The organism is Halomonas jincaotanensis, assembly GCF_018448785.1.
GTDB lineage: Bacteria > Pseudomonadota > Gammaproteobacteria > Pseudomonadales > Halomonadaceae > Halomonas > Halomonas jincaotanensis.
Window position 1 is genome coordinate 112,757 of record NZ_JAHCLU010000008.1, and the last position, 56,240, is coordinate 168,996.

Genomic DNA, 56,240 nt, shown 5'->3' on the forward strand with positions numbered 1-56,240 from the left:
GGTTGGTGCAGGCGGCCATGGCGCTACCGGCACGATGCCCGACGGTGCCGGCCTGGGCCGGCATGTTGTGCTGGCCGAGGATGATATCCGGCCGAGCGAAGCGCTCGAAGAGGCCATCTTCCAGCATCGCCCTGGCACCACCGAAGATCTCCTCGGCCGGCTGACAGATCAGCATCAGGGTGCCGGACCACTGATCCTTGAGCCCGGCCATCACGGCGGCGGCTCCCACCACGCAGCTGCTGTGCAGGTCATGACCGCAGGCATGCATCAGCGGTACCGTGCCGCTCTCGGTCTCCGCGGTACGCGTGCTGGCGTAGTCGAGCCCGGTGTCCTCCTTTATCGGCAGGGCGTCCATGTCACCACGCAGCATGACCGTGGGGCCCTCGCCGTTGTGCAGCAGGGCCACCACGCCGGTGCCGCCCACGCCGCGGGCCACCTCATAGCCCAGCGCTTCCAGCGCCTCGGCGAGTCGGGCACTGGTCTCGTGCTCTTGGAAGGGCAACTCGGGATACTGGTGGAGCTGGCGGTAGAGCGCCTGGACTGTCTCGAAGGCCGCGCCTGTCTGGGCACCTATCGCCTCTTTGAGGTCGATGCGTTGGGGGTGAATCGTCATGAAAGTCTCCCGAATCGATCAAGAAGGTTGGCTGGCCAGGGATGGGTCATGGGAGGCCGGCTTGCTAAAGTGCTGGCTGATGGCAACGACGATAAGGTTGAGCAGGATCGCCCAGACACCGGCATGCCAGCCCAGCGGTGAACTCCAGACGAAGTCCATCAGCAGGTAGGCCAAGCTGCCTACCAGGGCACCGAGCATCACGCTGGCACGCCGCAGGCGCGGGAAGAACAGTGCGCCGATCACCATGGGGAACAGCTGGACGAGCAGGCCATAGGCCCCGAGCAGCAGCATGACCAGCGAGGCGGGGTTGATCAGCGCGAAAAGATAGGCGATCAGCGACAGCCCGAGCACGCTCCAGCGGGTGGCGGACACCGCGGCTTTCTCGCTGGCCCCCTTCATCACCGTGGGTCCGAAGACGTCACGCACCAGCACGACGGCCGCGGTGTGGGCCAGGTTGGCCCCGGTGGACATGGCGGCCGCCAGCGCGCCGGAGAGCATCAGGCCGATGACCCAGGGCGAGAAGTTGGCCACATCCATCACCATCTTGAGCAACACGGTATCGGGACGCGCCAGGGGCTCATCGGCGAACACCAGGATACCGGCGAAGCCAATGAACAGCAGCGGCACCAGCAGATAGGCGTAGAGCGGGTAGAAGACGCTGACCTTGCGCAGGGACTTGCCGCTATCGGCGGAGTAGAACTTCATGAACAGGTGCGGCCACATGGCGCCGCCGAAGGCGCTGACCAGCACGGCGGTACTGAAGTAGCCCCAGCTCATGTTGTTGGCGCCGGGCATGGTGAGGTACTCGGGGGCGGTCTGCTGGATCTGGGTGAACATCTCGCCGACGCCGCCATAGAGGCGCTCGGGAATGGTGAGACCGAGGAACCAGGCGATGGCGATCATCATGATTCCCTGCATCAGGTTGGTCCAGCCGATGCCGCTCAGGCCGCTGGCGAACACATAGGCGGCCACGACCAGAAAGGCCAGCAGGGCACCGAGCCAGAAGGGCACCAGGCCATCGGTGGCGGCCTGGAACAGCAGGCCGGCCCCGGCGATCTGGATGGTCAGGTAGGGCACCAGCGCCAGCACGCCGATGACCCCGGCCAGGATACCCAGCGGCTTGCTCTGGTAGTGGTCGGCGATCATGTCGCCCTGGGTAAGATAACCGCGCTCGCGTCCCAGCTTGGCCACCCGCGGGCCCAGGGCCCAGATGGTGATCGGCACCAGCGATAGATAGGCAAGGATATAGAAACCCGGCGAGCCATGCTGATAGGCCCAGCCCGGTGCGCCGAGGAAGGCGAAGGCGGAGAAGATCTCTGCGCCGAGGATGAAGAACAGGATCACCACACCGACATGGCGGCCGCCGGCGACATAGCCCTCCAGGCTGGAGCTTTCCTGGTTGCGCGCCCGCAGGCCGACCCATAGCACGGCGGCGAGATATGCCAGTGTGATGCCGACCACAATTAGTGAATCATTCATGGCGACCACCTCCATGACGAACGACGAAGGCGACCAACATGCCGGCGAAGAGCACCAGCATCCACAGGATGTACCAGAAGAACAGGAAGGGTAGGCCGAGCACCATTGGCTCGATGCGATTGGCGATCAGGGCGCCGGGCCAGATCATGGCCAGGGTGCACACCGTGAAGTGCAGCCCCGTGAGGAGGTGATAGGTCTTGTTCATGGGAGTCGTCCAGCTCGCACACGGCGAGACTTGTTGTGGGTTGTGCCTCGACTATGGCCCAGAACGAGAGATCGAAAAAATATGGTTTTTGAATGCCAGCCATATCACTTTGGCATGGATATACACAGGGAAGGATTCGCTTGGCGGATCGAAAGCCGACCGGCGGGCCTATCGGGACAGGGTCGTTGTCGCCCTTTTCGCGTCACCTTCCATCCGGGCATCCATCACCGCATCGGCTACCATCTCCGCGGTGATCGCCGACAGGGTCCAGCCGAGGTGGCCGTGGCCGGTGTTATAGAACACGCTAGGCAGCCGACCCTGCCCCACTCGGGGCATCATGTCGGGTAGCATGGGACGCAGCCCCGCCCAGGGCACGACGCGCCGTGTGCCGACGCCCGGGAAGCAGTGCTCCACCCAATCGATCAGCGGGCGAATGCGAGCCTCGCGGATGTCCCGGTTGAAGCCGGCGAACTCGGCGGTACCGGCGATCCGAAAGCGATCCTCGCCCAACCGGCTGGTGACCAGCTTGGCCTCGTCGTCGAGCAGGCTCACCCTGGGGGCCGCGGCTCGAGAGGCGTCCTCATCGAGGTTCACGGTGATCGAGTAGCCCTTGACCGGATAGACGTTGACCCGGTCGCCAAGCCGGGCCGCCAGGCCACGACTGCCGACACCGGCACAGACCACCAGGCCATCGAAGGCTTCGCGTATCGTTTGCTCGCCATCGTGAGCCCTGACCCAGGCGCCGTTAGTGTCGGCTCCGACGTCGCAGACCCGGTGGCCGTAGCGGGCTGTCGCGCCTTGCCGCTCGGTGGCAGCCGCGAGCCCCTGAGTGAACTTGTGAATGTCACCCATCGAGTCACTTTCCGTGAAGAAGCCTCCGTAATAGTCGCCGGCCAGGCTCGGCTCGATGGCGTGCATCTCCTCAGGGGTCACCGGACGGCGCTCAAGGCCGCCTGCCGCCAGCAGCCGGGAAACTCGCGTGGCGTGGTCGAAGGCGGCCTTGTCGCGATAGATGTGCAGGATGCCGCGTTCCCCGAGATCGAAATCGATGCCCTCCTCCCGGGCCCACCGGAAGAGATGGTCACGAGCGGCGATAGCCAGGCGGGCGGTCTCGGTGGTGTTGGCGGAATAGCGGGGAATGGCGGCGATGAACTCGGCGAACCAGCTCAGCTTGTGCCAAGAGGGCCTGGGATTCACCAGCAGCGGGGCATCGGGCCGCAGCAGCCAGCGCAGGCCCTTGAGTACCGTCGGCCAGTGATTCCAGACCTCGGCATTGGATGCCGAAAGCTGGCCCGTTAGCGAAGGAGGTCTCCATGGCCGCATAGAGGTGCCTTTCGTAGAGGGTGACGTCCAGGCCACGCTTGGTCAGCGCATAGGCGGTGGTGACGCCGGTAATGCCACCCCCGATGACGGCGATACGTTGCATTGTTGTTCTCCAGATGTGTCTAGGAATGCATGTCGCGATAACCCTGTCACTATCGACACTTGGAAACCATAACGAAAATATCAATAATGAATGCCATCCATAGAACTCTGGTATCGCATGGCTTATGGAATTTCGCCAACTCAGCTACTTTGTCGCCGTGGTCGAAACCGGCTCCATCTCTGCGGCCAGCCGCCGGGTGCATATCGCCCAGCCCGCCCTGACCCGGCAGATCAGGCTGCTGGAGGAGGATTTCGAGACGCGGTTGTTCGACCGTCATGCCCGAGGCATGCGGCTAACGGTGGCGGGTCAAGCCCTCTACGAGGAGGCCTGCGAGCTGCTGGACAGGCGCACACAGCTCAAGGCACGCCTCGCGGCCCTCGGGCAAGGGGTCGTCGGCAAGGTGAGCCTGGGGGTGACGGTCACTCATCTCTGGGTCCCGCAGGTAGCGGGCTTGCTGGGCCGCTTCCGGGATCGCTACCCCCAGGTCGCCTTCGAGATATTCCCGTTGCTATCGGGGCCTCAACTGGAGCGACTGCAGGCGGGTCAACTGGATGCCGGCATCCTCTATCTTGACGATGAGACCCTGCCGGGCATCGCCACACGACTACTGCAACGCGACCACCTGATTCTGGCGGTACCGGAAGCCTCGACGTGGAGTACATCGGTCCCTAGCCGGCTCAACGAGCTACAGCAGGCCGACTTCGTGTGGGGCTTTCGTAGCGCCTCACCGGTCTATTACGACCGCGTGCTGGCGCACTTCCAGCGTCTCGACTTCCATCCCCGGGTGGTGCAGTACGGCGCCGACAACATCGCCATCCTGAGCATGGTAGCCGCGGGTCTGGGCATCGCCATCCTGCCCGCCGCCAGCAGCTGTCATCCGATGCCGGGGATTCGTTTCCTGCGCCTGCCGGAGCTGGATGCTTGCGACATGCCTCTGAGCTTTGCCTGGCGCCAGGACAACGCCTCGCCAGCGCTGCATAACCTGGTCGAGCTGGTCGATCAGATCGGCTTATGAAGGGCTGGCCTAATGTCGCCATCGGCGACTGATCAGGGCAACTTGCGAGTTGCCTCCCCTTCGTCGTGTCGTATCTTGGCACGCACCGGCCGGTGCAGGATGCCATAGGCCAATGCCCCGATGACCACTCCCCAGAAGGCCGATCCCAGCCCGAGAAAGCTCATCCCCGACGCCGTGGCGATGAAAGTGATGACCGAGGCTTCCAGGTGATCCCGATGCTGCACAAAAGCGCTGAGGTTGCTGGTGATCGCCCCGAGCAGCGCCAGCCCGGCGAGTATTGCCACGAACTCGCTGGGTAGCGACGTGAACAGCAGCACGATGGTGCCGGCGAAGGTGCCGCCGATCAGGTAGAAGACCCCATTGGCCACGCCGGCCACATAGCGCTTCTCCGAATCCGGATGCGCCTCCTTGCCGGTACAGATCGCTGCGGTAATTGCTGCTATCACTGTGGTGATGCCGCCGAAGAAGGCCGTCACCAGCGACACCAGGCTGGTCAGGGTGACGATAGGCCTGGCCGGAGTGTTGTAGCCCGAGGTGCGCATGATGGTCATGCCCGGCAGGAACTGGCCGGTCAAACTGACCAGGACCAGCGGAATGGCCAGGCTCAGCGTGGCATTCCAGCTCCACTCGGGGCGAATGAACTGAGGCTCGGCGAGCTTGATCGAGACCCCCTGCAGGCTGGCGCCTTCCAGCCACACGGCCAGGGCCACCCCCACCAACAGCAGCAGGACGAGGCAATAGCGCGGCGTCAACCGCTTGAAGATCAGGTAGGCCAGGATCATGCCGATGGCCAGTGAGGGTACGGCTTCCAGCGACACGAACACCCCGACGCCGAACTGGAAGAGAATCCCGGCCATCATCGCGCTGGCGATTCCCGGCGGGATCGTCTGGATGATTCGATCGAAGGAACCGCTCACCCCGATCACCAGTATCACCGCCGCCGCGGTCAGGTAGGCGCCCACCGCCTCGGCAAGCGCCAGGTCGGGGAACAGCGTCACCAGCAGCGCCGTGCCCGGCGCCGACCAGGCCGTGACCACGGGCACCTTCAGCCACAGGCTGAGCAGGATACCGGACACCGCCGCGCCCATGGAGATTGCCCACACCCAGGAGGTCATCATGGCGGTGGATATCTCGGCGCTCTGGGCCGCCTGGAAGAAGATCGCCAGCGGGCCCGAGTAGGAGACCAGCACCGCCACGAAGCCGGCGGTGATCGCGGGTAGCGAGGCATCCTTGAATAGCGACATGGTCAATGGCCTTGCGGGTTGTCGGTGAGAATGAAAAAAGCCTGGACCACCGAGGCAGCCGCAGGCCAAGCAGGGTCATGGCGCGCCTCAGCGAGCTGCAGGGTCGGCCTTGCGACGCTTGGGCATCTCGACGGAGAACTCGAAGTCCTTGAACTCGACAAGCATCGAAAGGCCGGCTCCCATCACCAGCGCCCAGAAGGAAGAACCGATACCGAAGATATGCACGCCCGAGACGGCAATCAGGAAGGAGAACATCGCCCCCACCTCATGCTTGCCGGAGAAGGTGATGTGCATCGCCGAGCCGATCACCCGCAACAGCGCCAACCCCGCGATGATGGCGATGAAGTAGCTGGGCATCGCCTCGATAAGGCTGAACACGAAGCCATAGAAGGGAGCGGCGACGATGAAGATGATACCAACGATGACGGCGGCCACCCAGCGCTTGTCGTGGCTACCGGCCTCAGGCCCCGAACAGATACCGGTCATCGGTGCCGCGATACAGGTGCTGTGCAGGTTGAAGAAGGCCGAGATCATGGTGCCGAAACCGCCCAGGGCGGTGATGGCGTTGGCCGGCGCCTCCTTGTAGCCCATCCCCTTCACCAGCCCTACCCCGGCGGGCGTTTCCATGCCCACCAGGATCAACGCCAGCGGCAGCCCATAGGCCAGGAAGGCCTCGAGCGTGAAGGCCGGCATGATGAATTCGGGCAGCCGGAACGAGAACTCCACGGTCGAGAAGTCGGCACCGGAGAGCGCCATGTAGCCGACCCCCACCAGCAGGGTAACGACGAGCGGCGGGACCCGGCGCAGGTAGCGCGCGGCGAAAAAGTAGGAGAGGATCATCACCGACGCGGGCAGGAGGGCGTTCTGCAGCGGCATCACCATGTTGGTGCCGAACTTGAGCAGCACGCCCGCCACCATGCCCATGACAATAGGCATCGGGATCAGTCGCATGACCAGGCTCATCCAGCCCGCCAAGCCGACGACCAGCGCGATGGCGCCTGCCATCAGCGTCGCGCCCAGGGCCTCGTTGAGCCCCACCACGGGTATGATCGCGGCGAACAGCAGCGCCCCGGGGATGGAGTTGGCCATCGGCAGCGGCAGCCGATAGTAGGCCGGCAGGAGGAGCCCGAACAGGCCGTTGATCATCAGGTAGCTGATTACCCACAGCAGGGTGAACTCCTGGGGAAGCCCGGCGGCGGTGCCGGCACTGATATGGATGATGCCCGCACTGAGGCCGAAGATGCCCGCCACCAGGCCGGCGCTCAGGTTGTCGGCGTTCAGGTCGCGAAGGAAGTCGCGTGGCGCCGACGCGAGGCCGACGCCCTTCTCGAGATGTTTCATGGTGTGCTCCAGGGATTTATTGTCGTTGCTGTTGTTCAGGTACCGAAGGGGGAATGGCAGCGCAGGGGTGACCTTCAAGGGCCGCTCCCGACTCGGGGCTAGCCCAGATCGCCACCCGCCACCGGCAGGATGGTGCCGGTGATGTAATTGGCGTCCTCGGAGGCCAGGAACAGGATCGGGCCGGCCTGCTCGTCCAGGGAGCCGTAGCGGCTCATGAAGCTGCTGTTCACCGTCTGGTCGATCAGGGTCTGGTACCAGGCCTTCTCCTGCTCGGTCTGCTCGGCGGCGTTGCGCGGCGTCTTGCGCGGCGGGGCCTCGGTGCCACCCGGTGCCGTGCCGTTGACACGAATGCCGTGCTCGCCGTACTCGTAGGCCAGCGCCACGGTCATGGCATTGACGCCGCCCTTGGCCGCCGCATAAGGCACCCGCATCAGCCCGCGCGTCGCCACCGAGGAGACGTTGACGATATTGCCCTTCGATGCCAGCAGGTGCGGCAGCGCCGCCCGGCAGCACCAGAGTGTCGGGAACAGCGAGCGACGCACCTCCTTCTCGATCTGCTCCGGGGTGTAGTGCTCGTAGGGCTGAGCCCAGATGGTCCCGCCAACGTTGTTGATCAGGATATCGAGGCGAGCGAAGTGCTCGACCGTGCGGGTCATTGCCTCCTCGGCCCCCTCCCAGGTCTCGAGGTCTGCTTGCAGGGCGATGACATCGACGCCCTGCTCGCGCAGTTCGGCCGCGACCTCCCGCACATGGTCGGCGCGATCCACCAGGGCCAGGCGTGCGCCTTCCCTGGCGGCACGCTCGGCGACCCGCTGGCCGATGCCCTGGGCGGCGCCGGTGATCAACATGACCCGGTCCTGGAAGCGCGCAGCGCTATTGGATGGCGTTGTCATGCGGCCTCCCCCGGTGCCTGGTTCGGCGTGAACTTCTCGTAGTGGAAGCTTTGCGGCACGATGCCTTCCTTGTCGAAGTGCTTGAGCACCGCGTCGATCATGGGGGGCGGCCCGCACAGGTAGACGTCGATATCCCCGTCGTGCATCACCTCGGCATCCATGTGGTGGGTCACGTAACCCTTGCGCGGATGCTCGCTTGCCTCGTCCACCACCACGGTGGAATAGCTGAAGCCGGGCAGCCGCTCGGCGAAGGCGTCCAGGGCATCCGTCTTGACCAGGTGGTCGTCCTTGTTGACGCCGTAGATCAGGTGAATCGGCTGGGCGCAGCCCGACTGAGCGCCGCCCTGCCCTTCCGCGTGTTTCTGGGCCAGCTGCTCGAGCATGGACAGGAACGGCGCAAGGCCCGTGCCACCGGCCAGCATCAGCACCGGACGCGTGATCTCGCGCAGGTAGAAACTGCCCAACGGCCCGGTCAGGGAGAGGCGATCGCCGGCCTTGGCCCGCTCGGTCAGGTAACCGCTCATCAATCCATTGGGGATGTTGCGGATCAGGAAGGTCGCGCGCCGCTCACCAGGCTTCGAGCTGAAGGAGTAGGAGCGGTGCGCCTCGCTGCCCGGCACGTCGATGTGGATGTACTGCCCGGGCAGGAAGGCCAGCTCGGCATCGTCGTCCAGGTCGATGGCCAGCTCGATGCTGTCCTCGGAGAGCGGCTCAACCACGGCCAGGGTCCCGGTGATCTTGCCGACCTGGGTCTTGCACAGGCTCGAGGCCACCGGCACCTGAATGACGCAGTCCGAAGACGGCACCATCTGGCAAGTGAGGACCTGGCCTTCCGCGGCCTCCTCGTCGGAGAGTGCCTCTTCCAGGTACTCGTCTCCCAGGTCGAAGTCACCCTGTTCGCAGTGGCCCTTGCAGGTGCCGCAGACACCGTCGGAGCAGTCCATCGGCAGATTGACTCGTTGCCGGTACGCGGCGTCGAGGACCGTCTCGCCGGCCTTGCAGCCGATGAAACGGGTGACGCCATCCTCGAAGTTGAGGGCAATGGTATAGCTCATGGTCGAATCTCCTTCCGTCCGGTCAGCGTGACCCGGTCAACGTGACCCGGTCAGATGTGGTACACGTCGATGACCTGATGGATGTAGTCATTGTTGAGTTGCACGACTTTCTTGGTGATCAGCGGCGCCTCGCCGGATACGTCCAGGGTGTAGAAGGCGCTGCCGAAATAGCTGTCGGTCTTCTGGTAGCGGTGACTCAGGGTGTGCCAGTTGAAACGCAGCTCTAGCGTGTCGCCCGCTTCCTTCAACACCTCGATGTTGCTGACCTGATGCGTGGTACGCGGCTCGGGCATGCTGGCCCCGCTGCGCTCGGTCTTGATCCGGTAGACCCGATCCTCGAGCCCGTCGCGATTGGGGTAGTAGATCAGCGAGATTTCCGAGTCCGGATCGCGGGTCAGCTGGTCGTCGTCGTCCCAGGCCGGCATCCAGAACACGGCCTGGGAGCTGTAGCAGGCCAGCCAGTCGTCCCACTGGCGGTCGTCGAGCAGCCGCGCCTCGCGGTACAGGAAGGCCTGGATATCGTGATAGCTGATGTTCATGTCTGTTCTCCCTTGTCGGTTGGTGCGCTTACGCGGACTGGGTGGCGGACTCAGTTGGGATAAACCGGCTGCGCTCTTTATCGATGGCGCGCAGCATTTCCTCGACCCAGTGCTTGTGGTGCAGCACGTAGAGGCCCTCGTCTTCCGGGGAGGCCCCGCTGAGTAGGGGCTTCATGTCGATGGCCTGGGCGTTGTCGTCGGCGCCCTCGATCCACTGTTTCGCGCCACGCGAAAGGTCGTTCCACTCGGCCAGGTTGCCGTTGTAACCGGCTTGACAGGCGCGGAATTCTTCCAGATCGTCCGGCGTGCCCATGCCCGAGACGTTGAAGAAGTCCTCGTACTGGCGGATGCGCACGCGGCGGTTCTCGGCCGACTCGCCCTTGGGCGCGAAGCAGTAGATGGTGACCTCGCTCTTGTCCACGGCGAGCGGACGAATGACGCGGATCTGCGTGGAGAACTGATCCATCAGGTAGACGTTGGGATAGAGGCAGAGATTGCGCGTCTGGTTGACGATGGAGTCGGCCCGCGCCGCGCCGAGCTGCTTCTCGATCCAGTCCTTCTGGGCGTAGACCGGGCGCACCTCGGGGTTGAGCAGCCGGGTCCACAGCATCATGTGGCCGTTCTCATACGAGTAGAAACCGCCCTGGCTCTTCGACCAGCCGTCGGCGTCTACCGCCTTGGTGCCACCGGCGTCGTAGTTGCGACGTTCCATGGTCGAGGCGTAGTTCCAGTGCACCGAACTGACGTGGTAGCCGTCGGCGCCGTTCTCGGCGCCCAGCTTCCAGTTGCCGTTGAAGGTGTAGGACGAGGTGCCGCGCAGGATTTCCAGGCCCTCCGGCGCCTGGTCGACGATGTTGTCGATGATCTTCATCGTCTCGCCCAGGTAGTCCTCGAGCGGCTGGACATCATCGCTCAGGCTACCGAACAGGAAACCGCGGTAGTTGGCGAAGCGCGGCAGGCGCTTGAGGTCGTGGGAGCCTTCCTGCTTGAAGCCCTCCGGATAGGCACCGGTCTTCTCGTTCTTGGCCTTGAGCAGCTTGCCGTCGTTCTTGAAGGTCCAGCCGTGGAAGGGGCAGGTGAAGGTGCCCTTGTTGCCCTGCTTGCGGCGGCACAGGGTGGCGCCGCGGTGGGCACAGGCGTTGATCAGGCCGTGTAGCTCGCCCTGCTTGTCGCGTGTGATGACAACGGGTTGGCGTCCCATGGTCACGGTGAAGTAGTCACCCGGCTCGGCGATCTGGCTCTCGTGGGCCAGGAACAGCCAGTTGCCTTCGAAGACGTGCTTCATTTCCAGCTCGAAGAACGCCGGGTCGGTAAACATGCTGCGGTGGCAGCGGAAGATGCCATTGTCGGCGTCATCGACGACGGCGCCGCGGATGCGTTCTTCGAGACGATCAAGTTGTGTGGTCATGGTCTTGCTCCTCGATAACTGTGTGAGAGTGTCAGACGGGAAGTGGCGACAGCTCGATCAGACCTTGGCGCTGCCGGCCAGTTGGCTTTCCTGCGCCTCGGTCTCCTTGGCGCGCGGGCGCTTGTGACGATGCTGCAGTTCGGCGGCGTCGGTCCTGGTCAGGTCGATGTCGAACACCACCTCGGCGAAGGGACCGTCCAGCTCGCGCTTAGCGATCTCGGCCGGGTCCTCGATGCGCTTGGCCGGCACCACCAGCTCCTCGCGGGTGGCGAAGGCGAAGTCGTCGAAGGTGTAGGGGTCGCCGGCCAGGTTGATCTGGGTGGTCAAGTGCTGATGTTCCGGCGCGGAGACGAAGTAGTGGATATGTGCCGGACGCTCGCCGTGACGGCCCAGGGCCTTGAGCACCACATCGGTGGGGGCACCTTCCGGCACGCCGTAGCCGGAGGGGATGATGCTGCGCGCGGTGTAGCGCCCTTCGCCGTCGGCGTAGATGCTGCGGCGCATGTTGTACTCGCTCTGGGTCGGGTCGAAGAACGAGTAGTTGCCCTTGGAGTTGCAGTGCCAGATCTCGACCTTGGCGCCGGCGATCGGCGTGCCGTCGACGTCACGCACCTGGCCGGTCAGCCACATCACCTCGGCCTCGGGGTCGCTGCCGTCGTCCATGCGTGCGAAGCCTTCGGCTTCCGGGGCGCCGGCCACGTAGAGCGGGCCCTCGATGGTGCGCGGGGTGCCGCCGGTGCGCTTGGCCTCGGCGTCGATGGCGTCCTGACGCATGTCCAGGTAGTGGTCGAAGCCCAGGCCCGGCGACAGCAGACCGAACTGGGTATCGTGGCCCAGGGCGTTGAGCAGGCTGACGGTGGACCAGTACTCTTCCTCGGTGACGTCGAAGTCGTCTATCAGCTTGTACAGGTCGGACAGCAGGCGGTGCATGATCTGCTTGGCGCGCTGGCTACCGCCCGCCTGGTCGAAGCCGGCAACGATGTTCAGGAAATCCTGAACTTCGGGGGTGTCGAATATCTTCACGGTCATGGTCTTGTCCTCGTTATTGGTCATGTCTTGTCCGCCGGGTGGCGGACGCTGGCGTGGGCTATCCGCGACTCAGGTATCGTCCTCGCGGATAGTGGAAGGATGACGACACAGCGGCTTGACGCTGATCGCCATCCACGGAAAAAGCGGCAGGTTACTGACGAGATCCTGCAGTTCGGCGTTGTCCTCGACGTCGAAGATGCTGATGTTCGAGTAGCTGCCGGCCACGCGCCACAGGTGGCGCCACTTGCCCTGGCGCTGTAGCTCCTGGGCGTAGGCCTTCTCCCTGCTCTTGATCTCGGCGGCCTGGTCGGCCGGCATGTCCGGCGGTAACTTGACGGTCATTTCCACGTGAAACAGCATGTCTTTCTCCCGTTAATTTCATGACGCTTCATATAAAGGCTGGTCGATAGCGACTGGCCCGCTAATGCGCGTGCTTCACCTCGATGGGTTACTGGCGCGAGTAGTGGGCCAGCTTGGCTTCATCCAGGTTGATGCCGAGGCCCGGGGCCGTGGGCAGATCGACACCGAAGTCGTGGTAATTGAGTGACTCGACAACGATGTCGTCCTTGAGCAACAACGGGCCAAACATCTCGGTGCCCCAGGCCATCTCGGGCAGTGTTGCCCAGGCGTGCAGGGAGGCGGCGGTGCCGATGGTGCCCTCGAGCATGGTGCCGCCGTAGAGGCCGATGCCGGCGGCCTGGGCCACATGGGCCAGCTCCAGCACGCCGTTGATGCCACCGGACTTGGCGATCTTCAGGGCGAAGGCGCCGCTGAAGCCCCCAGCGGCGAGCTCCAGGCCGTCGCGGGCGTCCTGCACCGCCTCGTCGGCCAGCATCGGCACGTTGAAGCGGCTTGCCAGGCGGATCAGCCCGGCATGTTCGCGGGCGGGGATGGGCTGCTCGATCAGCTCGATGCCGGCGTCCTGCAGGGCCTGGATACCGCGCACCGCGGCGGACTCGTCCCAGGCCTGGTTGACGTCGACCCTCACGCTTGCCCGCTCGCCCAGCGCCTTCTTGATGGCGGACACGTGACGCACGTCCTGCTCCACGGGGTTGGCGCCGATCTTCAGTTTGAAGTCGCAGTGACGGCGCTCGTCGAGACGCTGGAAGGCTTCGTCGATGTCCTTGGCGGTATCGCCGCTGGCCAGGGTCCAGAGCACCGCCAGGTGGGTATGGCAGGCGCCGCCCAGCAGCTCGGCGATCGACAGGCCCAGACGCTTGCCCTGGGCATCGAGCAGCGCGGTTTCCAGCGCCGACTTGGCGATGGTGTTACCTCGAGCATGGCGGTTCATGCGGGCGCGCAGCACATTGAGGTTGCTCGAGGGCTGACCGATCAGCAGCGGCGACAAGTAGGTATCGATGTTGCGCTTGATGCTCTCGGGGCTCTCGGGGCCGTAGGCCAGACCACCGATGGTGGTGCCCTCGCCGAGGCCTTCGATGCCATCGGAGTGGCGCATGCGCACGATGACCATCGTCTGGCAGGCCATGGTGGTCATGGAGAGCTTGTGGGGACGAATGGTCGGCAGGTCGACCAGCAGCGTCTCGATGGTGTCGATGACCGATGACATTGGGACTCCAGGTATTGGCTATCGGGTGATGGGAGAGAAGTCTGATTGCTCCTGGCAATCCCAACCAATATTGTTTAGGTGCCCTGCCATACCCTGGAGGTATCATGGAACTGCGCCATCTCAGGTACTTCTGCGTGGTCGCCGAGGAGTTGAACCTGACCTCTGCGGCCGCCCGGCTCAACATGTCGCAACCCCCTTTGTCTCGTCAGATCAAGCAGTTGGAGCAAGAGGTGGGGGCGCAGCTGTTCGAGCGCAGCTCGCGTGGATTGCGCCTGACCGATAGCGGCAGGTTCTTCCAGCAGCATGCCCTGCAAATACTCGAGAAAGTGGAGGTCACCCTAGCGGCCACACGCCGGATGTCACGCAGCAAGCGCGCGGTATTCGGCATCGGCTTCGTACCATCGGTGTTTTACGGGCAGCTGCCCTTGCTGGTTCGCGATCTGCGACAAAAGGATAATGTCGAGCTGACGCTAGCGGAATTGACCACGGTGCAGCAGATCCAGGCGCTGAAGGCCGGACGCATCGACATGGGGTTCGGGCGTCTGAGAATCGACGACCCGGAAGTGGAGCAGGAGATACTGTTCGATGAACCGGTGATGGCCGCCCTGCCGACGGGACATCCCTTGGCGGGCACCGCCCCGACCCTTGAGGAGCTGGCGCGTTACCCCTTGATCCTGTTTCCCGCCAAGCCGCGCCCCAGCATGGCCGACATGATGCTGGGGCTTTTTCGTCGCCAGGGGCTCAAGGTCGAGGTCGCCCAGGAAGCCAACGAGTTACAGACGGCTCTGGGCCTGGTCAATTCCGAGATCGGCATCACCCTGGTGCCCGAACAGGTCAAGCGGGTACAGCGCGACGGCATCGTCTATGTCTATCTGGCCGACAGGACCATCACATCACCGGTGCTCTGTAGCCGACGCCGAGACGAGACGCCATCCTCAATCATGCGGGATGCCAATACCATACTTGAAAGGTTGGTCGAGAACCGACGTCGTGGGCGCTATCCCTGATGCGCCCGCCATGCAGCTGGTAGAAACCAGTACATCCCGGGAGACCTTGCCGCCCGGGATCTATCGCCACACTAGCCAACCATACTAGCTATTCACATTTGCCCTTCCCATTAGCCCGCTTCGAGCCCCAGAATCTCGCGCGCCTGCTGCCAGGTGGCCACCGGACGTTCGTATGTCTCGCAAAGCCTCGCGGTGCGTTCGACCAAAGCGGCATTGGACGGCGCCAGGGTATCGCGATCGAGTCGCATGTTGTCCTCGAGCCCCGTGCGGGTATGGCCCCCCGCCGCGATGGACCATTCGTTCAAGACGATCTGATTCGGCCCGACGCCGGCGCCGCACCACTGGGCATCCGGCGCGAGTCGATTTAGGGTTTCCACATAGAAGTCGAAGGTGGGCCTATCGGCCGGCATGGCGTTCTTGACACCCATCACGAACTGGACGTAGAGCGGGGTCTTGAGCTTGCCCTGCTTTGTGAGATTCACCGCCTGGTGGATGTGCGAAAGATCAAAGGCCTCGATCTCGGGCTTGACGTCGTACTTCAGCATTTCCTCGGCAAGCCAGTCCACCAGCTGCGGCGGATTTTCGTAGACCCGAGTAGGGAAGTTGTTGGATCCCACCGAGAGGCTGGCCATGTCGGGCTTGAGCGGCAGCATGCCGCCGCGCTCTTCGCCTGCCCCCGAACGTCCACCGGTGGAGAGCTGGATGATCATCCCCGGGCAGTGTGTCTTGAGGCCCTCCATCAGCCTAGCGAACTTGTCGGGATCCGAACTCGGCGTCTGGTCGTCATTGCGCACATGGCAATGGGCGATACTGGCCCCCGCCTCGAAGGCCGCCTGGGTGCTCTCGATCTGTTCCTCGATGGTGACGGGAACGGCGGGATTGTTTTCCTTGCGTGGGACACTGCCCGTGATAGCCACGCAGATGATGCAGGGATTCGTCATGGGAATATCACTCCATAGGTAAGGTAAGCAGCTTCTCGGCGAACAGGACCGGCACTTCCACGGAAGGCACGTGGCCGACGCCATCGAGGATGTCGAGCGGCGCGCCGTCGCACTCGGCCGCCAGGGCCTCCAGCGTTGCCGGGGGGGTCGCCATGTCCTCCGTGCCGCCAAGCAAGGTTATCCTGACGCCCTTACCGGCCAGCTTGCCGCTGAAGTCGGCTCGACCCAGCATCTCGCACAATCGGGCGTAACTCTCGGCATCGGTGCGTGCCATCTGGGTTCGCCAGCCGACCTCGAGGGCAGGCTCGCGGGTCAGGTGCGCGGCGGAAAACCAGCGCGGTACGATCTCGCCCGATATCGCCTCCAGACCTTCATCCCTTACTCGACTTGCGCGTGTGGTCCACAGTTCTGTTGTCCCGATCACCGCCCCGGTGTTGGTCAGCAGCGCCGAGTTCAAGCGTTCGGGGTGCGCGTGGATCAGTTGCTGGCCGACCACACCGCCGATGGAGGTGCCGACGAAGTTGAAGCGCGCCGCGCCGGCGTGGTCGGCCAGCGCCAGGGCCTCAATCGCCAGGTCGGCCGGAGCAATCGGCCCCTCTCCCCAGGCCTGGCTGGCGCCGTGGCCGGGCAGGTCCCAGGTCAGCACGCGGTAACGCGGCAGCAGTGCCGGCAGAAGCTCGTCCCAAACCGCCTGGCTCATGCCCAGCGGGTGCGCCAGCATCATCAAGGGGTTGGAATCATCCCCCAGCAGACGATAGGCGACGCTGCGCCCGTTGATGTTCAGAAATGCCATATAGCCTCCGCGACTCCCTCGTTCAGCATAGCAACCCTTGCTCCACCTTCTTGGAGTATGTGGCGTAGTGCTTGCCAGCGCGTCCGGCCCTCGGGAGTCGATGAACCGGCGTTGTACCGGCTTTGACGTGAGTGTTCGTATAGCGTACAATAGTTTTTATAACGAACACATTATCGTCATCCATACACGGCGTCAAACGATATCCATCGGCCCTCGCCGACAGGAAAGCGACGAGACGCATGGAATAGGATGCTAGGCTGGCGCGCCCACCAGGGCACGACGATAAGAGAATCAAGATGCACGAACAGGATCAGACTATCGCACCCGGTGACCGCGACTTCGTCACCGCGCTAGCCAGCGGCCTGGAGGTGATTCTCGCCTTCGACGAGTCGCATCCGCGCATGACGCTGAGCGAGGTCGCGGCGCGAACTAACATGAATCGCGCCAAGGCACGGCGATTCCTGCTGACGCTGCACTCGCTCGGTTACGTGCGAAAACAACACCGCCACTTCGAGTTGGCGCCCAAGGTGTTGCAGCTCGGCTACGCCTTTCTTTCGGCCAACAACTATCGATCAGTGATTCAGCAAGTGCTGGAGGACATTACTGCCGAGAGCGGTGAGTCCTCGTCGCTGGGTGTGCTGGATGGCGACGATGTCATCTATGTGGCCCGCTCATCCTCGCGCCAGCGGCTGATGGCAATCACGCTCTCGGTCGGCACACGCCTGCCCGGCGCCTATACCTCGATGGGCCGCGTACTGCTGGCGCAGTTGCCGGATGCGCAACTCTCGGACTATCTCGAGCGAGTATCGCTGGCGCCGCAAACCGATAAGACCATCACCGACAAGGCCGAGCTCAAGCGGTGTATCCTCAAGGCGCGTCAGCAGGGCTATGCCATCGTCGACCAGGAGCTGGATTCGGGCCTTCGTTCGATCGCCGTCCCGGCCTTCGATGCCAACGGCAAGTTGCTGGGTGCCATCAATATCAGCACCAATGCCGCACGTGTCGACCTTGCTACCCTGACGGGGCGCTACCTGCCCCTTCTGCAGGAGAGTGCTCGGCATATCCGACGGCACGTGAGCTGAACGCCACCCATCGCAGATGAGACTCAGGGAGAGAGCCATTGCTGGATATCCTTGCCATCACGACCCCAATTTTCCTGTTGATCGGGGTCGGCTATCTGGCCATGCTCGGGCGTATCGTGACCCGTGAGCATGTGCAGGGGATCAGCAAGTTCGTGCTCTATTGCGCCCTGCCTGCGCTCATCATCAAGGCGCTGACAGAGAACCCACTCGAAGAGGTGTTCACGCCCCAGTATCTGCTGGGCTACGGGCTCGGCTCCCTGGCAGTCTTCACACTGGGAGTGGTGGCATTGCGGTTGATAGGCCGCAAGCCGCTGGACGCCTGCGCCATCCATGCCCTTGGCATGTCAGCCTCCAACAGTGGTTTCATCGGCTACCCCGTCGCCGCCATGGTACTCGGCTCCTCCGCCGGGGTGTTTCTGGCGCTCAACATGCTGATCGAGAATCTGCTGATCATTCCCGCGGCGCTGATTCTCGCCGAGGCGAGCCAGCAGCATGGCCAGGGGGTCGGCCAGGCCATACACCAGACCGCCAGCCGCCTGGTGCGCAATCCGATCCTGATCGGCCTGACGGTCGGCCTGGTGCTGTCGACCACCGGACTACCGCTGCCCGGCGTGCTGGCCAAGGCCATCGACATGCTGGCGGCGGCCGCTGCTCCAGCCGCGCTGTTCGTGATCGGTGCCACGCTCTTCGGCCTCAGGATCACCGGGATGGCAGGTGAGGTCGGCCAGATCGTTGTGACCAAGCTGGTGATCCATCCCCTGGCGGTACTCGGGGTTTTCCTGCTGCTACCCGACATGGACCCCGCCTTGCTCACCGGCGCCCTGCTGTTCGCCTGTGCGCCGATGATCAGCATCTTTCCCATTCTGGGTCAGCGCTACGGCCTGCAAGACATCAGCGCGGCGGCAATGATGGTCGCGACCCTGCTGTCCTTCGTGACCATCAGCCTGGCGATTGGGCTAATGACCTACCTGAACCTGCTACCGGCTTGACCCCTCATCGTGCTCTAGATGCGCCGCCCAGGAGACGACATCCGGCATGCCCGTGCCGGCATCGAGCGTGCCGTGCATGTCCGGTAGCTCATGGGCGATGCCCTTGTGGCAATCGATGCAGGTCGCTTCGCCTGAGGCCAGCGAGGTGGAGTGGGCCCTGGAAGCGCGTGAACTCTGCGCCGTAAAGTCCATGAAATCGAACTCGTGGCAGTTGCGGCATTCGAGCGAATCGTTGGCCTCCAGCCGCGCCCACTCCCGTTCTGCCAGCTCACGACGCTTGGCCTCGAACTTCTCCTCGGTATCGATGGAGCCGAAAATCCAGCCCCAGACTTCTTTGGAGGCCTCCATCTTGCGCGCCATCTTGTGGGTCCAGTCATGGGGCACATGGCAGTCGGCACATTGCGCTCTGACGCCCGAGCGGTTGGTGTAATGCACCGTGTCCTGCATCTCGCGCAGCGGGTTGCGCTCCATCTCGTGACAGGACACGCAGAACTGTTGGGTATTGGTCGCCTCGACGGCGGTGTTGAACCCGCCCCAGAACAGCACCCCGGCGATGAAGCCGCCCAGCGTCAGAAAGCCCAGGCTGAAATGCACACTGGGGCGGGTGAGGATGCGCCAGTAGCGCGTCAGCCAGCGTTTCATTGCGCACTCTCCTCACGCTGCAGCATTTCGGTCAACACCTCGTCGACGGTGCGAAAGGTGTTGCCCACCAGCGGCTCGGCATCGGTCTGGGGCACATGGCATTGCGTGCAGAAGTAACGATCCGGCGAGACCGCCGCCAACACCTGTTTGTTGCGATCCATGAAGTGGGTGATGCTGACCATCGGCGCGCCGGCTTCCACCGCCTCGCTACGGCTGTGACAGGTCAGGCAGCGATTGCTACGGGTGTCGATCTGATAATCGCGAATGTTGTGGGGAATGACCGGCGGCTGCTCGGGATAGTTGAGGACCTCACGGCCGGACTCCCGCGACTGTTCCGCCATGGGCGGTGCCGACAATGTCTGGCTGATGGTACCTCCCTGTCGCAGGCCATCGGGGGCCGAGGGATCAAATCCCTCATCGGCCACCCCACTACCGGAAACGGCCAGGGCGGCGATCAGGCTGGAGATTGCGAACCATTTCATGATGTCTCTCCTTGCATCCCTTGTATCGGCCCATCAGGCCAGGCTGACCAGCTCCAGACGCACCGCGCACTTCTTGAAGTCCGTCTGTTTGGAGATCGGGTCGGTGGCGTCCAGGGTGACCTTGTTGATCAGGCGGGTGGCATCGAAAAAGGGCACATAGACCACGCCCCTGGGCGGCCTGACGCGCCCCCGCGTCTCGACACGCAGATGCAGTTCACCGCGCCGGCTGACCACCTTGACTTCGCTGCCGCGCCGCATGCCTTGATCGCGAGCATCCTCGGCGTGCATGTAGAGCAGCGCCTCCGGCACTGCTCGATGCAGTTCCGGCACGCGCCGCGTCATGGAGCCGGTGTGCCAGTGCTCGAGTACCCGACCGGTCGACAGCCAGAAGGGGTAGGTCTCGTCGGGCGACTCGGCGGGCGGCTCGCTGGGTGCGGCGAAGATCAGCGCGCGATTGTCGGGCTTGGCGTAGAACTGCCAGCCGGTGCCGGCCTCGACATAGGGATCCAAGCCCTCCTTGTAGCGCCACAGGGTTTCCTCGCCGTTCACCACCGGCCAGCGTTTGCCGCGGACCCGGTGATAGACATCGAAGTTGTCCAGGTCCTTGCCCTTGCCGCGCCCAAAGCGTGCATATTCCTCGAACAGCCCCTTCTGGATATAGAACCCCAGCGCTTCGGCCTCCTGGTTGGCGAAGCCCTCCTCCATGTCCGACAGGGGGTAGGCGTCCACCTGACCATTGGCATAGAGCAGCTCGAAGAGCGTCTTGTCGGCGAGTTCCGGTGCCTTGTCGATGTGCTCCTGTGGCCATACTTCGTCGACGCGGATTCGCTTGGAAAGCTCCACGGTCTGCCAGAGGTCGGAGCGCGCCTCACCCGGGGCGCTGACCAGCTGGTGGAAGAACTGTGTACGGCGCTCGGAGTTGCCGAAGGCGCCCTCCTTCTCTACCCATCCCGCCGCCGGCAGGATCAGGTCAGCCGCTTGCGCCGATACCGTGGGATAGATGTCCGAGACGATCACGAAGGCCTCGGGGTTACGCCAGCCCGGCAGGGTTTCCTGCATGGTGTTGGGTCCGGCCTGGATGTTGTTGGTGACCTGGGTCCAGTAGACCTTGATATCGCCGTCCTTGAGCCGGCGACTCTGCTCCACCGCGTGGAAGCCGACCTTCTCGGGAATGGTGCCCTCGGGCAGCTTCCAGATCTTCTCCGCGGTCTGGCGATGCTCGGGGTTGGTGACGACCATGTCGGCGGGGAGCCGGTGGGCGAAGGTGCCGACTTCGCGAGCCGTCCCACATGCCGAGGGCTGGCCGGTCAGGGAGAAGGGGCTGTTGCCGGGCTCGGAGATCTTGCCGGTCAGCAGGTGCAGGTTGTAGATCAAGTTGTTGATCCAGACACCTCGGGTGTGCTGATTCACCCCCATGGTCCAGAAGGTCATCACCTTGGTGTCGGGGTCGGCATAGAGCTCGGCCATCTCCTCGAGCCGGCTCTCCGAGACCCCCGATTCGCTCGCCGCACGCGCCAGGGTGTAGGGCGCGACATACTCGGCGAACTCCTCGAAGCTCATGTCGGTCCAGACATTGGCGTTACCGGCATTGGCGGCCGCCTGCTGAAGAGGATCGGTGTCGCGCAGGCCATAGCCGATGTCATCGGCGGCGAGCACGAAGTTGACGTGATTGTCGATGAACGACTGGTTAACCCGTCCGGTCTGGATAATGTGGTTGGCGATGTAGTTGAGGATGACGATATCGGCATTGGGCCGCATTACCATGGGGATGTCGGCCAGGTCGAAGCTGCGATGCTCGAAGGTCGAGAGCACGGCGACCCGCGTCGCCGGGAAGGAGAGCCTACGGTCGGTGACGCGGGTCCAGAGCACCGGATGCATCTCGGCCATGTTCGAGCCCCAAAGCACGAAGGCGTCGGCATGCTCGATATCGTCGTAGACGCCCATGGGCTCGTCGGAGCCGAAGCTGCGCATGAAGCCGAACACCGCCGAGGCCATGCAGTGGCGGGCATTGGGGTCGATGTTATTGGAGCGGAAGCCCGCCTTGAACAGCTTGCTGGCCGCATAGCCCTCCCAGATTGTCCACTGGCCTGAGCCGAACATCGCCACGCTTTCCGGGCCGTGGTCACGGATGGCCGCCTTGAACTTCTCGGCCATCAGGTCCAGCGCCTCGTCCCAGGAGACCTCCTCGAAATCGCCCTGCTTGTCATATTCGCCGTTGCGCTTGCGCAACAGCGGCGTGCGCAGACGATCCTCGCCATAGAGAATCTTGGAGAGAAAATACCCTTTGACGCAATTGAGCCCGCGGTTGACTTCCGACTGCGTATCGCCGTGCGTGGCGACGATGCGATCGTCCTGGGTGCCCACCATCACGCTGCACCCGACGCCGCAGAAACGGCAGGGGGCCTTGTTCCAGTGCAATCGCGTCAGCTCGGCATTGGTGATCAGGTTGCTCGCGCCGGCGGGAATGGAAATGCCGGCGGTGGCCGCGGCAACGGCGGCCGCATTGGCCTTGGCGAATTCACGACGGGTCAATTTCATGACGGGGCCTCTTCCGGTTCGTCTGCAGTATCCGGGTCAAGCAGTTGGTGATAGACCAGCGCGGCGCCGAAAACGCCGGGACGCTGCTGGACCGCATCGATCAGTTCGAGAATGCGCGCCTCGCCATGGCTCTCCATCACCACGACGAGCTTGCCGGCCGGGTCCTCGGCGCTCACTTCACAACCGGGCTGATGGGCCAACCAATCGGCGACTTCCCGGCAACGCGACGGGTCGACATGCACCAGGCAACTGGCGATATGCAGGGTTTCTGGGAACATCGTTTCAGGGGGCATCGTCTCAGAGGGCATCGGCCATCTCCTGGCTCGCCATCACGATGGCATCAGTGGGGCAGAGCGCCTGGCAAGCACCGCAACCGGTGCAGGCATCGGACTCGACATGTGGCATTGGCGGGCGGCCGATCTGCGCAGGAAAGGTAATCGCGCGCCAGTCACAGGCATCCTGGCACGCCTGGCAGTGAATCTTGTTGAAGGCCAGACAGTGGGGCTCGATGCGGGCCTGCCAGGGAAAGGGCCTGCGCTCGCGGTCGAAGACGCCGGCATCGCAGGCTTCGATACAAGCGCCGCAGAGCGTACAGCCCTCGTTAACGAAGCGAATCTCTGGATAGCCACCGCCGCCACGATGCAACACCCCCTCGGGGCAGGCATCGAGGCAGGCATCGCAGCGAACGCAGCAATCAATCAGGTCGTCGCCGGTCCAGGGTGGGCGCTTTACTGGGCCGCGGCCGCTCAGTGAGCGGAAGAACTGCCGACGCTCTTGATGGTGGGGTGGATGCGTCATGACACCCCCATCACGCTGGCGGGCCGGGAGGCCCGGCAAAGATCTGATAGATCCAGACCGCAAAGCCGTAGCCACCGACCACGGCCACCGCCAGCAGCGGAAACAGCACGGCGGCGAGAAACACAAATAGCTTGAGTTCCTGGCTCTTGCGGGGCGGCGTCGAGGGGGTATCGGCATCCGACATGCGAGCCTCCCGATAGGGGTGATGAAAAAAGCACATTTTTCTATCAGGCTAGGCGAATATGTAGATTTTTTACTTGTTCCAGATCAATTTTTTGGCACATCCACTGACACGCACAATACGTCGAACGGGCTCGACACCGGCGAGCCCGCGAAAGAAACATGTCGAGGTGAATGAAATGACGCCTCAGGCGAGGCGCAACGTATCAGGCGTTGGCGGCCGCATCCAGGGCATCCAGCGCCGCCAGATAGCCCTGGCTGCCCAGTCCCGCGATGACGCCATCGGCACGCAGCGAGACGTAGGAATGGTGACGGAACGTCTCGCGCTTGTGAACGTTGGAGAGATGCACTTCGATTACCTTGCCTTCGAAGGCGTTCAGGGCATCGAGGATCGCCACCGAGGTGTGAGTATAGGCGGCGGGATTGATGATGATCGCACTGGTGCCGTCGAGCCGGGCGGCATGCACCAGATCGATCAACTCGCCCTCATGGTTGCTCTGCCGGCAGGTGATGTCCCATCCGCGCATCGCTGCCTTCTCGTAGAGGGCATTGTTGATGTCCTCGAGAGTCTCGCTGCCGTAGATGTCCGGCTGTCGGCTACCCAGCAAGTTGAGATTGGGCCCGTGAAGCACCAGCACCTTGTTTTGGGTCATACGCTTTTTCTCCTTGGCAACCAACCGAATCCTCGCAGAACGGTCGACAAGCGTCCACGCCCAGTGCGACGACGTCACGTCTTGCGGTGGTTTGCACGTCACTAGCCTGGATTTCTCTGTGTTCTCGACCTATCCGGGGCCTGGCTAAAACATCCAATCTGGTCAAAACGGTCAACGGACGAGCTGTTCCTGGCCGTTCGACATGAAGACAATGCCAATTGGCAGGGAAAGGCGAAATGCCGACAACTCGATCGGTCGGCTCGATACCTCCTTGCGGTAAAGGTTTCGTATTCAAAGAGACGATGATCATGGACCTTGTTGTAAACACTTTTTATAGCCCATCCATGACATGACCAATACTAACAAGACCCAGAGGTAGCACGATGGACAAGTCTCGACTTTCAGGAAAGAACTGCCTTATTACCGGTGCAGCTCGCGGCATGGGTGCTGCCGTTGCCGAACATTATGCGGCACAGGGTGCCAATGTTTGTGTGGCTGACCTAAATATCGAAGGCTGCGAAGAAGTCAGCAAGAGAATCAACGACAAGGAGGGCGGAAAGGCCATTGCCGTCAAGCTTAATGTGACCGAGCGTGATCAAGTAAAGGCGGCCGTCAAGGCAACCGTCGACGCCTTCGGTAGCCTCAATGTCATGGTCAACAATGCCGGCATCAACAAGCCGCTGATGTTCCTCGATATCACCGAAGAGAACTGGCACCAGATCATGGATGTGAATGCGCTGGGATGCCTGCTCGGCATGCAGGAAGCCGCCAAGCAGATGATCGAGCAAGGCAAGGAGAATGGCCCCTACAAGATCCTCAACGTGGGCTCCATCCTGTCGCGCCAGGCCTTCGATGATGTGGTGCCTTACTCCTGCAGCAAGCACGCCGTGCTGGCGATGATCAACGGCGGTGCCAAGGCACTGGTGGATCACAACATCACCGTCAACGGTTACGCACCAGGCGTCGTGCGTACTGAGTTATGGGAGCAACTGGACAAGGACCTTGTCAGCATCGGCAAGTTCGACAAGCAGGGCCAGTCCATGGACCAACTCGCCGAGAAGATGATCCTGATGAAGCGCTACTCCTACCCGGAAGACGTCGTTGGAACGGCCTCCTTCCTGGCCAGCCAGGAATCCGACTACATGACCGGACAGCTGCTGATGATCGATGGCGGTATGATCATGCAGTGACATCCACCAGACTACGATTCTGCAGTAATTCCGCCGCCCTGCCCTATCCGATTTTCCGGATAGCGTATGGCGGTGGCTCGTTTCGAGCCCGGATCCAGTGTCGCGGGAAGGCCTGAACCACTCTCGTCCTCTCCTTTTCTCCTTTTCTCCTTTTCTCCTTTTCTCCTTTTCTCCTTTTCTCCTTTTCTCCTTTTTCAATAGTATCCCTTGCTTCTCATCAGCTTGTCGGCCTGATCCTGAGCCCGGGTCAGTGCCTGCTTGATGGAGCGTCGCCCGGCGAGCACCTCGAAAATTTCCTGGCCGGCAACATCGAAGATGGCGTTTATATCGGGAACAGGGGGGCGTGGCCAGGCCTGAAAGATGCCTTCTCTGGCCATTCTGTCCACCACGCTGATGAGCGGGGACAACGATGACACCTCAGGGTCGCGGCTGACGCTTAACCGTGACGTTACCAGACTGCCGTTCAGGATATAGAGCTTGGACATGCTCCGGCACGTCAGGTGGCGCAAGGCCGCCCAGGCGGCATCCACTCGCTCTTCCGACAGGTTCGCGGGAATTGCCAAGGCATAGCCGCCGATGGGAACGAAGGGTCGACCACGGTTGCCAACGGTATGGGGTAGATAGCCGGTATGCCGCCAGGCTGGTGATTTCTCGTTGAGTTCGAACAGTGGCGCGAGCGAGGTATAGCAATAGGCCATGCTGACCTCACCTGCCGCATACGACCTGGCGCGCTCGTACCAAGACATCTGCAGGATATTGGGAGGAGAATACTTCAAGATATCCAGCATGTATTCGCAGGCACGAAAGGCGGCATCCGTCAGGAACATGGGGCGAAGTTGATCGCCTGTCACATCCTCGAACGCATAGCCTCCATCGATACGCTGAAGGTTGATGATCGGCTGACCGAATTTCGCCATCAGGAAGGCAAAAGTATGCCCCAAAGGCGTTCCCCTGGCCGCATTCCAGGCGATGCCATAGAGCCCCTTGCCGGGATCGTGAAGCGCCCTGGCCACCTTGGTCAGCTGCTCCGTGGTCGTCGGGGGCATCAGACCCGCGCTTTCCAGGATATCCTTGCGATAGCACAACAGCTCCGGCGTGCTCTGTACCGGTATACCGTACTGCTTTCCAGCATAACGAGCACTATGGATGGCCACAGAGTGAAAATCAGACAGGTTGTAGCTTTCTCGGTCGATAAAGTCATCCAGGGGCAACAGCATATCCTGTGACGCCAACTCCCCGAACCAGGGAAGATTACAGGTGACGATGTCGTAATGTGAATGCGCAAAACGCGCGTTGGCAAGAATCTCCTCGCGCAGGCTGTCGATCGACTTCGCCTTGTTCTTGATGTCTACCCCGAAGATGGCTTCGAGCTGACGCTTGAGGTTATGCATCGCCATGAAGGTGGGATCGGCGTGCATAAGGACCCGTAGCCCTCCCTTGAGATCAAGACGTTGAGACAGCACGGCGGGCGGCGATATCACGTCGGGCGACTGGTAGGGTTCGTCCAGGATAATCCGGTTCGTCGCGTCGGATGTCGGGTCCAGACCGAAGGTATTTCCTACCAAGGCCTTGATCCGGTTTGCATAATTTTCCCACTCCTCGATCATGGCGTGAGAAGGATGCAGGGAGACCGTCTTTCCCGACTTCGTCCGAGGGCGGGAAAGGATCAGCCCCCGTTTGATGATACTCTCGATGCCCCGCTTGGCCGTGCCGTAGGAGAGCCCCGAGGCGTCCGCCAACGAGGTGGGAGTGGTGAGCCGGCCTGCCAGGTGATTGCGCATAACGTGAATCATCATGTGCAGTTCCCGATACCCCTGCGTCGTGGAGAGAGACTGTTCGGTTGCATCCTCGAACTTCTCGATGAAATCCAGAAAGCGAGCGAACTCGGTGCTGGAGAGTCTTGGCATCGGGGTCTCGGAAAGCTCTTCGTAGGGCCCCTCGGGGCGTAACTCGTGCAGCTGATCGTTCATATCCACCTCGTCAGTGAAGCGGCTGGCTCACTCGAACATATCCCCATCCATTATCTGAGTGCCATCAAACGGGGATTGTTCACGAGTCACATTAGGCCATCCACAATCAGACGAATTCCCAGAACCAGCAATAAGGTCAGGATGACCTTGAAGAAGGTCTCGCCGTCGATTCGCCTCTGGATGATAAGACCAAGGCGCACCCCCAACCAGGCTATCGGTATCAGCAACAGCGCGACCGTCAGGTTCTCGACATTGATCAGGCCGAGCATCGCATAGGGCACCAGTTTTACCAGATTAATGCCGGCCAGGAACACCACGGCCGTGCCTAGAAACGCCTCCTTGCTCAACGCCCTCTGCAGCAGGAAGAAATTGAGTGGCGGTCCACCCGCATGAGCGATGAAGCTGGTGAATCCCGCGAGGCCTCCACAAGTGGCCCCTGCCCAGTCCGGCATGGCGAACTTTCCTTTGAAGGGTTTCAGCAACCCCCATAGCCCGAAGAGAATCGAAAACACCCCGAGCAGGAGCTTGAGAACGTCTTCACTGAATATGCCATAGGTCAGATAGCCGACCACCACGCCCAGTACCGCCGCCGGGAACAGCAGACGAAGCAACCGGTCGACCCGGTTCCTCCACCAGGCCTTTAGGCTGAAGGCATCCATGAAGATCAACAGCGGCAGCATGAGGGCCACCGCCACGGCCGGACTCGTCTTCAGAGAGAGCAGCGGCACGGCGACGACACCCACGCCCCCGGCGAAACCTGACTTCGAGATGCCGGTGATCAGTACGGCAAAAATCAGTAACGCGATGAACTGCCAGTCATAAACCATCTACGGCCCCGCGATAACATCCATTAAAAAAGGGCCGTGATTAGTCACGACCCAACAGGAGCAAACCCAGCGGACCGTGCAGTCCGACCCGCCAGGCAGTACGAGCCTAGCCTAGCGCACTGGCCTAAAGCCCTTGCCTGGAGAACTTTCCTGGAGAACTTGCTTCGAGCACTTACCTAAAGAACGTCGCAGACCTCATCAAAGGCGAAACGGTCCTGGCGCGGGAAAAGTGACGCGGTGTCACCGTAGCCGAGGTTGCACAGAAAATTGCTCTTGACCTTGCCGTCCGGCCAGAATTCTTCATCCACGGCGGCGTTGTTGAAGCCCGACATCGGACCGGAATCCAGCCCTACCGAGCGTGCCGCCAGGATGAAATAGCCACCCTGGATGGAGCTGTTGCGGAAGGCCGTTGAGTTGATGAAGTCCGTCTTGCCCTCAAATAGCGACTTGGCATCCTTGTTGTGAGAGAACATGCGCGGCAGATGCTCGTAGAACTCGGTGTCGTAGCCGAGAACAGCCACCACGGGCGCCTTCATGGTCTTTTCCTGATTGGCGGGCATCAGTGCCGGCTTCAAGCGTTCCTTGGCCGCCTGACTTTTCAGGAACAGCACGCGTAGAGGCTGGCAGTTCATGGATGTCGGACCGAAGTGCATCAGCTCGTAGAGCTCCCGAAGCTTTTCTTCGCCGACGCTCTTGTCCTGCCAGACATTGTGCGTCCGAGCGCCGGTAAACAGGGTTTCGATAGCGTTCTGATCGATGGCAGTCATCTAATTGACCTCTTGTGGAACAGTGGTTTTCTGCGTCGAGACTCTCAACTTGCCTTCAAGCCGAAGTCGTATTTCAAGTAGCGATAGGGTGTCTGCATGTCCCTTCCATCAGGTGCCTTTCCGGGGGTACGCAGCTGGTAATCCCGGACCAGGGAATCCTTGACGCCAAAGACGGCATCGGAATCCAGATAGGGGTCATGCTCGGCAAAGATCTGGGTGACCAAGGTCTCGTAGCCCTCGGTGATCAACATGAAATGCACATGAGCGGGCCGGTAGGGATGACGTCCTGTGAGCTCCAGCATCTTGCCCACGGGGCCGTCGGTGGGAATCGGGTAGGGTGAAGGCGTCACCGTCCAGAAGGCGAAGCGGCCCTGCTCGTCGGTCTTGAAGCGAGCCCGCAGGGAGGCACTATCGAGTTCCTTCTGGACATCGTAGAAACCCTCGCTGTCCGACTGCCAGACATCCATGACGACATTGGCCAGCGGCTTATTCTGATCATCAAGCACCCGGCCCTCAACGAAGAAGGGCTCGCCCTCCACACCCCAGTCGATGGCGTCTCCCTGACCAGCCTCGGGTGGATCGGCGACATAGAAGGGGCCCAGCACAGTGCTCTCGGTGATCTGGGGGTTCGACGTCTGGTGATTGATCGCATCGACCAACATCGTCACGCCCAGGGTATCGGACAGCAGGATGAACTCCTGGCGCTTGTCGTCGCACATCTGCCCGGTTCGGGTCAGGAAATCGATGGCATCAGTCCATTCCTGCTCTGTAGGTTCCACGTCGCGGAGAAAGGCGTGCAGATGACTCACGAGACTATTCAATACGCTCTTGAGCCGCTCATCCTTACAGCCCGAAAACTGCTCGATCACCGCATCGGTAATGTTCTCTGCATTCAGGTTTCGCATTTCGTCATCCCCTTGGAGCACTTTGCAGGGCAGAGAGCCCTGAGAGACGCTCGGTGTGATGGACCGTGGCGATATAGTCATCCTCGCCGTACCCCGTGCCGATCAGCGAGGCGTAGGCCTCACGCATCTGCGCGGCCAGCGGCACGGGCACGCCGGCACCATGGGCACAGCCAAGAATCAGGTCGAGGTCCTTGGCCATCTGCACCGCCGAGAAGGTAGAAGTGAAATCCCGCTCCTTAAGGGGCAGCGCCTTGTACTTGACCATCGGCGAGCCCACGGCGCTGTCAGCCATCAACTCGAGCATCGCGTCCCATCCGATGTTGCCCTTGCGGGCCATGGCCAGGGCCTCGCCCATCATTCCGGCACTCACCGCGATCATCAGGTTGATGGCCAGCTTGGCAAATCGCGCCTGCTCGTCCTCACCCAGCCAGTACTGGGCCTTGGTAAAGCTTTTCATTACCGGTATGGCTTGATCCAACGCTTCCCGCGGGCCCGAGACCATCGCCGAGAGCGTGCCTGACTCGGCGGCGACGGGGTTGCCCGACACCGGCGAGCGCAGATAGGCAATACCCTTCTCCCCGGCGGCGGCGGCCACTCGAGCGGAGGCCTCGATGCTGACGGTACTGGTCTCGATCATCACGCTACCCGGCGCCATCTTCTCGATCAGATCGCCCGAGTTGAGCGCCAGGCCGAGCAGGGCCTTGTCATCGGGAATCGAGACGAACACCAGCGTGCAGCCCTCGATGGCGGAGGCAAGATCCGCGTGGACGCGGATCCCGACGCCCTCGGCCAGCGCCATCCGCTGGGCGCTGAGGTCATAGCCCTGAACGGAGTGTCCGGCGCCGACGATCCTAGCGGCCATGGGCAGGCCGAGCTTGCCCAGGCCAATCCAGGCGACCCTGGTGGTGGTTGTCATGATGATGTCTCCTGTTTTGCCCGTGTCTCTCGCTCGCGTGACTGCAGTTCGGCATAGATGCGGTGGCCGGAGACCTCGAGCTGCCTGATACCGTCCTCCACGTCTTCGAGAAACTTGCCGTTTCGTTTGTAGAATTCACCCGCCACCATGACGCTGTCGACATTGGCGAGGCTCGCCTGCATGACCACGCTCGAGACTGGGTCGCTGACGGGCTGCATGTTCAGAAGCGCCGTGTCCAGCAGCACGATGTCGGCCTGCTTGCCCGGTGACAGGCTGCCGATGCGCGCGTCGAGGCCGAGTGCGCGGGCCCCGTCGATGGTGATCCATTCCATCGCCTCGCGGGTGCGGATGGTGGAGGTGTCAGGGATGCTGCCCTGCTCGCGTCGCGAGGCGTCGTTATCTAGCGAGCGCTGCATGCCCAGCGCCATGCGGGCCACCGTGAACATGTCGCCCGATATCACCGACTCGAGATCCACGCCCAGCGAGACCACACCGCCGTGTCGGCGAACATGGCCGGTGATCGGGAAGCCATGCCCCTGGGTCATCTCATTTTCCGGCGCGATGGAGAAGGTCACGCCCTGCTCGCAGAAGCGGGCCAGCTGGCCGTCGTCCAGGCTTTGCCCGTGCACGATATTGATGTCAGGACCCAGCAGCCCTTGCTCCTCTATCACATCCCAACCGCCGGGACTGACGGCCTTGCCGCCACCTTGGTGCATAGAGGCCACCAGGCCGAACTCCTTGGCTAATTCGAAATCGTGAAGGCTGACGTCGAGAGTGGAGTAATGCGGCCCAAGGATGGCCAGCCCCAGGGTCACGCGTCCGTCGGGGTCGCCCAGCGGGCCGGCGAGCAGCCGCTCGACCTCGCCGCGGGGATGCGGAATCTCGCTGAAATGCGGCTGGCCCGGCTTGGGGTCGGGCTTGGGGGAGCCATGGAAGAAAACTGCGCGGATGCCCGAGGCCTGTAACCCCTCGACCGCCGCATCGGTGTGCGCCGACGTCGGATTGTTGTGGCACCAGTCGCCCAGAGTGGTGGTGCCACAGTTGAGCTGGTTGAGCGCGCCCATACGGGTGGCGATGTAAATGTCGTCAGGGGTGAACAGCGCCGCTAAACCGCGATGCACATGGCCGAAGTACTCGAGCAGCGTCCAGTTGGCGGCGACACCGCGCAGGGCCGTCTGCCAGGTATGCATGTGGGCATTGACCAGACCAGGGATCAGGATGCCCCCCCGGCAGTCGACCACCTCAGCCCCCTTCGACGGCAGGTCATGGCCAATGTCCAGGATACGATCGTCTTCCACCAGCACCTGGCCGTCGGTAAGGTCGCCGATCTCTGGGTCCATGGTTACCACGGTGGCATTGGTCAGCAGGGTCTTCATGATTCGATGGCCTCCCTTGGCGTTGGACGAATGCCGGCATGCGCATCGCTCAGCAGGCGATGGATGGCGTCAGCCTCTATCGCGCGTGGATTCCAGTAGGGGTTGCGCGTGGCCATCTCGGTGGCCCTGTCGATATCGCGCGCCTGCATGCCGATATCCTGCAGCGCCAAGGGAGCCCCCACCGCGCTTGCCAGGTCATGGAGCCCGCCGGCAGCATCGCGCGTGCCCAGCGCCCGGGCGATGCGGGCCATCGCCTCCGGTGCCGCCTCGGCGTTATAGGCCACGGCGTGGGGCAGCACGATGGTATGCGTCTCGGCATGGGGCAGGTCGAAGGAGCCGCCCAGGGTGTGGCAGAGCTTGTGATGCAGCGACATCCCGACGGAGCCGAGGCAGGCACCGCACAGCCAGGCGCCATAGAGGGCATCCGAGCGGGCCTGATGGTCACCGGGGTTGTCGGCGATGATCGGCAGGCTACGGGCGAGTGCGGCAATGCCCTCTTCCGCCATCAGCGAGATGACCGGGTTGCGATCCTGGGCGTAGAGTGCTTCCACCGCATGGGCGATGGCGTTGATGCCGCTGGTGCCGGACATGCCGACGGGCAGGCCCAGCGTCAGGTCGACGTCATAGACAACCACCTCGGGCAGCACCTTGAGAGTGCGCTGCGTCGTCTTGACGCCATCCTGGGTTTCGCCGAGGATCGGCGTCATCTCGGAACCGGCGTAGGTGGTGGGAACCGCCACCTGCGGAAGATCAGTGCGCAAGGCAATGGCTTTGCCCAGGCCGATGGTGGAACCGCCACCGATGGCAACCACACCATCGATATCGAGAGAGGCGATGATCGGTAGTGCCTTTTCGGTGACCTCGACCGGGGTGTGCATCCGGGCCTCGGCGAAGATGCCCGCGCCCCGCTCGCCGAGCTGCTCGAGTACCTGGCGTGCCTGGCCCTCCTGCTCCGGCGTGGAGAGCACCAGCACTCGGTGGCAACCCAGCGACGCCACTTCCTCGGCCAGCCGGGAGAGCGTCCCATGACCGAAGATGACCCGTGAAGGCAATCCGTTATAGATGAATGGCGTCATGATGGAGTCCTCATTGCTGCCGTGAGTTTCCCGTCGCCGCCTCGAAGAAGGCGACGCACGTCGTGGTTTCGAAAGGATGAAGGTAACGTGAGCGCGTCAGGGCGCCGCCGCATCATCGGTGGTGACAGCAGCAGCCCTGGGCGCCTTCGTAACCTGCCCGGTGATTGCCTGCACCAGTTCATCCTCGGATACCGCGTCGCCGTCGAACTCCGCCGTGATCCGTCCGTCATACATAGCGATGATGCGGTTGCTGACGCCGAGGACCTCGGGCATTTCGGAGGAGATCACCAGTACGGCGTATCCCGATCTCGCCAATTCCTTGATCAGGGCATGAATCTCGGCCTTGGAGCCGACGTCGATCCCCCGGGTCGGCTCGTCCAGAATCAACAGCTTCGGATGTGTGTGCAGCCATTTGCCGATGACGATCTTCTGCTGGTTGCCACCGCTGAGGTTGCCGACCTTCTGTCGCCAGCTCGGCGTCTTGATCTTCATCGCTGACTGATACTTGTCGTGGACCACTTTCTCGGCACTGGTCTTCATGAACCCCATCGACGACACGCTGCCCAGGGCAGACAGCGTCATGTTGTCGCGACAGTTCATCCCCAGGATAAGGCCCTGGTCCTTACGATCCTCCGGTACCAGGGCAATGCCCTTTTCCACCGCCTCATGGCTGGAAAGAATCGTCTGGGCCCTGCCTTCGAGAAGGATCTCGCCGGCCGAGGGACGGCGCAGCCCGAAGACGGTTTCGGCGACCTCTGACCGTCCCGCCCCCACCAGGCCGTACATGCCGACGATCTCGCCCTTGCGCACATTAAAGCTCACGTCTTCGAAGACCCCATCCACCGTGAGGTGACGAAGCTCCAGCATGTTCTCCTTGAAATCGTGGGGTTTGCTGGCGTAGTCGAGTTCGAGGCTGCGACCGATCATCAGTTTGGTGACCTCATCCTCATTGGTCTCAACGGTGTTGACGGTCCCGTTGTATTCGCCGTCCCTGAGCACCGTGATCCGCTGGGAAAGATGAAAGATTTCGTCCATGCGATGCGAGATGTAGACGATGCCGACGCCCTGCTCCTGCAGGGTTTTGATGATCTCGTACAACACCGGCTTCTCGTGATCGGTCAGGGAGGCGGTCGGCTCGTCGAAGACCACGACCTTGGGGGTGAAGACCAGCGCGCGCGCTATCTCGACCATCTGTTTCTTGGCAATCGACAGATGACTGACCATATCCCGCGACGTAAAGGAACACTTGAGCCGCTGGAGTATTTCGGTACTGTCCGCGTGCAACTTCTTCCAATCGACGCGGTTTCCCCATTTGAGCGGCAGACTGCCCAGATAGATGTTCTCGGCCACCGACATCTCGGGCACCAATGACTGCTCCTGATGAATCAGCACGATGCCGCTCTTCTTGGCCTGCTTGGGGTTCTCGAAGGACTTTTCTTCCCCCTCGAGAATGATCTTTCCCCCGTTGGGTTGGTGCTTGCCGGCAAGCACCTTCATCAGCGTCGATTTGCCGGCACCGTTCTCGCCGAGCAGTGCATGCACCTCGCCGGGCCGGACGTCGAAGCTCACCTTATTGAGGGCCACGACACCCGGAAACTTCTTGGTGATATCGATTAGTGAAAGCACAGGCGCCACTGAACCAGCATGATCGGCAAAATGACGGCTGGAAGCTGACGTCTTCATATGCTGACTCCCTTGCTGGCATGGACATTGAGCTTCTGGTCGATGATCAGGACGGAAATCAGGATCACCCCGAGAATCACCAGCACGTAGAAGGCCGGCACCTGCATCATGTTCATGCCATTGCGGAGGATGCCGATGGCGAGCACGCCGCCGAGGGTGCCCGTGATGCTGCCGTAACCCCCCGTCAGCTTGGTGCCACCGAGCACCACGGCGGTGATGGTCCAGAGTTCATAGTCACGCCCCAGGTTGGGCGTTGCCGCCCCCATCTGGGTTGCCAGGAGCACACCCGCCAGGGCGGCGAAGAAGCCCACGATGATGAAATTGATCGTCATATGGCGACCGATGCGAATCCCGGCGTCCAGCGCCGCTTCGGCGTTGCCGCCCACGGCGAAGGTGTTGCGACCGTGGCCGGTCTTCTTCAAGACCAGGTGCATCACCAGGGCGCAGACGAGAAAAATGATGGCCAGCAGGGGAAAGGGGCCGATCGTGGCGGCACCGAAGTCCGAAAAGGCGAAGTTGGTCGCGTAGAACGATTGTTCCTCGGTGTAGACGAAGATCAGGCCACGGACACCGATCATCGCCCCCAGCGTCACAATGAAGGCGTTGACGCCGGTCTTCCAGACGATCAGACCATTGATGGCGCCGATAATCAGACCCGACGCCAGGGCCGCTATCACCGCCACCGCCAGGCCGTAGTCTTGCAGCCCCACCGACAGTGACGCCGCCAGACCCAGGATGGCGCCAACGGAGAGATCGATATTGCCGTTGATCATCACGTAGGTCATGCCCAGCGCAATCAACCCGATGGTCGAGGTCTGCACCAGAATATTCGTTAGATTGCCGACCGACAGAAAGTAATCGGACATGAAGCTGAAGAAGACGGTAATAACGATGACGAATACCCATATCGGCTGTATGAAACCGCCACCCTTGAGAAAACCCTTCACATCAATCATGTTGTTCACCATGTTCAAGAATGGGTCGTGAGCAGGCGCTTGCGCTTGTTGGCAAGGTCCAGCCAGACAGCCAGGATGATGATCACCCAGGTGACGAGCCATTGGGTGTAGTAGGGATAGCCCATCAGCAAAAGTCCGTTCTGGATGAAGCCGAGAATCAGAACCCCTATCACGGTCTTCCAGATGCTCCCGGCGCCGCCCAGGAGGCTGGTACCCCCCAGAATGATCCCCGCCAACACCAGCAACTCGTATCCCTGACCCACATTGTTCTGGGAACCCATGACGCGTGACCCCAGCACCAGGGCGGCACAGGCAACGCAGAAGGCCGAGATCAGATAGGTACTGAAGACGCACCAATTCTTCCTGATACCCGAATAGACGGCGGCCACTGGGTTACCCCCGACGGCGAAAATTCGTCTGCCGTAGCTGGTGTAGGACATGACGATCTGCACGATAATGGCCAGGACGGCGAAGATGACGACGGGTACCGCAATCCCCGCGACGTAGCCGCGACCGAAGACCGAGAACCAGGTACTGTCCTGGTTGGCGATATCGACGTTCTGGCCACCGCTATAGATCAGGATGCCGCCCTGGATCGCCGACAGCATCGCCAAGGTCACGATCAGCGAATTCAGCCGCATGAAGCCCACTAGAAAACCATTGATTGCCCCTACCAGAAGCGTCAGGGCGAACATGAGAATGATGGCAGTGGTGGGCCCGACCTTGTCGTGGAGATCGACGACCAGCACGGTAGCGAAGGAAAGCATTGACCCGACCGACAGGTCCAGATTGCCGCCGATGATCACAACGGTCACCCCAACGGCGATGATGCCAATGATCGACGCCTGACGAACCACCGTCATGATGTTGGACTGCGAGAGAAACTGCTCGGAAAAGAAAGAGAACACCACCATGCTGAGCAGGAAAAAGATCAAGATTCCCTGAGCCGACAGAAAACTCAACAGGCCCGACTTGCTTACCCCACCAAACATCAAACGATTATTGCCTTGTTCTGCAGTAGCCATATTGCTCACCTGCCTTGATACCGCCTTGTGCTTTTTACTGCCTATCGCCGACAAACAGATATCTAACTATCAGCGATGGCAGACTTAACACCGGAAACAAAAAACTCATGCATCCGATGGAAAAGACAAGGCGCATTGACAAAGGATTGCTCACGAACTGTTCGCGAGCCGCGAATCCTGACGCATCAGAAGACAGGCTTTTCAAACTCGCCAATATTGGCAGCCGTGATCTTGGGTGTTTCGAAGAAGTTCATCTTCGGCACTTTCTTTCCCGCCAGGATATCCAGCGCTGTCTGCAGTGCTGCTTCGGCATCATCGACAGGAGACTGATAGATGGAGCCATAGTACTCGCCACGCTCGATGGCCTCGTAACCCACGGCAAAGTTGGTGGCACCGATAAAGACCATTCCCTCAGCCCTTTCCGCCCCCTTGGCCGCATTCAAGGCACCCACCCCCATGTTGTCATCGCCGGCATAGACGCCGTCAATGTCGTCATACTTGGTGAGGAAGTTTTCCATTACGCGCTGGGCCTTCTCACGGTTCCAGTCGCCGGGCTGGGTCTCCACGAGTTCAACGCCGGGGCATGCCTCCGCCAGCCGCTCCTCGAAGCCCTGAGAGCGTTCCATGGCCGTGGTATAACCCGGCTGGCCGGCAATCTGGACAATCCGTCCCTCACCATCAAGGGCATCGCACATCATCTCGGCAGATGAGATGCCCTGTTGGACATTGTCAGGCCCGGAGAAAGCGGCGATGAATTCCAACCCGGCTTCGGCGATTTTCGAGTTGGTCACGATGACAGGAATACCGGCTCGATGGGCTTGGCGAATGGCAGGTATAACGGCTTGTCCATTAGTCGGCCATATGATGATGGCGTCAACTCGTTGTTGAATCAGATTATTGACTTGACCAATTTGGCGTGCCACATCTCCACCGGCATCGAGGATAACGACTTCGACATTGTCGTTCGCTTCAGCCGCTTCTTCAAAAGCACTTTCGTAGGTTGTCTGATAACTATCGACACCCACATTATTTTGCGTAATGCCTATTTTATAGGGCCCATCTGCAAACGCAGTAGTCGCAAATGCCATGAAGATAGAGGCTGCCAGCGTGGATTTCTTGAACATGATACTCTCCTGACGTTCTAATATTTATTCTTCGACATGCCTATCTGCAAGTCGGGTATTGGAGCTTAGTGCCGGCCCTCGTTTAGGCGCAACGCAGCTGCCAGAGAGAAATGACCAATCTGGTTATTTTGGGTTCGCTGGCGCTTGATGGAAGAAATGTCCTGAATGCTGTCCAGATGGCAAAAGCCCCCGCCTGTTGTTACAGGCGGGGGCTTCAGAGGCTCCAGGAGCCCGGTTCAAGACAGCGATTCACGCCACCGGTGTCAGCCAGTCGGCATCCAGCGTCTGCTTGCCCCGGACCAGGTCGAAGTACAGCGATTGGATCTTCTCGGTGATCGGGCCGCGGCGGCCCTCGCCGATATTGCGTCCATCGAGTTCTCGAATCGGCAGCACCTCCGCGGCGGTCCCGGTGAAGAAAGCCTCGTCGGCAATGTAGATCTCGTCGCGGGTTAGCAGCTTCTCTCGCAATTCATAGCCCAGATGCTCGGCCATGTGCAGCACGGTGTTGCGGGTAATGCCATTCAGGCAGGACGTCAGCATCGGGGTGTAGATGACCCCGTTCTTGACCACGAAAAGGTTCTCGCCGGAGCCCTCGGCGGCATAGCCCTGAGGGTCTAGCAGCAGGGCCTCGTCGTAGCCACCGCGCTGTGCCTCGGCCAGCGCCATCATCGAATTGATGTACTGACCGTTGGCCTTGGCCCGCGTCACGGCAATGTTGACGTGATGGCGAGTAAAGGAGGAGGTCTGCACCTTGATGCCGAGCTCACGTGACTCGGGCGACATGTATGACGGCCACTCCCAGGCGGCGACGATCACGTGGGTCTTGAGGTTGTCGGCGCGCAGCCCCATGCCTTCGCTGCCGAAGAACACCATGGGGCGCAGGTAGGCTTCCTCGAGACCGTTCTCGCGTACGGCGGCCCGACACGCCTCATTGATCGTCTCCCTCTCATGCGGCATCGGCATGCCGAGAATCTTGGCGGAGTCGAAGAGACGGTCGGTGTGCTCCTTGAGGCGGAATATCGCCGTGCCCTGCTCGGTGGCATAGGCTCGCACGCCCTCGAAACAGCCCATGCCGTAATGCAGGGTGTGGGTCAGCACGTGCACCTTGGCATCGCGCCAGGGAACCAGTTCGCCATCGAACCAGATGAGACCGTCACGGTCAGCCATCGACATAATCTACGTCCTTTCGTGTGCTCTGCGTGTTGTCGTCAAATTCGTCTGTCTACAGACGTCGGCTTCGGCTGCCTGACGAGGCGTCATTACTGCGGCGCCGTCATTGTGGCGCCTCCTGTGGCTCGAGCAGGCGCTGCCAGAGTTCGATCACGGCCTGACGATGCGATTGGAAATCGGCGTCGCGCCCCCGCTTCGCCTCGCGGGTCAGGGAGGCACGGTGGACGGCACTGCGGTAAGCAAGGTAGGCGTCGCGCAAGCGCTGGCAATCCTGCCCCGGCAGGCGACCGGTCGCTTCCAAGGTTTCCAGAATACGAATATTGTCGCTCCACGCCAATAGATCGGGCGTTTCCCGCGACATGGAAAGTACCGCGAACTGACACAGGAACTCGATATCGACCATGCCGCCGGGGTCGTGCTTCAGGTCGAAATCGTCGCTCTTGCCCTTGCTGGCCAGATGATCGCGCATCCTGTGGCGCATCTTGACCACCTCGACGCGCAGCGCCTCGAGATCACGTGTACCCGCAAGAATCTCGCCACGGATCGCGGCGAAACGCTCGGCGAGAGTCGCATTACCGGCGACCACCCGCGCCCTCACCAACGCCTGATGCTCCCAGGTCCAGGCCTGGTGGTGCTGGTAGTCGGCGAAGGCTTCCAGCGGCGTGACCAGAAGCCCGGAGTTACCTGAGGGCCGCAGGCGCATGTCCACCTCGTAGAGGGTCCCGGAAGGTGTTACGGCGGAGAGCAGATGGATGATCCGCTGCCCCAGGCGCGTGAAGAACACGGCGTTGTCCAACGGTCGCTTGCCGTCGGTGCTTCCCTGGCTTGCGCCATCATGGATGAACACCAGATCCAGGTCGGAATCGTAGCCCAGCTCGATGCCACCGAGCTTGCCATACCCGACGACCAGGAACTCGGGCTCGGCACCGGCACGCTCCCCGTCACGACGCTGGGGAAAACCGTGCTTGCGCGTCAGGTGCTTCCAGGCCATGGCCAGCACCGCCTCGAGGATCACCTCGGCAATATAGGTGAGATAGTCGCTGACCTTCATCAGGTGCCGCGTACCGGCGATATCCGAGGCCGCCACGTGGAGCACCTGGGCGTGTTTAAAAACACGCAAGGCCTCGAGCTGGGCCTCCTCGTCGTCCTCGGGAAGGCGGGCCAAGGCCTGGCGCAGCTCGTCCGAGAGCAGTGCCTTGTCGGCCGGGGTGTAGAGCGTCTCGGGGGTCAACAGCTCGTCCAGCAGGACCGGGTGGCGGGCCAGCTGCTCGGCGATCCAGGGGCTCGCCCCGCATAGCCCCATCAGGTGCCCCAAGGCGTCGGGATTCTCGCGCAGCAGCGCCAGATAGGCGGTGCGTCGCAATACCGACTCGATCAGTGGCAGCACCCGCTCAAGCGAGGTGTCCGGTGCATCACTGCCTGCCACGGCGTCGAGCAGCATCGGCATCAGTGCATCGAGGCGGTCGAAGCCGATGCGCTGCATGGCCTTTACCTGACGTGAATGACACAACGTTCGCAAGCGCTTCACAGCGCCATCCGGTGCCGCGAAACCGGCCGCTTCCAGCAGTGCCGAAGCCTCGCCATCTTCGAGCTCGTCACGCCACAGCGCACGCCACTCCTCCAGGCTGACCGCCACGTTCTCCTCGGTGTCGTCGGCGTCTTCCACCTCGTCTTCGGGATCGGCAATCACCGCATCGAAGTGGCGGCGCACGCGACTGCGGACTTCATCCAGCCGTGCCATCACCGCCGGCCAGTCCGCCATGCCGAGTGCCAGGGCCACGCGCTCGCGGTCGGCGTCGTCCTCGGGCAGGGTCTGGGTTTGACGGTCCTCCAGCGCCTGCAGCACGTGCTCCAGGTCGCGCAGGAAGGCGTAATCGGGCATCAGTTCGTCGACCACCTCCTGGGGCAGCAGGCCGAGCTCGGGCAGACGCTCAAGCGCCAACTTCAGCGAAGTGACCTGCAACTCGGTGTCGCGCCCCCCGCGAATCAACTGAAAGGCCTGGACCACGAACTCCACCTCGCGGATGCCGCCGGGGCCGAGCTTGATGTTGCCCTCCATGCCCTTGCGGCGAACCTCGCGGTTGATCATCGACTTGAGTTCACGCAACGACTCGATGGCGCCAAAATCCAGGTACTTGCGATAAACAAAGGGACGCAGGCTGGCCAGCAGCTCGGTGCCGGCCTCGCGGTCACCGGCAACCGGCCGCGCCTTGAGCATGGCGTAGCGCTCCCATTCACGGCCCTGGTCCTGGTAGTAGCCGGCAAGCATCGAGAAATTACCCACCAGCGGACCGCCATCGCCCAACGGGCGCAGGCGCATGTCGACGCGAAAGGCGAAACCGTCGGCGGTCACTGCATCGAGCGCGGTGATCAGTTTCTGACCGAGCTTGGTGAAGTATTCCTGATGCTCGATAGGCTTACGACCGCCCTCGGTCTCGCCCTTTTCGGGAAAAGCGAAGATCAGGTCGATGTCAGAGGAAAGGTTGAGTTCGCCGGCCCCCAGCTTGCCCATACCCAGCACCACCAGGCGCTGCTCGCTGCCGTCGCGGCGTGGTGCCGGACGCCCCCAGCGAGGTGCGACATGCGCCTCGAGCCAAGCCAAAGCACTTTCAAGGCAAGTCTCGGCGAGTCGCGATACTGCGGCGCCGGTCGCCCACATGTCGACCCCCGCCGGGCGTGTCAGGTCGCGCCAGACGATGCCCAGCATACGCGCGCGACGAAAGCGGCGCACTGCTGACTGCAGTGCCGCCTCGTCCTCGGCGGCTTCGAGGCGTTCGTCCAGCCAACTTCGCAGCGTCTCGGCATCCGGGGCGGTCTCGAGCTCACCGCTGGCGTCGAGGTGAAACAGCCACTCAGGATAGCGCACCAAGGTATCGGCGGCGAAACTCGACACTGCCAGTACCCTGGCCAGCTGCTCGCGTCGCGCATCCGACAGCGCCTGCCAGTCCTCGAGGGGCGATTCGGCACCCGTCATGTCGGCCAGGTTATCGGCTTGCTCCAGCGCGGCGGCCAGCCGCTCACGAACGCGCCCCAGCGGCGGGCGCAGGGGCTCGGGAATGTCGGTCTGGGGCAGGAAATCGTCGGGAAGAGCCATAGCGTTCTCGCATCCAGTTCGCTGATGCCACTAGCATAGCGAAGCCGCCTCCACGCCATAACCCAGCACCGAGAATCAGCCCAGGTATTTCTGCCAAGCCAAAAGGCCCCAGGTCAGCCCCGCGGCAAGCAAGGACAGCATCACGGCGGCCGAACTAACGTCCTTGGCACGCCCGGAAAGCTCATGGTGCTCGGTGCCGATGCGATCCACCACGCTCTCGATGGCACTGTTAAGCAGTTCAACGATCAGCACCAACAGGCAGCTGCCGGCCAGCAGGATCCATTCCACCGGACCGTCGCCAACCCACCAGGCCAGCGGCAGCAGCACCACGCAAAGGCCAAGCTCCTGGCGAAAGGCCGCCTCGTTGAACCAGGCAGCGCGCAGCCCCTTGAGCGAATAACGCGTGGAGTGCACGAGGTGGCGCCAGCCGGTATGTCGGGGTTTCATGGGGCGTCCCTGTCGATGGCCAATAATCAATGCTCGGTGATCATGCGGGTGAGATCCTCGGTGAGCGGATCGAATACCTGGGTCCAGTTGAGCCAGGGTGTGGTCGAGGTGCCGTTGACCAAGACGCTGAAGACGCCCCAGCGGCCGCGCTGGGTTCGAAAGTAACCACCAATCGCACGTACCGCCACCGGCTCGTTGAGCGTGCCGGTCTTGAGCATGACATTATGCTGAAAGTCATACGAGCCGCGGCGAATGAACCGCATCACCCCATTGCCGGGTGACTGGAAACTCGCCACGAAGCTCGGAAATAGCGAAGGGCGATGATACATGCTCTCAAGCAAGATGTTGATGCCATGCGCCGAGGTGCGGTTATCGGGCGTCAGGCCGCTACCACTGCGAAGCGTCAGCTCGCCATGCCCGGGAATGCCGGCCACGAACCGCTCGATGGCGGCACCGCCAAGATCGAGAGTGGCCCGCGGCGTGCGGACCAGATCCAACGCCAGCATGTCGGCCATAAAATTGTTGGAATAGTTCATGGTGCGCAGCAGCACTTCCTGCAAGGGCTTGCCTTCCACCTGTGCGAGCCGCCAGGCAGCCGGAGCCGGCTCCGCAATGCTGGTCACCACCTCGCCATTGATCGCGATGCCGGCCTCGTCGAGCATCGCCTTGAGCAGCGTGGCGGTCTGCAGGGCCGGGTCGGAACTCGCACGATACAGTTGACGCGGCAAGGCATTGAGGGACATCTGCCCCTTGACCACCATGATGTCGCCCGCTCCGCGCGAAATACGCTCGGCATGCAGTTCCGTGCCGCTGTCGTCGTGACGAGTCACGACCTGATTGTTGATATCGATGAGCGGCGCATGGCTGTCGCAATGGGTGATGCGGGCAGGCTCGCCGGCTGCCGTCCCGGGGGCCACACTCACGCACCAGCTGCCATGATTGATGCCAGCCGAGGACAGCAGCGCACTGTAGGCGTTGGTTACCCGCGAGTGGGCATCGCAGCGATCGGTGGTGATGCACTCCACCGGGCCGAAGCGCCATTGGCTGATCACCAGCCGACCGTCGACATCGCGAACGCCGCGCTGATGGAGACGCTTAACCAGCCGCCAGAGATCTTCGGAACTCAGCGACGGGTCGCCGCTGCCATCGAACACCAGGTCGCCATGAAGCTTGCCCTGTGCGTCGAGGTTGCCCTCGCTTACCAGCCGCGTGTTGAAGCGATGCTGCGGCCCCCAGCGGTCCAGGGCAGCGGCCGCCACATAGGCCTTGCTCACCGAGGCCGGTGACAGTTGGCGCCTTGGTTCGATGGCCCCGAGTACCTCATTGCTATCGAGTAGCCGCGCCTCGGCGCTCACCAGAAACCCCCGCTCGGTCAACGCGGCCAAACCGCCGAAACCGGATGCCTGTGTCTGGGCGGCCGAGAGAACGACACAAAAAAACAGAATGGTCAGTCGAAAACGCTTGGAACGGTCACGCATGGGAGGCAGAAATCCAGAGTCTGGGGTAAGCCGAAAGGATGAGCCAGCTTAATGGGCCGAGACCGAGGAGAAAACCTGAATGACGACTACGCCGCCAACGATCATCGCCAGACCCAGTAGCGCGGGCAGGTCCGGCTTCTCGCCATACACCACGATACCAACCAGTGTAACCAAAACGATACCCAGGCCGGCCCAGAAGGCGTAGGCGATACCAACGGGAATAGTGCGCAGCACCAGCGCAAGCAGGTAAAACGCCACGCCGTAGCCCACCACCACTGTGACGCTCGGCCACAATCGGGTGAATCCCTCCGAGGCCTTGAGCGCACTGGTACCGATGACCTCGGCGATGATCGCCAAGGCCAGATAGACAAAACTCAAAGCACACCTCCTTGCGCCAGGCGGCGACGCATTATCGCATCAAACGCCGTGTTGAAGACCATGGCGTAGCACAGAAAGAACAGGATGAAACCGAGATCCAGCCAAAGGGCCTCGATCCAGCTCACCTCGAGCCACCACGCCACCACCGGCAGGGTCATGACCAACAAGCCTGACTCGAATCCCAGTGCCTGCGCCAAACGTTGAAGGAAACTGCGCCGACGGGTTGGGACCCAGCGGTCAAAGAGACGATTCCAGACTAGGTTCCAGAGCATGGCGAGCGTCGCCAGTCCGAGCGCTAGCGCGCCGATATCGCTTATGGCATGCCCCGACATCAGGCTAGCCAGCGGCGTGACCAGCATCAGGCCACCCAGCTCGAAGAGCAGGCTATGAGTCATTCGTTCTTTCCAGGAGCGCATTGTCCACCTCTGCGTAACTGCGCGCCGGACCGGTCGGGTCTCGACGACACCCTCCAGCCTAGTCATCGTACAGATGGAAGCGAGTTGGCACCCATCAGAAAAACAGATAGCTTGTAGTTCCAAACCGAGGGCGTCGCGAGCCGTGTAGCGCCTGTCACGACAGGCATTCCGAAAAGGCGACCCTAAGGCAGCTACCTATCCCGGAGCAGGAGCCCCCGTGCACTGGAGTCTGGACCAACTGGAGAGCCTGATCGCTGCTGCCGAGAAGGGCTCGTTTTCCTCCGCGGCGCGCCATCTGGGCAAGGCTCAGTCCGCCGTCAGCACCGCCATTGCCCATCTCGAGCTCGACCTGGGCTGCCCGCTCTTCGATCGGCGTGGCCGGCTACCCCGCCTGACGCCGGCGGGAGAGGCCCTCGTACACGAGGCAAGAGCGGTGCTGCGGCAATGCCAACGCCTCGAAGCGCGCGCCGCCTCTATCGTCCAGGGCGAGGAAGCCCACCTGGTCACCGCCATCGACGAGGCGCTGGTCGAGATGCCGCCGGTTGACGAGACCCTGGAGGCGCTGGCCCATCACTTCCCGGCCTTGCAGCTGACACTGCTTTACGGCTCCCAGGGAGACATTGCCGGCTGGGTGGAGGATGGCACGGCGAACCTCGGCATTCTGCTGCGCCAGCAGGGTCAGGGTTCGCTGCTCGAAGGGATTCGCATCGCGCAACTGCAACAGGTCCTGGTCGTCGGCTGCGCGCACGCGCTGGCGCAGCTGTCGGCGCCGACGGTCAGCGACCTGGCCGGTCATCGACAACTGATGATCGCCTCGCGAACCCCTGGCGACGCCGGCAGGCCGCTCGGCGCGCAGTTCTGGCGTCTCAATAGTTTCTATTCGATGGGGGAACTTGCGACCCGGGGGCTCGGCTGGGCGATGATCCCACAGCATATTGCGCGCTACCCGCCTTTTCAGGACCGGCTGGTCACCCTCGACAGCGAAGCCCTGGGGATTGCGCCGGTAGTCGAGGTCGAGACGATTTCGCGTCGGGATCGCGCCTTGGGTCCCATCGCGCGTTGGCTTCGCTATACCTTGGGAGAACGGTTCCGCGATCACCGAGCACGCTGATCCGCGCCGTTCAGGCAAGCATTTTCAGACAACCAATCCGTCAGGGCGTCAGCTCTGGACGATGAGGCAGCGTCACCGCCAATCGCCACAACGCCTGGCCGCTGTGGTGATATTTTGTCTCGAAAGGCGTCAGGTGGGCGTCATCGGGGTGGTGGCGCGCGGCGTGAACTGTCTCGCCAGTTGCCTGTGTGATGGCGAGTGCGAATTCCTCGACATAGAGCCGCCAGTTGGAGCGCAGCTCAAGCCTGCCCCCCAGTGCCAGAATAGCGGGAAAAACTGGATGCGCCTGCCAGCGCATCTTGAGCTGGGACGCCTTGGGATAAGGGTTGGGATAGAGCAGGTAATGGCGCGCCGGCTGCCAGCCATCGGCCAGCGCCAGGCGCCAGAAGTCCACCAGGTCGGCGCGCACCAGCAAGGCATTGGCGGGAAGCGGACCATGATCGCGCGACAGCCGATCGGCGCTGCGATCGACACCGATGACTGTGTGGTCGGGAAACGCCTCGGCGAGCCGGCGGGTCGAGAGGCCGACACCGCAGCCGGCATCGAGAATCAACGGCGACTCGTCACGCGTGTTTCGCCAGCGCACGGCGGCCGCGAAGGTCTCCCGGGTATGCTTGGCCATAGGCTTGCGCAACGGGTGAGCCAGCGCGCGCGCCACACGCCTGGGCAGGTCGTCGTGGGGGCCTGACTGATTCGACACGATGGCACGGGAGCTGGCTTGCATGGATCGTCAATCTGGCAGCGACTTGGGGACACTGATTCTAGCAGCTACCACGCGGCCAGGTCGGTCGCGTCTGTCCGCATTCTCCATCCGGCGGCTGCATGACGCCATGCCGGGGCGAGTGCTATGATCGATGGCCTGATAACCATAAGCGATTTGCAGACTTCCAACAGCACAACGAGGATTCTGGCTTGTCACATTTACCGGTGATCGTCGGCATGGGCGGCGTGAATCCCGCCGGCAGAACCTCGGGCCATCAGGCGTTTCGCCGCACCGTGCTCGACGCCCTGTCTGACGACGACCAGGCCAGCACACTGCTCGGCCTGGCAGCGATGATGCGCCTGGCCAATGGTCAGGAAGAGGATGCCTGGAAGGACGCCGAGGGCAACATTCTGGACGCCGCCGTCATTGTCGACCAGACGCGCCAGCAAGTGCTCGACCACACCCTCATTCGCCGCATCGAGGACCCGCGCTTCAACGAGGCGGGGCTGCCGGCCAATCGCCGCGCGAGCCTGGCCATCGACACGCCGCTGACCTTCCGCATCCGCCGCCGCCAACTGCCCGACACCCTGCCGCCGACCTGGCAGGTGCGCGATATCGACCGTCATACCCTGGAGGTCATCGTCCCCGCCGGCACCCTGGACGTGATGCTGCCTGAAACACGCATTGCCCAGGTGCGCGCCGCCGGTCAGCTGCCCAGTGGTTTCGAGCCGAGCCGTTTCTATCGCAGCGTGCATCATCCGCGCGGCCTCTCCATGGCGATCTTCTCGGCCAGCGATTGCCTGGGTGAATGCGGCCTCGGCTGGGACAATCTTCGTGACCGCCTCGACCCGGACGCGGTCGCCGTCTATGCTGGCAACTCCATCGGCCAGCTCGACGATGAAGGCTGGGGTGGGCTGCTCAAGAGCTTCGTCTCAGGCAACCGCGCGACCTCCAAGCAGATGCCACTGGGCTACAGCCAGATGCCGGCGGATTTCCTCAATGCCTATGTGCTGGGCAGCGTGGGGGGGACCGGCGCCGCGCTCGGCGCCTGCGCCAGCTTCCTCTACAACCTGAGGCTCGGCGTCGAAGACATACGCGCCGGCCGGCGTCGTGTGGTCATGGTGGGTACCTCGGATGCCCCGGTGACGCCGGAGATCATCGAAGGCTTTCGCGCCATGGGCGCCCTGGCTGACGATGACAGCCTCAAAGCCCTCGATGCGCTCGATCTGCTCACCGATACCGACTATCAGCGCGCCTGCCGCCCTTTCGCCCGCAACTGCGGTTTTACTATTGCCGAATCCAGTCAGTTCGTGATGCTGATGGACGACGCCCTGGCGCTGGAGGTCGGGGCCGAGATTCATGGCTGCGTACCCGGCGTATTTGTCAATGCCGATGGCTGGAAGCGCTCCATCTCGGCGCCGGGTATCGGCAACTACATCACGCTTGGCAAGGCGGCCTCGCTGGTCCGCGACATGCTCGGCGACACGGCACTTCGCGAGCGCAGCTTCCTGCATGCTCACGGCACCAGCACGCCCAAGAATCGGGTGACCGAGTCGCACGTCTTCGACATGGTGGCGCGAGCCTTCGGCATCGAGGCGTGGCCGGTCGTTGCTATCAAGGCCTTTGTCGGCCACTCGCAAGGCAGTGCCGCCGGCGATCAGCTGACTAGCGCCCTGGGCAGCTTCGCCTACAATATGCTGCCGGGCATTCCCACGCTCGACGAGGTCGCCCACGACGTCTCCGGCGAACGGCTGCGCTTCTCGCGTGAGCCATTACCATTCGCCGCCGATGCGGCACTCATCAATGCCAAGGGCTTTGGCGGCAACAACGCCACCGGTGTGGTGCTCTCGCCACGGGTCACCGAACTCCTGCTGATCAAACGCCACGGCGACGCCGCGGTGGCCGCCTGGCAGGCGCGTCGCCGCGCCACCCGCGAGGCCACCGCGCACTATCTTCGCGAGGCCGACCGAGGGCGCTTCCAGGCGCGCTACCGCTTCGGGGAAGGCGTGCTGGAAGGCACCGAGCTCGAGATGAGCAACGAGTTCATCCACATTCCGGGCTATGTACAGCCGGTCTCGCTGGCGGTGGACAACCCATTCGGACGGCTCGACGACGGAGAGCGACAATGATCACGGCGATCTATCCCGGCACCTTCGATCCCATCACCAATGGCCATTTCGATCTCATCGAACGCGCCGCCCGGCTCTTCGACGAGGTAGTCGTGGCCATCGCGGGAAGCCCAGGCAAGGGGCCGACGCTCGATCTCGATACCCGTATCGCCCTGGCACGCGAGGTAGTGTCGAAGCTCGACAATGTGGAAGTGGTCGGTTTTTCCGGGCTACTCACCGAGTTCATGAAACAGCGCCACGCGCGGGTCATCCTGCGCGGATTACGAGCGGTTTCCGACTTCGAATACGAACTTCAGCTGGCCAACATGAACCGTGCGCAAATGCCTGAGCTGGAAAGCGTGTTCCTGACTCCGGCGGTAGAAAACTCCTATATCTCTTCCTCCCTTGTGCGCGAACTCGCCAAGCTGGGCGGTGACGTTTCCCAGCATGTGCACCCAAGGGTCGCCGAGACGTTGAAGAGCCACTATAATACCCGACCATAAAGGTGGGGTTTACCCCACGACCCGTTCGAACGCGCCAAGGCACGGCCGAAGCGCCCGGCCAGCGATTTCCTTGAGGTAACCCATGGCTCTGATGATCACCGACGAGTGCATCAATTGCGACGTCTGCGAACCCGAATGCCCCAACGGGGCCATCTCGGCGGGGGAAGAGATTTACGTTATCGACCCCAACCTGTGCACCGAGTGCGTCGGCCACTACGACGAACCCCAGTGCCAACAGGTCTGCCCGGTCGACTGCATTCCGCTCGATCCTGAGCGCAAGGAATCCAAAGACGAGCTGATGGACAAATACCACGTCATTACCGCGGCGTAAGGACGCCACCGCTAGCTTACTGATGGGCGTGACGTTATCGGACCGTCCTGCCCATCCCCGGTAATCGCGCCACGCGGCACGCTCGTCGCTTTCGCTTTATTTGAGCTCGCCTTGGCCTTCGACACACCGACTCAGGCTCACCAGCGCATCTGGACGCTGGCCTGGCCGATCATCCTCTCCAATATCACCGTGCCGCTGCTGGGCCTGGTGGACACCGCCGTGGTCGGACACCTGCCGGATTCGCGCTATCTCGCTGCCGTGACCCTGGGCGCCACCCTGTTCAGTTTCCTCTACTGGGGATTTGGCTTCCTGCGCATGGGCACCACCGGCCTCACCTCACAGGCGGTGGGCCGTGAGAACGACGACGAGGTTCGCAACCTGCTGGGCCAGTCGCTGCTGTTGGCGACGGGCATCGGCGCATTGTTGATTCTGCTCTCTCGTCCGTTGATCTCGCTGGGCCTCTGGCTGCTCGACGCCAGCCCGGTCGCCACCGAGCTCGCGGCGCAGTACGCCGGTATTCGTATCCTCTCGGCCCCGGCGGTGCTGGCCAACTACGCCATCCTTGGCTGGTTTCTCGGCCAGCAGAACTCGCGGGTGACGCTGGCTATCCTGGTGCTGACCAACAGCGTCAATATCGTTCTCGATCTGTTGTTCGTGGTCGGCCTGGGCATGACCAGCGACGGCGTGGCCTGGGCCACGGTGATCGCCGACTACACGGCGCTGGCCTTCGGTGGCTTTCTGGTAATGCGCCAGCTGGGCCACCTCGAGGGTCGCTTCCTGCATGAGCGGCTGCTCAGGCTCACTGCCTACGCGGAACTCTTCCATGTCAACGCCAATCTCTTCGTGCGAACCCTTGGACTCCTGTTCGCCATGGCATTCTTTACCTCGCGCGGCGCCGCGCAGGGCGACACGGTGCTCGCCGCCAATGCCGTGCTGCTGCAGTTCATCATGCTGACCAGCTATGCGCTGGACGGTTTCGCCCATGCCGCCGAGGCGATCGTCGGGCGTGCCGTGGGACGGCGTCGCTGGGACGAGTTCGGCCAAGCGGTCAAGAGCGCAGCGCTGTTTTCGCTGGTAGCCGCGACGGGCGCCTCTCTGATGTTCGCAGTGGGAGGACACTTGTTGATCGCCTTGTTGACCGGCCTGCCAGCCGTGCGCGAGACCGCGGCTAGTTACCTGCCATGGATGGCCGTCATGCCGTTGGTCGCGGTCTGGAGCTACCTGCTCGATGGCGTTTTTATCGGAGCCACCGCCATTCGCGAGATGCGCAACAGCATCTTCGCGGGATTGGCCGTCTACCTGCCTGTCTGGTGGCTGACACGGGAGCTCGGGAATCATGGCCTGTGGCTCGCGTTCTTGATCTTTGCGCTGGTGCGCTCGGCCACCCTGGCGGGCTATTATCTGCATTTCCGCCGCATACGCTGGAACGCCTCTGGCATGCCATCGCCCACACGCTTTGACAATCCATGACAGGCTAAGCAACGTTGATAACTTGATTGGCGCAAGATGCTGAGTTTGCGTTATTTTCCAACAAGCACGCCATTCCCTAACCAGAACAAGAGACGCCATCATGCTCAAGGCTATCTCGAAACCGGCCGTCAAGCTGGTCGAACGCTACCTTCCCGACCCTTTCATTTTCGTGCTGCTGCTGACGCTCATTGCCGCCGCCGCAGCGATCGCCGTGGAGCGACAGACGCCGCTGGCAGTGATGCGATTCTGGGGTGATGGATTCTGGAGCCTCTTGACCTTCTCGATGCAGATGCTGCTGGTGCTGGTCACCGGCTTCATGCTGGCCAGTTCCCCTCCGGTCAAGCGCCTGCTGCAACGCCTCGCCAGTCTGGCAAAAAGCCCCGGTAGCGCGATTATTCTGGTGACACTGGTATCGCTTGCCGCCAGCTGGATCAACTGGGGCTTCGGCCTGGTGGTCGGCGCACTGTTCGCCAAGGAGCTGGCCAAGCTGGTACGGGTGGACTATCGCCTGCTGGTGGCCAGCGCCTACTCCGGGTTCATCGTGTGGCACGGTGGCCTGGCAGGCTCGGTACCGCTGACCATCGCCACGGACGGCCACTTTACCGTCGAACAGATCGGCGTAATCGGCACAGGCTCTACCATTTTCGCGTTTTTTAACCTGGCAATTGTCATCTGCCTGTTCATTTCGGTGCCGCTGGTCAATCGCCTGATGCTGCCCGATGAAAAGGACAGTGTGTTCATCGATCCCAAGTTGCTGAACGAAGACGAGGCCTTCCGGCCGCGTATCACGCGTCCTGCCGAACGGCTCGAGAACAGCGTGACGCTGGCCTGGCTGGTGGGTATTCCGGGGGTTCTCTACCTGCTCGACCACTTCGTCCTGCGCGGCGGCGGTCTGAACCTTAACGTGGTCAACTTTATTTTCCTGTCACTGGCGATCGTGCTGCATCGCACGCCCCAGAGCCTTCTCAACAGCCTTCATGAAGCGATCAAGGGCGGTGCCGGCATCGTCATCCAGTTTCCCTTCTATGCTGGGATCATGGCGATAATGATGGAGTCGGGCCTTGCCGAAAGTATGTCGCAGGCGTTGATTTCGTTTGCCACGGAAACCTCGCTGCCCTTCTGGTCGTTCATCAGCGCAGGGATCGTCAATATCTTCGTGCCCTCCGGGGGTGGCCAGTGGGCCGTACAGGCGCCGGTCATGCTGCCCGCCGCCCAAGCGTTGGGCGTCGACATTCCGCGCGTGGCGATGGCCGTGGCCTGGGGCGATGCCTGGACCAACCTTTTGCAGCCCTTCTGGGCCCTGCCGGTGCTGGGTATCGCCGGACTGAAGGCCAAGGACATCATGGGATTCTGCCTGATCCAGCTGTTCATCACCGGCATTATCATCGCCATCGGTCTGACCTGGTTCTGAATCTATGCGGGTGACCAAGCATCACGCACGATATTCTTGCCGTGCGTGACGCGTTTCGGGCCTGCCTGCGGGTATTGCGAGTAAGAAGGGCAAGTCGCTTGCCGTCGATCCTGTCGGTCGGGCTGTTGCCCTCGGGTAAATAGGGATGATCTATACTGACAAGTCAATATCAGGAATCAGGGCATGACTACCGACGAACTTCCACGCCAGCATGAATTAACCATGACGGTGCTGATGACCCCCGACCTCGCCAACTTCAGTGGCAAGGTTCACGGTGGCGCCATTCTCAAGAAACTCGACGAAGTCGCCTATGCCTGCGCCAGCCGCTTTTCCGGCCACTACGTGGTAACCCTTTCGGTCGACCAGGTGCTCTTCAAGCAACCCATCCACGTCGGCGAGCTCGTCACCTTCCTGGCTAGTGTCAACCACGTCGGTAGCTCCTCCATGGAGATCGGCATCAAGGTGGTCGCCGAAGACATCCGGCAGAAGCTGATCCGTCATACCAACAGCTGCTATTTGACCATGGTGGCGGTCGATGGGAAGGGTAAACCGGCGAGGGTGCCGATACTCGACATTGCGACGCCAACGCAACAATTGCGATATGAAAAGGCCGCGCTGAGGAAAAAACTAAGAAAACAGGCCGAAGCCGAAGAGCGTCGCGCTCAGGATGAACACGACGCCAGGTGAGCCCTCCATCAGAAGAGCTTGTTGCCATCGCATCAATCGGCGGAGCGCTGGACCGCCTCGCCACCTTCTTCGATATCCTGACCGGCGCCACGCATGGTGTTGCAGCCACTCAGCAGCGACACCGTGAAAAGAGTGACGAGCGTCAACGATAAAATCCTTTTCATGATATGAATCTCCTTGCAGCATGTTGGGAGGTTTAAGAAAAACCGCACGCTGAGTTTAGCACGTCATCCCAGCAGCAGCCTCAGGATGATCGCCACAATTACGATGATTGTCAGCCGCTTGACCCATAGCGCGCCGCGCGCGCTGACATTGACCTTTACGCCGACCCAGGCACCCAGCATGCTGCCGGCGGCAAGGACCAGCCCATATCCCCAGCGCACCTGGTCGTGATAGACAAAGATCGCCAGCGCCGGCAGGGTATACATCAAGATGATCAACACCTTGAAGGCGTTCACCTGGGCGAGATCGATCTTTAGCATGCGGTAAAGCACCACGATAAAGAGAATACCGACGCCGACCTGGAGAAAGCCGCCGTAGACCCCGATACCGAACATGGCGAGATAGATCGCAGGCGTCAGACGCTCGGCAGTCAGCGGGCGAGTCTCCAGGCGCGGCTGAGGAAGCAGCATCACCAGCGCCGATCCGACCATTACCGTAATCAGCACCGCCTCGAACAGCGCGTCACTGACCTGTAGCGCCAGCCAGGTCCCGAGCAGCGAGCCCAGTACGGCCGGCACCGAGAGCCGCAGGCTCAACCCCACATGCCGAGCACCGGCGCGCAGGAAGCTTGCCACCGCGGAGACGCTCTGCAACACGATCGACACCCGGTTGGTGCCATTGGCCACCTGCGGCGAGAGGCCCAGGAATATCAGCAGCGGCAGTGTCAGCATGGACCCGCCCGCCGACAGCACATTGATGAAACCGGCCACGGTACCGATCACCAGCAGCGCCAAGATTTCCATTGGGGTCATTGAAGGTTTCGCTTTTCCGAGGACACAAGACCGGTCAGCATAGCCATCCCGGGCGACACAGCCAACTTACCGCCGAGACAGCTCAACCCATTTTCCATGGAGGCTCAATATGCCTGACTTCCAACCCGATGCTCGCCTCGCGGCCGACAGCCATGCGCTGGCCGAGCTTCCGCTCTGCCAAGTGCGGCTGATGAACGACGCACGCTTTCCCTGGCTGGTCCTGCTGCCACGGCGACCCGGCGTCAGCGAGGTCTTCGATCTCGAGGAGGGCGAGCAGCAACAACTATGGCAGGAAGCCACCGCGGTTGGTCGAGCACTGAAAGACAGCTTCGACGGCGACAAACTCAATATCGCCACGCTCGGCAACATGGTGGCCCAACTACATGTGCACGTGATCGTGCGTCACCGCGGTGATGCTGCATGGCCGGGGCCTGTATGGGGACACGGCCAGCCCGAGGCCTACCGGCCGGAGGCGCTCAAAGACCTGCACGAGCGCCTTCTCGCGCAACTCGACACCTTGCCCCTGGCGGCACCTCACCCGCCCAAGGGGTGACCCGGCGGCGTCTCACCGGCTTCCTCACGTGCCGGTGGTTCGCCCAGCAGCGGCGCGCTCGCGGGTTGGCTGATGCCAGTGAACGCCAGCGATAGCCCCAGGCCGATAATGGCCAGCCCGCCTCCCAGCGAGGCCCAGCCGACCACCCGACCGGAGCTCAGCGGATGGCTCTGTCGTGCCAGGCGTCGCTCGGCCCAGCCTCGGGCCATCACACTGGCAAGCGCGAGCGCCGAGACCGTCAAGGCCGTGCCTAACGACATCACCAGCACTGCCGCCACCCCTACCATGAACTGCCCCAGCAGTGTCGCCGCGCCCAGCAGCAGCACGCCGCCGCTGCACGGACGGATGCCGATGGCGACCACCGTGGCCATGGCCGTGCACCAATCGCCCGCCTGGCGGGGATCGACATGATGGGCAACGCCACAGCAATCGTGGCCGTGTTCATGGCCATGCTCATGCTTATGTTCATGGTCCGGCACCGGGCGACGCAACTGACGGATCGCCCGAACGCACAGCCAACCACCCAGCAGCGCGACCATCAGGAAACTCGCCTGCTCGACCCAGACCACGCTACCCATGGCCTGGCGGGTCAACCAGCCCAGCCCGTGCACCAGCACCACGACCAGGCCGATCGCCACCAGCCCCTGAAGCAAAGAGGCCGCAAACGACAACCCCAGCGCCCGGCGTCGCGCGCCGCCCTGGGAAAGCAAATAGGTAGTCAACACCGCCTTGCCATGGCCCGGGCCGGCGGCGTGGAAGACGCCATAACCGAAGCTGACGCCGAGCAGGGTCGCCCAGGCCGCCGGCGACGGCGTACCGGAAAACTCGGTGATGGCGAGCGTCAGGGCGCGATGAAAGTCGCGCTGCCAGGTCACGACAGGCAGGCTCAGCGCCTGCAACCCGCCCTGGAACCACAGCCAATAGAGTCCCAGCCCGACCAGCACCAGCCCGGCGCATGACAGCAGCGGTCGTGCCGTTAACTGCATGTCACTTCCCCGGTCTCGGCGAAGTAGCGGCCGAGCCCCGACTCACCCTGCTCGTCGACATCCAGCTGCGCGGCAGCAAGCACACGTTCAGGGTCCGGGTCGGCGGGCACGATGCGTGTCTGACACTCGCGCCCATCACCCACGATCAGCGCCTCCTCCAACGGACCGTCATCATCGGCTTCGTGCACCACCTCAAGGTAGTAGCTCGGGTCGAACACCTGATAGCGCAAGGTCTCGCCCGCCAGCGCCACCGGGTCAACCAGCGGCAAGCGGAAGATGAACTCGACCCGACCGCCGCGCTCGAGCACGGTGTACTCGCTCACCTGCCCCAATCGCAGCCTGTCGTCGCCCAGGCGCAGTTCGGTGAAGTAGTCATGGGGGTTCAGGTTGTCGCGGATATCGTTGCCCAGCTGGTCGAGGCCGGCTTCCAGGCTGCCACCACCGTCGGCCTGCCCCAGTTCTTCGAGGATGACCAGGCTGTAGAAAGGGTCCATCCGCCACGTCTGATGCAGTGCCGCCAGACGCCCCTTGTCGTCGAACACCAGGCGCATGCTCATATCGATCCAGCCGTGGGGATGGGCCTGAGCCAGCGTCGGCAGGAACAGCAACAGCAGGGCGAGGCTCGCTCCGGCAAGCCGCCGCCACGGGGTGGCGTGGCGCCTGTCTAAACCAATGTTCATCCGAAG

Annotated in this window: 57 protein-coding genes and 1 pseudogene (1 of these 58 cut by a window edge); 13 read left to right on the plus strand and 45 right to left on the minus strand. The window is 62.3% G+C overall.

Features of this window, described 5'->3' with window-relative positions; translation table 11 throughout:
• From KG088_RS09230 to KG088_RS20045, 5 genes and pseudogenes are all read right to left on the minus strand, one after another.
• A protein-coding gene (locus KG088_RS09230) for an amidohydrolase (protein WP_213825231.1) crosses the window boundary here: on the minus strand, positions 1-613 show its 5' end (the start). It extends 686 nt beyond the left edge of the window; 613 of the gene's 1,299 nt are visible here — the first part of the coding sequence; its start codon is at positions 611-613; the stop codon falls past the left edge of the window.
• 18 nt (positions 614-631) lie between these two features.
• Positions 632-2,092: a sodium:solute symporter family protein gene (locus KG088_RS09235; protein ID WP_213825232.1), complete on the minus strand. Its 1,461-nt coding sequence runs from the start codon at positions 2,090-2,092 to the stop codon at positions 632-634.
• Positions 2,085-2,297: a hypothetical protein gene (locus KG088_RS09240; protein ID WP_213825233.1), complete on the minus strand. Its 213-nt coding sequence runs from the start codon at positions 2,295-2,297 to the stop codon at positions 2,085-2,087. The genes KG088_RS09235 and KG088_RS09240 overlap by 8 nt, the downstream gene beginning before the upstream one ends.
• A gap of 168 nt (positions 2,298-2,465) precedes the next feature.
• Positions 2,466-3,530 carry a D-amino acid dehydrogenase gene (locus KG088_RS09245; RefSeq protein WP_406565600.1) on the minus strand — a complete coding sequence of 355 codons (1,065 nt, stop codon included), beginning with the start codon at positions 3,528-3,530 and terminating at the stop codon, positions 2,466-2,468.
• Positions 3,466-3,723: pseudogene (locus tag KG088_RS20045) on the minus strand (FAD-dependent oxidoreductase); the annotation flags it as partial. The gene KG088_RS09245 and the pseudogene KG088_RS20045, both read right to left, overlap by 65 nt.
• 124 nt (positions 3,724-3,847) lie before the next feature.
• On the opposite strand from KG088_RS20045, the gene KG088_RS09250 reads away from it, so the two are divergent.
• Positions 3,848-4,738, plus strand: coding sequence for a LysR family transcriptional regulator (locus tag KG088_RS09250; RefSeq protein WP_213825234.1), 891 nt, complete (start codon positions 3,848-3,850; stop codon positions 4,736-4,738).
• Positions 4,739-4,770: 32 nt separating this feature from the next.
• Here KG088_RS09250 and KG088_RS09255 read toward each other — a convergent pair whose 3' ends face one another.
• From KG088_RS09255 to KG088_RS09295, 9 genes are all read right to left on the minus strand, one after another.
• The gene (locus KG088_RS09255) at positions 4,771-5,982 is read right to left on the minus strand and encodes a benzoate/H(+) symporter BenE family transporter (protein ID WP_213825235.1); all 1,212 of its coding nucleotides are present in this window, start codon (positions 5,980-5,982) and stop codon (positions 4,771-4,773) included.
• Positions 5,983-6,069: 87 nt separating this feature from the next.
• Complete coding sequence (locus KG088_RS09260) at positions 6,070-7,323, minus strand: benzoate/H(+) symporter BenE family transporter (protein WP_213825236.1); 1,254 nt, start codon at positions 7,321-7,323, stop codon at positions 6,070-6,072.
• Between the two features lie 98 nt (positions 7,324-7,421).
• Positions 7,422-8,216, minus strand: coding sequence for a benzoate diol dehydrogenase BenD (gene benD, locus KG088_RS09265; RefSeq protein WP_213825237.1), 795 nt, complete (start codon positions 8,214-8,216; stop codon positions 7,422-7,424).
• The gene (gene benC / locus KG088_RS09270; protein ID WP_213825238.1) at positions 8,213-9,271 is read right to left on the minus strand and encodes a benzoate 1,2-dioxygenase electron transfer component BenC; all 1,059 of its coding nucleotides are present in this window, start codon (positions 9,269-9,271) and stop codon (positions 8,213-8,215) included. Before benC ends, benD begins: the two co-directional genes overlap by 4 nt.
• A gap of 50 nt (positions 9,272-9,321) precedes the next feature.
• On the minus strand, positions 9,322-9,810 hold the full coding sequence (benB, locus tag KG088_RS09275; protein ID WP_213825239.1) for a benzoate 1,2-dioxygenase small subunit: 489 nt from the start codon (positions 9,808-9,810) through the stop codon (positions 9,322-9,324).
• 28 nt (positions 9,811-9,838) lie between these two features.
• Positions 9,839-11,218, minus strand: coding sequence for a Rieske 2Fe-2S domain-containing protein (locus tag KG088_RS09280; RefSeq protein ID WP_213825240.1), 1,380 nt, complete (start codon positions 11,216-11,218; stop codon positions 9,839-9,841).
• A gap of 57 nt (positions 11,219-11,275) precedes the next feature.
• Complete coding sequence (catA, locus tag KG088_RS09285; protein WP_213825323.1) at positions 11,276-12,247, minus strand: catechol 1,2-dioxygenase; 972 nt, start codon at positions 12,245-12,247, stop codon at positions 11,276-11,278.
• A 69-nt stretch (positions 12,248-12,316) separates the two neighbouring features.
• Positions 12,317-12,607, minus strand: a complete 291-nt coding sequence (catC, locus tag KG088_RS09290) for a muconolactone Delta-isomerase (RefSeq protein WP_213825241.1) — start codon at positions 12,605-12,607, stop codon at positions 12,317-12,319.
• Positions 12,608-12,695: 88 nt separating this feature from the next.
• On the minus strand, positions 12,696-13,814 hold the full coding sequence (locus KG088_RS09295) for a muconate cycloisomerase family protein (RefSeq protein ID WP_213825242.1): 1,119 nt from the start codon (positions 13,812-13,814) through the stop codon (positions 12,696-12,698).
• Positions 13,815-13,918: 104 nt separating this feature from the next.
• Between KG088_RS09295 and KG088_RS09300 the strand changes: the two genes are divergently transcribed.
• A complete protein-coding gene (locus KG088_RS09300) occupies positions 13,919-14,821 on the plus strand; it encodes a LysR family transcriptional regulator (RefSeq protein ID WP_213825243.1) in 903 nt (300 codons plus the stop codon).
• Positions 14,822-14,931: 110 nt separating this feature from the next.
• Here KG088_RS09300 and KG088_RS09305 read toward each other — a convergent pair whose 3' ends face one another.
• Both KG088_RS09305 and KG088_RS09310 read right to left on the minus strand, forming a co-directional pair.
• Complete coding sequence (locus tag KG088_RS09305; RefSeq protein ID WP_213825244.1) at positions 14,932-15,762, minus strand: BKACE family enzyme; 831 nt, start codon at positions 15,760-15,762, stop codon at positions 14,932-14,934.
• Between the two features lie 7 nt (positions 15,763-15,769).
• Positions 15,770-16,555: an alpha/beta fold hydrolase gene (locus tag KG088_RS09310; protein ID WP_213825245.1), complete on the minus strand. Its 786-nt coding sequence runs from the start codon at positions 16,553-16,555 to the stop codon at positions 15,770-15,772.
• A 296-nt stretch (positions 16,556-16,851) separates the two neighbouring features.
• Here KG088_RS09310 and KG088_RS09315 point away from each other — a divergent pair, with 296 nt between their 5' ends.
• Both KG088_RS09315 and KG088_RS09320 read left to right on the plus strand, forming a co-directional pair.
• On the plus strand, positions 16,852-17,637 hold the full coding sequence (locus KG088_RS09315; protein WP_213825246.1) for an IclR family transcriptional regulator domain-containing protein: 786 nt from the start codon (positions 16,852-16,854) through the stop codon (positions 17,635-17,637).
• Positions 17,638-17,675: 38 nt separating this feature from the next.
• Positions 17,676-18,626 (plus strand): AEC family transporter, encoded by a 951-nt coding sequence (locus KG088_RS09320; RefSeq protein ID WP_213825247.1) that lies wholly within the window; start codon positions 17,676-17,678, stop codon positions 18,624-18,626.
• Here KG088_RS09320 and KG088_RS09325 read toward each other — a convergent pair.
• The 7 genes from KG088_RS09325 to aroQ form a co-directional block, all read right to left on the minus strand.
• Positions 18,615-19,268 (minus strand): NapC/NirT family cytochrome c, encoded by a 654-nt coding sequence (locus tag KG088_RS09325; protein ID WP_213825248.1) that lies wholly within the window; start codon positions 19,266-19,268, stop codon positions 18,615-18,617. The genes KG088_RS09320 and KG088_RS09325 overlap by 12 nt on opposite strands.
• Positions 19,265-19,750, minus strand: a complete 486-nt coding sequence (locus tag KG088_RS09330) for a nitrate reductase cytochrome c-type subunit (RefSeq protein WP_213825249.1) — start codon at positions 19,748-19,750, stop codon at positions 19,265-19,267. Before KG088_RS09330 ends, KG088_RS09325 begins: the two co-directional genes overlap by 4 nt.
• A 33-nt stretch (positions 19,751-19,783) precedes the next feature.
• Complete coding sequence (napA, locus tag KG088_RS09335) at positions 19,784-22,288, minus strand: nitrate reductase catalytic subunit NapA (protein ID WP_213825250.1); 2,505 nt, start codon at positions 22,286-22,288, stop codon at positions 19,784-19,786.
• Positions 22,285-22,596, minus strand: a complete 312-nt coding sequence (locus KG088_RS09340) for a chaperone NapD (RefSeq protein WP_213825251.1) — start codon at positions 22,594-22,596, stop codon at positions 22,285-22,287. The genes napA and KG088_RS09340 overlap by 4 nt, the downstream gene beginning before the upstream one ends.
• Positions 22,586-23,086 (minus strand): ferredoxin-type protein NapF, encoded by a 501-nt coding sequence (napF, locus tag KG088_RS09345; protein ID WP_213825252.1) that lies wholly within the window; start codon positions 23,084-23,086, stop codon positions 22,586-22,588. Before napF ends, KG088_RS09340 begins: the two co-directional genes overlap by 11 nt.
• A 10-nt stretch (positions 23,087-23,096) precedes the next feature.
• Positions 23,097-23,270 (minus strand): periplasmic nitrate reductase, NapE protein, encoded by a 174-nt coding sequence (gene napE / locus KG088_RS09350; protein ID WP_213825253.1) that lies wholly within the window; start codon positions 23,268-23,270, stop codon positions 23,097-23,099.
• 202 nt (positions 23,271-23,472) lie between these two features.
• Positions 23,473-23,919, minus strand: a complete 447-nt coding sequence (gene aroQ, locus KG088_RS09355; RefSeq protein WP_213825254.1) for a type II 3-dehydroquinate dehydratase — start codon at positions 23,917-23,919, stop codon at positions 23,473-23,475.
• A gap of 383 nt (positions 23,920-24,302) precedes the next feature.
• On the opposite strand from aroQ, the gene KG088_RS09360 reads away from it, so the two are divergent.
• A complete protein-coding gene (locus KG088_RS09360; RefSeq protein ID WP_213825255.1) occupies positions 24,303-25,109 on the plus strand; it encodes an SDR family NAD(P)-dependent oxidoreductase in 807 nt (268 codons plus the stop codon).
• 194 nt (positions 25,110-25,303) lie between these two features.
• On the opposite strand, the gene KG088_RS09365 is transcribed toward KG088_RS09360, so the two are convergent.
• From KG088_RS09365 to KG088_RS09445, 17 genes are all read right to left on the minus strand, one after another.
• Entirely contained in the window at positions 25,304-27,079 is a 1,776-nt protein-coding gene (locus KG088_RS09365; RefSeq protein ID WP_213825256.1) for an extracellular solute-binding protein, read from the minus strand.
• A gap of 86 nt (positions 27,080-27,165) precedes the next feature.
• Complete coding sequence (locus KG088_RS09370; protein ID WP_213825257.1) at positions 27,166-27,906, minus strand: sulfite exporter TauE/SafE family protein; 741 nt, start codon at positions 27,904-27,906, stop codon at positions 27,166-27,168.
• 176 nt (positions 27,907-28,082) lie between these two features.
• Positions 28,083-28,673 (minus strand): malonic semialdehyde reductase, encoded by a 591-nt coding sequence (locus KG088_RS09375; protein WP_213825258.1) that lies wholly within the window; start codon positions 28,671-28,673, stop codon positions 28,083-28,085.
• Between the two features lie 44 nt (positions 28,674-28,717).
• On the minus strand, positions 28,718-29,578 hold the full coding sequence (locus tag KG088_RS09380) for an intradiol ring-cleavage dioxygenase (RefSeq protein WP_213825259.1): 861 nt from the start codon (positions 29,576-29,578) through the stop codon (positions 28,718-28,720).
• 4 nt (positions 29,579-29,582) lie between these two features.
• Entirely contained in the window at positions 29,583-30,494 is a 912-nt protein-coding gene (locus KG088_RS09385; protein ID WP_213825260.1) for an NAD(P)-dependent oxidoreductase, read from the minus strand.
• Positions 30,491-31,870, minus strand: a complete 1,380-nt coding sequence (locus KG088_RS09390; protein WP_213825261.1) for an amidohydrolase family protein — start codon at positions 31,868-31,870, stop codon at positions 30,491-30,493. Before KG088_RS09390 ends, KG088_RS09385 begins: the two co-directional genes overlap by 4 nt.
• Positions 31,867-32,946: a maleylacetate reductase gene (locus KG088_RS09395; protein ID WP_213825262.1), complete on the minus strand. Its 1,080-nt coding sequence runs from the start codon at positions 32,944-32,946 to the stop codon at positions 31,867-31,869. The genes KG088_RS09390 and KG088_RS09395 overlap by 4 nt, the downstream gene beginning before the upstream one ends.
• 96 nt (positions 32,947-33,042) lie before the next feature.
• Positions 33,043-34,629 (minus strand): sugar ABC transporter ATP-binding protein, encoded by a 1,587-nt coding sequence (locus tag KG088_RS09400; protein WP_213825263.1) that lies wholly within the window; start codon positions 34,627-34,629, stop codon positions 33,043-33,045.
• Complete coding sequence (locus KG088_RS09405) at positions 34,626-35,585, minus strand: ABC transporter permease (RefSeq protein ID WP_213825264.1); 960 nt, start codon at positions 35,583-35,585, stop codon at positions 34,626-34,628. The genes KG088_RS09400 and KG088_RS09405 overlap by 4 nt, the downstream gene beginning before the upstream one ends.
• Positions 35,586-35,599: 14 nt before the next feature.
• Positions 35,600-36,610, minus strand: a complete 1,011-nt coding sequence (locus tag KG088_RS09410) for an ABC transporter permease (protein ID WP_250148173.1) — start codon at positions 36,608-36,610, stop codon at positions 35,600-35,602.
• 185 nt (positions 36,611-36,795) lie between these two features.
• Positions 36,796-37,734 carry a sugar ABC transporter substrate-binding protein gene (locus KG088_RS09415; RefSeq protein ID WP_213825265.1) on the minus strand — a complete coding sequence of 313 codons (939 nt, stop codon included), beginning with the start codon at positions 37,732-37,734 and terminating at the stop codon, positions 36,796-36,798.
• Positions 37,735-37,983: 249 nt separating this feature from the next.
• Complete coding sequence (locus KG088_RS09420) at positions 37,984-38,907, minus strand: branched-chain amino acid transaminase (RefSeq protein ID WP_213825266.1); 924 nt, start codon at positions 38,905-38,907, stop codon at positions 37,984-37,986.
• Between the two features lie 100 nt (positions 38,908-39,007).
• Complete coding sequence (glnE, locus tag KG088_RS09425) at positions 39,008-41,998, minus strand: bifunctional [glutamate--ammonia ligase]-adenylyl-L-tyrosine phosphorylase/[glutamate--ammonia-ligase] adenylyltransferase (RefSeq protein ID WP_213825267.1); 2,991 nt, start codon at positions 41,996-41,998, stop codon at positions 39,008-39,010.
• Positions 41,999-42,073: 75 nt separating this feature from the next.
• The gene (locus KG088_RS09430) at positions 42,074-42,445 is read right to left on the minus strand and encodes a diacylglycerol kinase (protein WP_213825268.1); all 372 of its coding nucleotides are present in this window, start codon (positions 42,443-42,445) and stop codon (positions 42,074-42,076) included.
• Positions 42,446-42,471: 26 nt separating this feature from the next.
• Positions 42,472-43,923 carry a D-alanyl-D-alanine carboxypeptidase/D-alanyl-D-alanine endopeptidase gene (gene dacB / locus KG088_RS09435; RefSeq protein ID WP_213825269.1) on the minus strand — a complete coding sequence of 484 codons (1,452 nt, stop codon included), beginning with the start codon at positions 43,921-43,923 and terminating at the stop codon, positions 42,472-42,474.
• 48 nt (positions 43,924-43,971) lie between these two features.
• Entirely contained in the window at positions 43,972-44,301 is a 330-nt protein-coding gene (locus KG088_RS09440; protein WP_213825270.1) for a DMT family transporter, read from the minus strand.
• A complete protein-coding gene (locus KG088_RS09445; RefSeq protein WP_213825271.1) occupies positions 44,298-44,717 on the minus strand; it encodes a PACE efflux transporter in 420 nt (139 codons plus the stop codon). The genes KG088_RS09440 and KG088_RS09445 overlap by 4 nt, the downstream gene beginning before the upstream one ends.
• Positions 44,718-44,934: 217 nt before the next feature.
• Here KG088_RS09445 and KG088_RS09450 point away from each other — a divergent pair, with 217 nt between their 5' ends.
• Positions 44,935-45,828: a LysR family transcriptional regulator gene (locus KG088_RS09450; RefSeq protein ID WP_213825272.1), complete on the plus strand. Its 894-nt coding sequence runs from the start codon at positions 44,935-44,937 to the stop codon at positions 45,826-45,828.
• Between the two features lie 40 nt (positions 45,829-45,868).
• Here the strand turns inward: KG088_RS09450 and trmB are convergent, their stop codons facing one another.
• A complete protein-coding gene (gene trmB / locus KG088_RS09455) occupies positions 45,869-46,552 on the minus strand; it encodes a tRNA (guanine(46)-N(7))-methyltransferase TrmB (RefSeq protein WP_213825273.1) in 684 nt (227 codons plus the stop codon).
• Positions 46,553-46,767: 215 nt separating this feature from the next.
• On the opposite strand from trmB, the gene KG088_RS09460 reads away from it, so the two are divergent.
• From KG088_RS09460 to KG088_RS09485, 6 genes are all read left to right on the plus strand, one after another.
• On the plus strand, positions 46,768-48,660 hold the full coding sequence (locus KG088_RS09460) for a beta-ketoacyl synthase (protein WP_213825325.1): 1,893 nt from the start codon (positions 46,768-46,770) through the stop codon (positions 48,658-48,660).
• Positions 48,657-49,142, plus strand: a complete 486-nt coding sequence (coaD, locus tag KG088_RS09465; RefSeq protein ID WP_213825274.1) for a pantetheine-phosphate adenylyltransferase — start codon at positions 48,657-48,659, stop codon at positions 49,140-49,142. The genes KG088_RS09460 and coaD overlap by 4 nt, the downstream gene beginning before the upstream one ends.
• A gap of 82 nt (positions 49,143-49,224) precedes the next feature.
• On the plus strand, positions 49,225-49,473 hold the full coding sequence (locus tag KG088_RS09470; RefSeq protein ID WP_213825275.1) for a YfhL family 4Fe-4S dicluster ferredoxin: 249 nt from the start codon (positions 49,225-49,227) through the stop codon (positions 49,471-49,473).
• Between the two features lie 111 nt (positions 49,474-49,584).
• Positions 49,585-50,943: an MATE family efflux transporter gene (locus tag KG088_RS09475; RefSeq protein ID WP_213825276.1), complete on the plus strand. Its 1,359-nt coding sequence runs from the start codon at positions 49,585-49,587 to the stop codon at positions 50,941-50,943.
• A 100-nt stretch (positions 50,944-51,043) separates the two neighbouring features.
• Positions 51,044-52,354 carry a short-chain fatty acid transporter gene (locus KG088_RS09480; protein ID WP_213825277.1) on the plus strand — a complete coding sequence of 437 codons (1,311 nt, stop codon included), beginning with the start codon at positions 51,044-51,046 and terminating at the stop codon, positions 52,352-52,354.
• A gap of 183 nt (positions 52,355-52,537) precedes the next feature.
• Entirely contained in the window at positions 52,538-53,041 is a 504-nt protein-coding gene (locus KG088_RS09485) for an acyl-CoA thioesterase (protein ID WP_213825278.1), read from the plus strand.
• A gap of 32 nt (positions 53,042-53,073) precedes the next feature.
• Here the strand turns inward: KG088_RS09485 and KG088_RS09490 are convergent, their stop codons facing one another.
• On the minus strand, positions 53,074-53,205 hold the full coding sequence (locus KG088_RS09490; RefSeq protein ID WP_213825279.1) for an entericidin A/B family lipoprotein: 132 nt from the start codon (positions 53,203-53,205) through the stop codon (positions 53,074-53,076).
• 63 nt (positions 53,206-53,268) lie between these two features.
• On the minus strand, positions 53,269-54,015 hold the full coding sequence (locus KG088_RS09495) for a sulfite exporter TauE/SafE family protein (protein ID WP_213825280.1): 747 nt from the start codon (positions 54,013-54,015) through the stop codon (positions 53,269-53,271).
• A gap of 109 nt (positions 54,016-54,124) precedes the next feature.
• Between KG088_RS09495 and KG088_RS09500 the strand changes: the two genes are divergently transcribed.
• Positions 54,125-54,568 (plus strand): HIT domain-containing protein, encoded by a 444-nt coding sequence (locus KG088_RS09500; protein ID WP_213825281.1) that lies wholly within the window; start codon positions 54,125-54,127, stop codon positions 54,566-54,568.
• Here KG088_RS09500 and KG088_RS09505 read toward each other — a convergent pair.
• Positions 54,550-55,554 carry a nickel/cobalt transporter gene (locus KG088_RS09505; RefSeq protein WP_213825282.1) on the minus strand — a complete coding sequence of 335 codons (1,005 nt, stop codon included), beginning with the start codon at positions 55,552-55,554 and terminating at the stop codon, positions 54,550-54,552. The two genes, KG088_RS09500 and KG088_RS09505, sit on opposite strands and share 19 nt — an antisense overlap.
• On the minus strand, positions 55,545-56,234 hold the full coding sequence (locus tag KG088_RS09510) for a DUF1007 family protein (protein WP_213825283.1): 690 nt from the start codon (positions 56,232-56,234) through the stop codon (positions 55,545-55,547). Before KG088_RS09510 ends, KG088_RS09505 begins: the two co-directional genes overlap by 10 nt.
• Positions 56,235-56,240 lie beyond the last annotated feature (6 nt).

Coding starts and splice junctions, on each gene's coding strand:
- catC (WP_213825241.1), bottom strand. CDS start 12,607: ATGCTGTTTCACGTGGAAATGACCGTCAAGTTACCGCCGGACATGCCG.
- KG088_RS09360 (WP_213825255.1), top strand. CDS start 24,303: ATGGACAAGTCTCGACTTTCAGGAAAGAACTGCCTTATTACCGGTGCA.
- KG088_RS09470 (WP_213825275.1), top strand. CDS start 49,225: ATGGCTCTGATGATCACCGACGAGTGCATCAATTGCGACGTCTGCGAA.
- dacB (WP_213825269.1), bottom strand. CDS start 43,923: ATGCGTGACCGTTCCAAGCGTTTTCGACTGACCATTCTGTTTTTTTGT.
- KG088_RS09495 (WP_213825280.1), bottom strand. CDS start 54,015: ATGACCCCAATGGAAATCTTGGCGCTGCTGGTGATCGGTACCGTGGCC.
- KG088_RS09480 (WP_213825277.1), top strand. CDS start 51,044: ATGCTCAAGGCTATCTCGAAACCGGCCGTCAAGCTGGTCGAACGCTAC.
- coaD (WP_213825274.1), top strand. CDS start 48,657: ATGATCACGGCGATCTATCCCGGCACCTTCGATCCCATCACCAATGGC.
- benB (WP_213825239.1), bottom strand. CDS start 9,810: ATGAACATCAGCTATCACGATATCCAGGCCTTCCTGTACCGCGAGGCG.
- catA (WP_213825323.1), bottom strand. CDS start 12,247: ATGACCGTGAAGATATTCGACACCCCCGAAGTTCAGGATTTCCTGAAC.
- KG088_RS09315 (WP_213825246.1), top strand. CDS start 16,852: ATGCACGAACAGGATCAGACTATCGCACCCGGTGACCGCGACTTCGTC.
- KG088_RS09255 (WP_213825235.1), bottom strand. CDS start 5,982: ATGTCGCTATTCAAGGATGCCTCGCTACCCGCGATCACCGCCGGCTTC.
- KG088_RS09310 (WP_213825245.1), bottom strand. CDS start 16,555: ATGGCATTTCTGAACATCAACGGGCGCAGCGTCGCCTATCGTCTGCTG.
- KG088_RS09295 (WP_213825242.1), bottom strand. CDS start 13,814: ATGTCATCGGTCATCGACACCATCGAGACGCTGCTGGTCGACCTGCCG.
- KG088_RS09505 (WP_213825282.1), bottom strand. CDS start 55,554: ATGCAGTTAACGGCACGACCGCTGCTGTCATGCGCCGGGCTGGTGCTG.
- KG088_RS09375 (WP_213825258.1), bottom strand. CDS start 28,673: ATGACTGCCATCGATCAGAACGCTATCGAAACCCTGTTTACCGGCGCT.
- KG088_RS09405 (WP_213825264.1), bottom strand. CDS start 35,585: ATGATTGATGTGAAGGGTTTTCTCAAGGGTGGCGGTTTCATACAGCCG.
- trmB (WP_213825273.1), bottom strand. CDS start 46,552: ATGCAAGCCAGCTCCCGTGCCATCGTGTCGAATCAGTCAGGCCCCCAC.
- KG088_RS09340 (WP_213825251.1), bottom strand. CDS start 22,596: ATGCCCTCTGAGACGATGCCCCCTGAAACGATGTTCCCAGAAACCCTG.
- KG088_RS09240 (WP_213825233.1), bottom strand. CDS start 2,297: ATGAACAAGACCTATCACCTCCTCACGGGGCTGCACTTCACGGTGTGC.
- aroQ (WP_213825254.1), bottom strand. CDS start 23,919: ATGACCCAAAACAAGGTGCTGGTGCTTCACGGGCCCAATCTCAACTTG.
- KG088_RS09305 (WP_213825244.1), bottom strand. CDS start 15,762: ATGACGAATCCCTGCATCATCTGCGTGGCTATCACGGGCAGTGTCCCA.
- KG088_RS09325 (WP_213825248.1), bottom strand. CDS start 19,268: ATGAAACGCTGGCTGACGCGCTACTGGCGCATCCTCACCCGCCCCAGT.
- KG088_RS09390 (WP_213825261.1), bottom strand. CDS start 31,870: ATGAAGACCCTGCTGACCAATGCCACCGTGGTAACCATGGACCCAGAG.
- KG088_RS09385 (WP_213825260.1), bottom strand. CDS start 30,494: ATGACAACCACCACCAGGGTCGCCTGGATTGGCCTGGGCAAGCTCGGC.
- KG088_RS09460 (WP_213825325.1), top strand. CDS start 46,768: ATGGGCGGCGTGAATCCCGCCGGCAGAACCTCGGGCCATCAGGCGTTT.
- KG088_RS09330 (WP_213825249.1), bottom strand. CDS start 19,750: ATGAAATGGTTCGCAATCTCCAGCCTGATCGCCGCCCTGGCCGTTTCC.
- napA (WP_213825250.1), bottom strand. CDS start 22,288: ATGAAATTGACCCGTCGTGAATTCGCCAAGGCCAATGCGGCCGCCGTT.
- benD (WP_213825237.1), bottom strand. CDS start 8,216: ATGACAACGCCATCCAATAGCGCTGCGCGCTTCCAGGACCGGGTCATG.
- napE (WP_213825253.1), bottom strand. CDS start 23,270: ATGTCGGATGCCGATACCCCCTCGACGCCGCCCCGCAAGAGCCAGGAA.
- KG088_RS09510 (WP_213825283.1), bottom strand. CDS start 56,234: ATGAACATTGGTTTAGACAGGCGCCACGCCACCCCGTGGCGGCGGCTT.
- KG088_RS09490 (WP_213825279.1), bottom strand. CDS start 53,205: ATGAAAAGGATTTTATCGTTGACGCTCGTCACTCTTTTCACGGTGTCG.
- KG088_RS09395 (WP_213825262.1), bottom strand. CDS start 32,946: ATGACGCCATTCATCTATAACGGATTGCCTTCACGGGTCATCTTCGGT.
- benC (WP_213825238.1), bottom strand. CDS start 9,271: ATGAGCTATACCATTGCCCTCAACTTCGAGGATGGCGTCACCCGTTTC.
- KG088_RS09485 (WP_213825278.1), top strand. CDS start 52,538: ATGACTACCGACGAACTTCCACGCCAGCATGAATTAACCATGACGGTG.
- KG088_RS09445 (WP_213825271.1), bottom strand. CDS start 44,717: ATGCGCTCCTGGAAAGAACGAATGACTCATAGCCTGCTCTTCGAGCTG.
- KG088_RS09365 (WP_213825256.1), bottom strand. CDS start 27,079: ATGAACGATCAGCTGCACGAGTTACGCCCCGAGGGGCCCTACGAAGAG.
- KG088_RS09280 (WP_213825240.1), bottom strand. CDS start 11,218: ATGACCACACAACTTGATCGTCTCGAAGAACGCATCCGCGGCGCCGTC.
- KG088_RS09420 (WP_213825266.1), bottom strand. CDS start 38,907: ATGTCGATGGCTGACCGTGACGGTCTCATCTGGTTCGATGGCGAACTG.
- KG088_RS09370 (WP_213825257.1), bottom strand. CDS start 27,906: ATGGTTTATGACTGGCAGTTCATCGCGTTACTGATTTTTGCCGTACTG.
- KG088_RS09250 (WP_213825234.1), top strand. CDS start 3,848: ATGGAATTTCGCCAACTCAGCTACTTTGTCGCCGTGGTCGAAACCGGC.
- KG088_RS09380 (WP_213825259.1), bottom strand. CDS start 29,578: ATGCGAAACCTGAATGCAGAGAACATTACCGATGCGGTGATCGAGCAG.
- KG088_RS09400 (WP_213825263.1), bottom strand. CDS start 34,629: ATGAAGACGTCAGCTTCCAGCCGTCATTTTGCCGATCATGCTGGTTCA.
- KG088_RS09300 (WP_213825243.1), top strand. CDS start 13,919: ATGGAACTGCGCCATCTCAGGTACTTCTGCGTGGTCGCCGAGGAGTTG.
- KG088_RS09500 (WP_213825281.1), top strand. CDS start 54,125: ATGCCTGACTTCCAACCCGATGCTCGCCTCGCGGCCGACAGCCATGCG.
- glnE (WP_213825267.1), bottom strand. CDS start 41,998: ATGGCTCTTCCCGACGATTTCCTGCCCCAGACCGACATTCCCGAGCCC.
- KG088_RS09430 (WP_213825268.1), bottom strand. CDS start 42,445: ATGAAACCCCGACATACCGGCTGGCGCCACCTCGTGCACTCCACGCGT.
- KG088_RS09415 (WP_213825265.1), bottom strand. CDS start 37,734: ATGTTCAAGAAATCCACGCTGGCAGCCTCTATCTTCATGGCATTTGCG.
- napF (WP_213825252.1), bottom strand. CDS start 23,086: ATGACGCATCCACCCCACCATCAAGAGCGTCGGCAGTTCTTCCGCTCA.
- KG088_RS09235 (WP_213825232.1), bottom strand. CDS start 2,092: ATGAATGATTCACTAATTGTGGTCGGCATCACACTGGCATATCTCGCC.
- KG088_RS09260 (WP_213825236.1), bottom strand. CDS start 7,323: ATGAAACATCTCGAGAAGGGCGTCGGCCTCGCGTCGGCGCCACGCGAC.
- KG088_RS09410 (WP_250148173.1), bottom strand. CDS start 36,610: ATGGCTACTGCAGAACAAGGCAATAATCGTTTGATGTTTGGTGGGGTA.